Annotated in this window: 50 protein-coding genes and 1 pseudogene; 20 read left to right on the plus strand and 31 right to left on the minus strand. The window is 37.0% G+C overall.

Annotated features, from left to right (window positions below; all coding sequences use genetic code 11):
• Positions 1-236 precede the first annotated feature (236 nt).
• The 3 genes and pseudogenes from JAZ75_RS25960 to JAZ75_RS07845 all read right to left on the minus strand — a co-directional run bounded on the left by JAZ75_RS25960 (position 237) and on the right by JAZ75_RS07845 (position 2066).
• Positions 237-500 (minus strand): hypothetical protein, encoded by a 264-nt coding sequence (locus tag JAZ75_RS25960; protein ID WP_156169684.1) that lies wholly within the window; start codon positions 498-500, stop codon positions 237-239.
• A gap of 15 nt (positions 501-515) precedes the next feature.
• A pseudogene (locus tag JAZ75_RS25965) lies at positions 516-860 on the minus strand (ORF6N domain-containing protein).
• Positions 861-1034: 174 nt separating this feature from the next.
• Positions 1035-2066, minus strand: a complete 1032-nt coding sequence (locus tag JAZ75_RS07845; RefSeq protein WP_021188410.1) for a YhcG family protein — start codon at positions 2064-2066, stop codon at positions 1035-1037.
• 965 nt (positions 2067-3031) lie between these two features.
• Here JAZ75_RS07845 and JAZ75_RS07850 point away from each other — a divergent pair.
• Entirely contained in the window at positions 3032-3535 is a 504-nt protein-coding gene (locus JAZ75_RS07850) for a hypothetical protein (RefSeq protein ID WP_208701032.1), read from the plus strand.
• A gap of 449 nt (positions 3536-3984) precedes the next feature.
• The gene (locus JAZ75_RS07855; RefSeq protein WP_208701034.1) at positions 3985-4209 is read left to right on the plus strand and encodes a hypothetical protein; all 225 of its coding nucleotides are present in this window, start codon (positions 3985-3987) and stop codon (positions 4207-4209) included.
• Positions 4210-4928: 719 nt separating this feature from the next.
• Here the strand turns inward: JAZ75_RS07855 and JAZ75_RS07860 are convergent.
• The 5 genes from JAZ75_RS07860 to JAZ75_RS07880 form a co-directional block, all read right to left on the minus strand.
• Positions 4929-5609 carry a hypothetical protein gene (locus JAZ75_RS07860; RefSeq protein ID WP_132769745.1) on the minus strand — a complete coding sequence of 227 codons (681 nt, stop codon included), beginning with the start codon at positions 5607-5609 and terminating at the stop codon, positions 4929-4931.
• Between the two features lie 449 nt (positions 5610-6058).
• Complete coding sequence (locus tag JAZ75_RS07865; RefSeq protein ID WP_208701036.1) at positions 6059-6709, minus strand: HIRAN domain-containing protein; 651 nt, start codon at positions 6707-6709, stop codon at positions 6059-6061.
• Between the two features lie 250 nt (positions 6710-6959).
• The gene (locus JAZ75_RS07870; protein ID WP_021188418.1) at positions 6960-7526 is read right to left on the minus strand and encodes a hypothetical protein; all 567 of its coding nucleotides are present in this window, start codon (positions 7524-7526) and stop codon (positions 6960-6962) included.
• A gap of 11 nt (positions 7527-7537) precedes the next feature.
• Positions 7538-7948: a protein-export chaperone SecB gene (locus JAZ75_RS25970; RefSeq protein WP_021188419.1), complete on the minus strand. Its 411-nt coding sequence runs from the start codon at positions 7946-7948 to the stop codon at positions 7538-7540.
• Between the two features lie 891 nt (positions 7949-8839).
• Entirely contained in the window at positions 8840-9430 is a 591-nt protein-coding gene (locus JAZ75_RS07880; protein ID WP_021188420.1) for a helix-turn-helix domain-containing protein, read from the minus strand.
• A gap of 865 nt (positions 9431-10295) precedes the next feature.
• On the opposite strand from JAZ75_RS07880, the gene JAZ75_RS07885 reads away from it, so the two are divergent.
• The 4 genes from JAZ75_RS07885 (at position 10296) to JAZ75_RS07900 (ending at position 17085) form a co-directional block, all read left to right on the plus strand.
• Entirely contained in the window at positions 10296-11012 is a 717-nt protein-coding gene (locus JAZ75_RS07885) for a hypothetical protein (RefSeq protein WP_208701038.1), read from the plus strand.
• 113 nt (positions 11013-11125) lie between these two features.
• On the plus strand, positions 11126-12514 hold the full coding sequence (locus JAZ75_RS07890; RefSeq protein ID WP_197086427.1) for a TlpA family protein disulfide reductase: 1389 nt from the start codon (positions 11126-11128) through the stop codon (positions 12512-12514).
• Positions 12515-12516: 2 nt separating this feature from the next.
• Entirely contained in the window at positions 12517-15735 is a 3219-nt protein-coding gene (locus JAZ75_RS07895) for a SusC/RagA family TonB-linked outer membrane protein (protein ID WP_132769733.1), read from the plus strand.
• Between the two features lie 3 nt (positions 15736-15738).
• Entirely contained in the window at positions 15739-17085 is a 1347-nt protein-coding gene (locus JAZ75_RS07900) for a RagB/SusD family nutrient uptake outer membrane protein (protein WP_132769731.1), read from the plus strand.
• A 111-nt stretch (positions 17086-17196) separates the two neighbouring features.
• Here JAZ75_RS07900 and JAZ75_RS07905 read toward each other — a convergent pair whose 3' ends face one another.
• The 3 genes from JAZ75_RS07905 to JAZ75_RS07915 form a co-directional block, all read right to left on the minus strand.
• Positions 17197-17577: a hypothetical protein gene (locus tag JAZ75_RS07905; RefSeq protein ID WP_021188425.1), complete on the minus strand. Its 381-nt coding sequence runs from the start codon at positions 17575-17577 to the stop codon at positions 17197-17199.
• A gap of 119 nt (positions 17578-17696) precedes the next feature.
• Entirely contained in the window at positions 17697-18305 is a 609-nt protein-coding gene (locus tag JAZ75_RS07910; protein ID WP_021188426.1) for a MauE/DoxX family redox-associated membrane protein, read from the minus strand.
• A gap of 22 nt (positions 18306-18327) precedes the next feature.
• Positions 18328-18546, minus strand: coding sequence for a hypothetical protein (locus JAZ75_RS07915; RefSeq protein WP_208701040.1), 219 nt, complete (start codon positions 18544-18546; stop codon positions 18328-18330).
• Between the two features lie 255 nt (positions 18547-18801).
• On the opposite strand from JAZ75_RS07915, the gene JAZ75_RS07920 reads away from it, so the two are divergent.
• Entirely contained in the window at positions 18802-19077 is a 276-nt protein-coding gene (locus JAZ75_RS07920; protein ID WP_021188428.1) for a hypothetical protein, read from the plus strand.
• Between the two features lie 60 nt (positions 19078-19137).
• On the opposite strand, the gene JAZ75_RS07925 is transcribed toward JAZ75_RS07920, so the two are convergent.
• Positions 19138-20130 (minus strand): AraC family transcriptional regulator, encoded by a 993-nt coding sequence (locus JAZ75_RS07925; RefSeq protein ID WP_031287292.1) that lies wholly within the window; start codon positions 20128-20130, stop codon positions 19138-19140.
• A gap of 448 nt (positions 20131-20578) precedes the next feature.
• Here JAZ75_RS07925 and JAZ75_RS26075 point away from each other — a divergent pair, with 448 nt between their 5' ends.
• From JAZ75_RS26075 to JAZ75_RS07965, 9 genes are all read left to right on the plus strand, one after another.
• A complete protein-coding gene (locus JAZ75_RS26075) occupies positions 20579-20710 on the plus strand; it encodes a hypothetical protein (RefSeq protein ID WP_021188430.1) in 132 nt (43 codons plus the stop codon).
• A gap of 62 nt (positions 20711-20772) precedes the next feature.
• A complete protein-coding gene (locus JAZ75_RS07930; protein ID WP_208701042.1) occupies positions 20773-21729 on the plus strand; it encodes a hypothetical protein in 957 nt (318 codons plus the stop codon).
• A gap of 71 nt (positions 21730-21800) precedes the next feature.
• A complete protein-coding gene (locus JAZ75_RS07935; RefSeq protein WP_208701043.1) occupies positions 21801-22859 on the plus strand; it encodes a hypothetical protein in 1059 nt (352 codons plus the stop codon).
• A gap of 6 nt (positions 22860-22865) precedes the next feature.
• Entirely contained in the window at positions 22866-23621 is a 756-nt protein-coding gene (locus JAZ75_RS07940) for a LytR/AlgR family response regulator transcription factor (protein ID WP_208701046.1), read from the plus strand.
• A 156-nt stretch (positions 23622-23777) separates the two neighbouring features.
• Complete coding sequence (locus tag JAZ75_RS07945; protein ID WP_208701048.1) at positions 23778-24230, plus strand: helix-turn-helix transcriptional regulator; 453 nt, start codon at positions 23778-23780, stop codon at positions 24228-24230.
• Between the two features lie 702 nt (positions 24231-24932).
• On the plus strand, positions 24933-25565 hold the full coding sequence (locus JAZ75_RS07950; RefSeq protein ID WP_208701050.1) for a hypothetical protein: 633 nt from the start codon (positions 24933-24935) through the stop codon (positions 25563-25565).
• A 6-nt stretch (positions 25566-25571) separates the two neighbouring features.
• Positions 25572-26042, plus strand: coding sequence for a DUF5675 family protein (locus JAZ75_RS07955; protein ID WP_208701052.1), 471 nt, complete (start codon positions 25572-25574; stop codon positions 26040-26042).
• Positions 26043-26168: 126 nt separating this feature from the next.
• A complete protein-coding gene (locus tag JAZ75_RS07960) occupies positions 26169-26468 on the plus strand; it encodes a hypothetical protein (protein ID WP_208701054.1) in 300 nt (99 codons plus the stop codon).
• Complete coding sequence (locus tag JAZ75_RS07965; RefSeq protein WP_208701056.1) at positions 26455-26619, plus strand: hypothetical protein; 165 nt, start codon at positions 26455-26457, stop codon at positions 26617-26619. Before JAZ75_RS07960 ends, JAZ75_RS07965 begins: the two co-directional genes overlap by 14 nt.
• Positions 26620-27036: 417 nt before the next feature.
• Here the strand turns inward: JAZ75_RS07965 and JAZ75_RS07970 are convergent, their stop codons facing one another.
• From JAZ75_RS07970 to JAZ75_RS07990, 5 genes are all read right to left on the minus strand, one after another.
• A complete protein-coding gene (locus JAZ75_RS07970) occupies positions 27037-28539 on the minus strand; it encodes an alpha-L-fucosidase (RefSeq protein ID WP_232789381.1) in 1503 nt (500 codons plus the stop codon).
• Between the two features lie 67 nt (positions 28540-28606).
• On the minus strand, positions 28607-30601 hold the full coding sequence (locus JAZ75_RS07975; RefSeq protein WP_208701059.1) for a RagB/SusD family nutrient uptake outer membrane protein: 1995 nt from the start codon (positions 30599-30601) through the stop codon (positions 28607-28609).
• A gap of 11 nt (positions 30602-30612) precedes the next feature.
• Positions 30613-34035 (minus strand): TonB-dependent receptor, encoded by a 3423-nt coding sequence (locus JAZ75_RS07980; RefSeq protein WP_208701060.1) that lies wholly within the window; start codon positions 34033-34035, stop codon positions 30613-30615.
• Between the two features lie 251 nt (positions 34036-34286).
• Positions 34287-35426 (minus strand): FecR family protein, encoded by a 1140-nt coding sequence (locus JAZ75_RS07985; RefSeq protein WP_208701062.1) that lies wholly within the window; start codon positions 35424-35426, stop codon positions 34287-34289.
• Positions 35427-35493: 67 nt separating this feature from the next.
• On the minus strand, positions 35494-36072 hold the full coding sequence (locus JAZ75_RS07990; protein WP_208701064.1) for an RNA polymerase sigma-70 factor: 579 nt from the start codon (positions 36070-36072) through the stop codon (positions 35494-35496).
• A 480-nt stretch (positions 36073-36552) separates the two neighbouring features.
• Here JAZ75_RS07990 and JAZ75_RS25975 point away from each other — a divergent pair, with 480 nt between their 5' ends.
• Positions 36553-36921 carry a hypothetical protein gene (locus JAZ75_RS25975; protein ID WP_232789382.1) on the plus strand — a complete coding sequence of 123 codons (369 nt, stop codon included), beginning with the start codon at positions 36553-36555 and terminating at the stop codon, positions 36919-36921.
• A gap of 266 nt (positions 36922-37187) precedes the next feature.
• Here the strand turns inward: JAZ75_RS25975 and gldM are convergent, their stop codons facing one another.
• Positions 37188-38720, minus strand: coding sequence for a gliding motility protein GldM (gene gldM / locus JAZ75_RS08000; RefSeq protein WP_208701066.1), 1533 nt, complete (start codon positions 38718-38720; stop codon positions 37188-37190).
• A 30-nt stretch (positions 38721-38750) separates the two neighbouring features.
• Positions 38751-39563, minus strand: a complete 813-nt coding sequence (gene gldL / locus JAZ75_RS08005; protein ID WP_183918154.1) for a gliding motility protein GldL — start codon at positions 39561-39563, stop codon at positions 38751-38753.
• Positions 39564-40038: 475 nt separating this feature from the next.
• Here gldL and JAZ75_RS08010 point away from each other — a divergent pair, with 475 nt between their 5' ends.
• A complete protein-coding gene (locus JAZ75_RS08010) occupies positions 40039-41136 on the plus strand; it encodes a PAS domain-containing sensor histidine kinase (protein ID WP_208701068.1) in 1098 nt (365 codons plus the stop codon).
• Between the two features lie 219 nt (positions 41137-41355).
• Here JAZ75_RS08010 and JAZ75_RS08015 read toward each other — a convergent pair whose 3' ends face one another.
• The 7 genes from JAZ75_RS08015 to JAZ75_RS08045 form a co-directional block, all read right to left on the minus strand.
• Positions 41356-41514, minus strand: coding sequence for a hypothetical protein (locus JAZ75_RS08015; protein WP_208701070.1), 159 nt, complete (start codon positions 41512-41514; stop codon positions 41356-41358).
• Positions 41515-41540: 26 nt separating this feature from the next.
• A complete protein-coding gene (locus JAZ75_RS08020) occupies positions 41541-42305 on the minus strand; it encodes a hypothetical protein (protein ID WP_208701072.1) in 765 nt (254 codons plus the stop codon).
• A gap of 53 nt (positions 42306-42358) precedes the next feature.
• A complete protein-coding gene (locus tag JAZ75_RS08025; protein WP_208701074.1) occupies positions 42359-42940 on the minus strand; it encodes a FimB/Mfa2 family fimbrial subunit in 582 nt (193 codons plus the stop codon).
• Between the two features lie 697 nt (positions 42941-43637).
• Positions 43638-44813, minus strand: a complete 1176-nt coding sequence (locus tag JAZ75_RS08030) for a hypothetical protein (protein WP_208701076.1) — start codon at positions 44811-44813, stop codon at positions 43638-43640.
• 89 nt (positions 44814-44902) lie between these two features.
• Complete coding sequence (locus tag JAZ75_RS08035) at positions 44903-45343, minus strand: hypothetical protein (RefSeq protein ID WP_208701078.1); 441 nt, start codon at positions 45341-45343, stop codon at positions 44903-44905.
• A gap of 49 nt (positions 45344-45392) precedes the next feature.
• A complete protein-coding gene (locus JAZ75_RS08040) occupies positions 45393-45776 on the minus strand; it encodes a response regulator (RefSeq protein WP_208701080.1) in 384 nt (127 codons plus the stop codon).
• Between the two features lie 72 nt (positions 45777-45848).
• Entirely contained in the window at positions 45849-46022 is a 174-nt protein-coding gene (locus JAZ75_RS08045) for a hypothetical protein (RefSeq protein ID WP_208701082.1), read from the minus strand.
• 327 nt (positions 46023-46349) lie between these two features.
• Here JAZ75_RS08045 and JAZ75_RS08050 point away from each other — a divergent pair, with 327 nt between their 5' ends.
• Complete coding sequence (locus JAZ75_RS08050) at positions 46350-47588, plus strand: phage integrase SAM-like domain-containing protein (protein ID WP_208701084.1); 1239 nt, start codon at positions 46350-46352, stop codon at positions 47586-47588.
• A gap of 337 nt (positions 47589-47925) precedes the next feature.
• Positions 47926-48174 carry a hypothetical protein gene (locus JAZ75_RS08055; protein ID WP_208701086.1) on the plus strand — a complete coding sequence of 83 codons (249 nt, stop codon included), beginning with the start codon at positions 47926-47928 and terminating at the stop codon, positions 48172-48174.
• Positions 48175-48527: 353 nt separating this feature from the next.
• Here JAZ75_RS08055 and JAZ75_RS08060 read toward each other — a convergent pair whose 3' ends face one another.
• The 5 genes from JAZ75_RS08060 to JAZ75_RS08080 all read right to left on the minus strand — a co-directional run bounded on the left by JAZ75_RS08060 (position 48528) and on the right by JAZ75_RS08080 (position 57533).
• Positions 48528-49760 (minus strand): hypothetical protein, encoded by a 1233-nt coding sequence (locus tag JAZ75_RS08060; protein ID WP_208701088.1) that lies wholly within the window; start codon positions 49758-49760, stop codon positions 48528-48530.
• 11 nt (positions 49761-49771) lie between these two features.
• Positions 49772-51013, minus strand: a complete 1242-nt coding sequence (locus JAZ75_RS08065; protein WP_208701090.1) for a DUF4998 domain-containing protein — start codon at positions 51011-51013, stop codon at positions 49772-49774.
• A 33-nt stretch (positions 51014-51046) separates the two neighbouring features.
• Positions 51047-52243, minus strand: coding sequence for a DUF5000 domain-containing lipoprotein (locus tag JAZ75_RS08070; protein ID WP_208701092.1), 1197 nt, complete (start codon positions 52241-52243; stop codon positions 51047-51049).
• A gap of 39 nt (positions 52244-52282) precedes the next feature.
• The gene (locus JAZ75_RS08075; RefSeq protein ID WP_183917769.1) at positions 52283-54211 is read right to left on the minus strand and encodes a RagB/SusD family nutrient uptake outer membrane protein; all 1929 of its coding nucleotides are present in this window, start codon (positions 54209-54211) and stop codon (positions 52283-52285) included.
• Between the two features lie 118 nt (positions 54212-54329).
• Complete coding sequence (locus JAZ75_RS08080; protein ID WP_208701093.1) at positions 54330-57533, minus strand: SusC/RagA family TonB-linked outer membrane protein; 3204 nt, start codon at positions 57531-57533, stop codon at positions 54330-54332.
• Positions 57534-57671 lie beyond the last annotated feature (138 nt).

Consider the following 57671-nt stretch of genomic DNA (forward strand, 5'->3'; position numbering starts at 1 on the left):
CTGTTCCAGCGCTTTGTCCTTCATGGACTCAAAATCAAAATCGTTTTCCTTAATACTCATAATTACTATGTCAAAAATAATACTTCTGTTTATTATCCTTGACACAGTTTATTTTACAGTCTCGTTTCGTATCGTTTTGATCCCGTTAAAAGTACGGTCTTTGCAGGTTACAAAGTGAAATATTATCCATTTGAGGATGCTATGGATATCAATTATCTTTCTGTAGGGATTCGTTATCACCTGTAATACTGCTTTTTATCACCAATATTAAATCCTATCTTTTTTCTTTCTTTTGGGATGGGTTCCTCGATTTCCTTCGGAGAGTGCTTCGCAGGTTTATCTTGGAGACGATCAATGTATTCAAATACTAGGTCAATATTTTTATCTTGACCTTCCTGTTTTTTAGAAATCTTTTCAACCGTTTGTTTTATTTCAGCGATTTCGAGGCGTAGATCAGTGTTATCGATTAATAACTGACGCATACGCGTAAATACACGCATTATCTGTATGTTTATTTAGATAGCGATGTCGCTTTTTAATACGGAAGATAGCATTGCGACTCCCTGTTCTGTGAACATCATTGGCAAATATCGACTACCACCTCTATTATCTGCTTTTGAGGTCACAATTTGTGACCTCAAAAGTTCAAATTCATTTTCTAATAACTCAAACATAAATTCCTAAGGGAATCAATTTCACAATAAATTTCAAACAATTAAAATTAAATCATCAGGGAAACGGGTTATATTTCTTCGTACTGCTTGCTTTAAGACTTTAGTTTCAATTCCATATAATTCTGCGAGATCACTATCCAGCATTACTTTATGCCCTCGGAATACATAAATTTTATTCAGGACCACCTCTTCGGGTAGAATTTATAGCGTTTCTTGTTCACCCTTATTTTTTTGTTTCCGCCCCATCACCAGGTTTCGGTGATAAGTCAATAACTGGACCCGTCCACTATCTCCGTAAAATTGTCATGAGTGCAATCTATGATAACGATAAAGATAAATCAAAGCATGATAACTATTTGTTTAATCGACGGTATTTAAATCCTCGCCTAGCTGGTTTTCTAATTGTTCGACAGTTGGTAACTTGCTTTGAAAATCTTTTGGTAATGCTTGTGTTAGTATGTATTCACTGATCCCAATAGGCTTGTTAATATCTCTGAGGGCATATTCTGCTTCAACTTTATCTTTATCCTTACATAATATGAGGCCTATAGAAGGATTGTCGGACGAATGTTTTAGTTGACTATCTATAGCTGATAAATAAAAATTTAGTTTTCCAGCATATTCCGGTTTAAACTTTCCAGATTTCAGTTCAATAACTATAAATGACCGCAGTTGTAAGTGATAAAAAAGAAGATCGATATAATATTCATTGTCACTTACTATTATTTGATATTGACGACCTACAAATGAAAATCCTTTTCCAAGTTCAATTAAAAACTGAGTTATGTGTTCTATCATTGCAGCTTCTACTTCTCTTTCTAGAGCGTGCTGTTCTAGTCCAAGGAAATCAAAGTTGTATGGATTTTTTAATGTTTCTATTGCTAACCCGGATTGATGTTGTGGTAATATACGTTCAAAGTTAGTGATAGATTTACCTTTTGTTTCGAAGTAGTTATTTTTAATAGCTAATTCAAGATTGTCCCTTGTCCAGCCATTTTCGACTATTGCTCTGCAATAAAATATAGCTGTTTCAATATTTTTTATTTTGGTTATAATAAGTCGATTATGTCCCCATGGTATTTGTGCCACAGGGTGTGGCACAAAGTCATACTGTTGATTATAGAATAAGTACCATTGACGTATAGCATAAAGATTTCGTCTGGAAAAACCATTAATATTTGGGAAATTCAGTTTTAAATCAATAGACAATTGTTCTAAAATTGCATCACCCCAATTTGATTCAACTTGTTTTCTTATAATGTCAGATGCTAGGTCCCAATAAAGTTCGATTAATTGAGAATTGGCGCTAATAGCGACTTTAAGTTGAGTTGTTTTTATTTTTAACTTAATTTCTTCCAGCCATTTTTTATAAGAATTCGTATTGATGTCCATTCTATACTATTTATGATTTGAAATTTATGATATAATTGGTTCACAATACCTAATATAGTGAAAAAAGTAATGATATCCCTAATCACTCACTCTCATTTCCTTCGGCTGGTTTCGGTAATAAGCCAATTACTGGACGATCACCATCTTCGTAAAATTGTACGGAGGTCAATCCATGATTCCGATAAAAAATAAATTCTATACATTAATGAACTATTCGAAATTTATATGGAACTAGGCCGAGTGCAAAAGTAAGATTCTGAAATTTTGAGCTGTCCTCATTTAACCAAATCATTTAAATAATAAAGGACTTCAAAAATATCGAAGTCCTTTCTGTTATTATTATAGGTAGATGAATAATCAAGTGAATAGTAACTAAGATTTACATTTATTCAATCTTACTTAGTAGCTGATAAATCTGTGGAAATAGATTTTTTATTTAAAAGCCTTATCCTGAAAAAAAGGGATAACTTGACTGTTAAATCTCCAAATTTGAAGCGCTACACAATCTTGTACTAAGATACTAAAAAGATTTAGTTTTCAAAGGAAGGGCTTTTTATGATAGACCTTATTGCTCATTCTCATTTCCGTCACTTGGTTTCGGTAATAGGCCAATAATTTGACACTCTCCATCTTAATAGTATTGTCCTTTGGACAATCAATGATGTCTGTTGCCAACAATACTAAAACATCATGAGTTATTCGAATAGTTGGTTTAAGACTAAAAGCTACAGTTCAACTTTAGTATAAAGGTATATTGTTCGGCTCGATGCTGTGCTGTCGTTATTGAAGCGAATTGATTTTTATTGGAAATGAGTTGAATGCGCACTATTTATTATTTAATATAATAAACATACATTCTATCAAGAATTATCTTATCAGAAAAGAATAGGTTGTATAGATAGTTAATTGTATAAATTAATTAATTTCTACAATTAACTGATAAAATATAGAGATCAGCGTTAGCTTTGCATGCTAATAACAATGAAAAATATACAGCAGGCTCTAATAAAATCGAACTTTTAGAAAAACTCTCGACAAAAACCAATAGTATTGATATTATTAATTCACTTGCTCAGGAAAACATTATAACTTTGGGAGAGAAAGAAATTTTTATAAATTTATCTAATGAAATTTCTTATTCAAAAAATCCAGATGAGGTAGTGAAAAGATACAGTGAAATTTTAAAACAAAATGGAATATATAACAAATTTGAAGGTGTAATTCTTGCAATGGCTTATACAGCAAAAGAATATCCACAAATTATTTCTTTGCAACAAAAGGATCAATATATTAAGCTCCATTCAAGTAATAAACAAGCAAGATTTTTAACATCTTGCGCAGGGGCATCAGTTGGTTTAGCTTTAGCATTTGTTGGCTTAGCCGCAAGTGGAGCAAGCGTGATTGGAGCAGGGATTGGAGCAGCGGGTTTTATATATGCAAGTGCTCAATGGGGAGCTTCTTGTCGATAATTTTATAAGATATGTTTAAAATAAGTAAAAAAATAATCTTCATCGCTTTCGTTATCTGCCTATTTTGCATCGGACTAGGCATAAATGATATTATTGAAGATTACAGAAAAAATCACAATTTTTTGGTTAAAGACTTATTTATTTTTATTCCCTATATAATATCGGGGGGAATTTTCTTTTATATTTTATACATAAAAAAAGAAAAAGATACTAAGTCTCATTCTAACTAAACATTACAACAACAGTTAATCAACCATCATGATTAACTGTTGTTTTCAGGGGTTTATCCCATTCCGATACTTCTTTTTAATTGCTAAATCTCCTGATCCCAAAGATAAGTCATATTTGTTTTTGATAGGTTGATGAGAGAACGTTAAAATTGTTTTTTTATTCAATTTTTAACTAAGTTTGAACAAGAAATTGAAAAAAAATTAGGGAGGAACAATATTATGGGCACTCACGAATATTTATTAGATAAGGCGGAAAAACAAGGCATTGAAAAAGGAATTGCTAAGGGACGTTTAGAAGAGCGCGCTAAGCTTAAGGTAGAAAAACAGAAAGCTGAGCATGAAAAAGTGATTTCCGTTGCATTAGAATTTAAAAAAATGGGTCTACCTATAGCTGATATTGCTAAAGGTACTGGACTTTCTATTGAAGAAGTCGAGAAATTATAAAATTATTATATATTATACAGATAGCCGATTGACCTTTCGGCTTTTTTTATTATAGCTTAATCTGCTTTACTTTCATCGGTACCATTTCAACCCTTATCCTTCACTTTCATTTCCCTCAGCTGGTTTCGGTAATAAGCCAATAACTGGACGCTCACCATCTCCGTAGAATTGTCCATAAGACAATCCATGATGCCTATTGAAAGTAAATCAACTTATCGTGAATTATTCGAAATTTATATGGTTCTAGACCGCGTGCAAAAGTAAGATTGTGAAATTTGAGTTGTCGTTATTTAAGTAAACCTGTTTTGAGAAAAAAGGACTTCAAAAATTTCGAAGTCCCTTCCCTAATTATTATTGGTAGATAAATCTTTATCGATAGATTTTTTATTCGAAAGGTGCTTTCTGACAAAAACACAGCTTAATGCTATTTTATATACAGATCTAACGTAAACCGTTATACGAATATAAACTAAATATACTAAAAAGTTTTAGTTTTCAAAGGAATGGATTTTTATGATAGACCTTCTTCCGCACTTTCATTTCCTTCGGTTGGTTTCGGTGAAAGGCTAATAACTGGACGATCACCATCTCCCTAGAATTGTCGTTTCGGCAATCCATGATTCCGATAAAAACAAATTCTACAAATCATGAACTATTCGAAGGTTGGCTTGGGTTCGATATTGTTCTAAAGAATTTCTTTTTGAATTAAAAATTTTATTTTAAATATTGTGTATTTGATTTGTCTTATTATTGATATTGTCAATTGCTGTAAAAAATGGTACTAATTCAGGATCTATCCATTTGATTAAATGATAAAGAATTTGTTTGATATCTGTAGCCTCTGTACAGTCAATATGTTGTCCATTGAAACATATTGGCTCACAATGATTGACTCTATTTCTAAAATCTTTGATTTTTTCTAATTTGGCATGTATACTAGCGCGGTTTTCATTCGTAGGTTTATGAGGGAAAATTTGTATTGGTTTTCCGTTCAACAAGGAATAATGATGTGGTAGAAATAGTGCTATCCAAAAACCAAATGTTTGGTCTGCTAATAGCTTACCATTAGTAATGGTTGTATTTCTTCGGTTGAACTTACGTTCGGATTTTATAATGCATTCTTTTAGATAATAACGTGATTGTCCAAGAGAGGGATTGCTCATGAATCCATTTTTTTGATTAATAATCCAATCTGGATCAATGAAATGTGCCGCTAGTATGTTACTTAAGGAATTACGAAGGATTACTTCAAATTGGGTCAGTAATGGATGAAATGCTTGTGCCAATCTAATATTTGCATTATACAGTCTTTTTGCTTTTTCTTTATGATTATGGGTGGCATACAAATACCTATTGTACCTTGATCGGGAAAGATATTTATGTCTAAGATTTATTTTCATTTTGGTAATTGGTTTAAAAATTACTATATTTGCACTGTAAGACTTGGTCAAGCCTCTTTCATTTCTGAAATGTAACCAAGTATAAGATATAAAGGGATTCTGTAAGGATCCCTTTTTTTATTGTCTTATTAATTCAGTTATCAATGCCCGCCATTATTTCTTATCTCCATCTGCTGGTTTCGGTAACAAGCCAATAATTGGACGCTCGACATTTTTTATGTTATGAGGTTATTAGGTTAGCGAGTTAAAACTTAAAGTTCACAGATAATATATGATGTGGATATAAAACAGACCTTACACGTTATTAATTATTGGAAGAGCTAGTTGGGATGTATCCTATGGGCTATTTCTTCCTGTATGGAATATGAGTGTAGTTTGTCTTTTTATTTAATTTTTAATTCCATCAATGCCGATGGAATTAAAAAATTATTGGAAGTCGTGTGGTTATGCTAATTAGTTACTTTAACGAATATTTTTCTGATTACGCCATTTTGCTCAATAGCCTTTACACTCAATAATAAATTTGGAGCTTCTTGAAATACTCGACAATGTATTCTTTTTATATATCCAAGCTTGGTACCGTTGAATGTTACAATTACAGCTTCTTTATCATGCTCATTATCTTTATCCAACGCATATTGGAGTAAGTCTCCGTTCTTTACAAAGTTTCGAGGAATCTGAGCATAAGAAAGTCCTGAAATATCGGTTAAAAAATGAAGATCTGTTGTATTATGGTATTCTGCAAGAAATTCAAAGTTGTCAGTTGCCGTTAAGCCCTGAGTTTTGCCAAGTAAATAAAATTTGTCATCTGCCTTATCAGCAGGAACTTCCCAAAAGTCTAAAAAATTTTGAACATCAGGACGATCCGTTTTTATTAATCTATGGGAGAAAATAGAAAGTACATTGACGTCATATACCTTGTCTAAGTCTTGAAACTCGAAATAGGGTATAAATCCTTCTGTCTTTCTTAATGTTTTGGCTTCAGGTAAATATTGAAATGTAACATTATTATCGTTGTCTTTTTCCAAAAGACCAACAATATGCCTACGGGATCCCGACCCCTTACGCCATGCAAGATAAATTTTTGAAAACTCACTCATTGATAATAGATATAATGTTTTTGTATCGCAAAGTTAGCAATTTTAATAACAGCCGATTACTGGACGCTCGCCATCACAGTAGAATTGTCGATAAGACAATCCATGATGTATATTGCAATAAATTGTTGACTCTGCTATCAATGTTCGTTTTTATACGAAACTACTTGTTCATCATCAAACATAATTTTTAAGGCCATTATTATTTAACGCTTTCAATCCTGTTCTTTAAATATAATTCTTCTTTCATTTCTTACGCTACATCGACATCCGTGGAATCGTGCACCAATTGGAAACTGCTGAAAAGTACTCCTTCTAAATCAAAAATACATATCTGGACAACTAGATTTAGATTTAATTTGACGTGTGTAAGCTTTTGATCGAACTTTAGCACTTTTGTTTGATCAGGATCTTCAATAAAATATTTAAATGCATCTGTACTATCTATCCTACTTGATGCAAATGAAAAATTACCAGATTTACGTAGGAAATCTATTACATGACCTACAGTTGTATCCTCGGTAACGTAGCCATTATTTTTAAGCTCGTTAAATAAATCACTAAAACCATCTCGATGTTTAACATTACCAACTAAATCCAAACAATTATCATCGTTAATTAAACATTCTGCTTTGCAAATGATGTAATCAGATTTTAATCTATTTGTTCCCCAATAATGTGCAGCCTTTATTGATTCTTCCCAAAAGTAATATCCAGGAGATAGCCATGCGTCATCACGATCGCATATATAAGGACCATGAGCTAACACTTCATCATTATTGCCTCTGAAAGTTAATGTGTGGAAAATATCCTTTACCATTACCTAAATTTCTAATCTATCTCGTTAGTATGTTGCTTTAAAGGCTCATTTAAATCTGACAAATTCAAAGTTGGAAGAATTATGGGACGGATATTTGATTGCACAGTAATTGTACTTACATAAGCCCTTAAGTATGGAAAAAGAATTGCTATACTATTTGTGTAGAAATAATCTGGGACTTCCGCTAGGCTTGAAACATTAGTAAACTCGAAAATACTTTCGCAATCAACTGAAACAAAAGCTTCAGTAATACCTTCACTTTTTGCGATTATTGCAAACCTTAATTCAAAAATAGATCTTGATTTTATAAAAGTGCCTGATACAGCAAAAGAAACATCGATTTCACCTTCTTTATAAAAAGAAAAATCTAATAATGTTTTAGTGAACTTGTAGTTCGAAATTTTGAAAGATGCTGATTGCATTGGATTGAATTAAATAAAAAAGGTTCGAATATGAATTCGAACCTAAGTTATTGTTAATCTTGAAGCTTTCAAAATTATTTTTTTCATTTGTGAAAGTTATACTGCATCTTTTACTTGATAAGAACTCAGTAACTTTGAGCCCTCCTTTATCTAAATAGTTGCCGGAAGACCAAATTTCCATCACTTCCTCTCTACTTTTAGTAGCGAGAAAATTTTTTAGACTATCTAACATCTCTTTCATAATATTATTATTTCTTCAATTTTCATACCAATACTACATGTAAAGTGTTCCTCAGAAATTTCAAGGATTGGACTCTAATACAGTATTTCAAATGTGTACTATTGGCGGTACTTGAACGTTTTATTTGTACGTATAGAACAAACATAATCACGAAAAGTTTAATTTCCAAATTGATGGTGTTACTGATGGTACAGTTTGTAGTAGAAATGTTGTTGTAGGTGGTGTTGTAGATTATAGGCTTAAAATTCATAGGATTAAAGCTCTATGTGAAACGAATAACATCATATTAATGGCACGGTTCATTTATAGAATAATTCTCGCTTAGGTGAAGAAAAAGCTCAAAATAACTGCATATTTTTTTTTATTTCTTTTTTTAAAATATATAATATTGTTACACTTAGACAATTAAATTGCTCTTATCTGATATTAGATATTGCAGTTTATCAAATAAAGGAACGAACTCTTTGAAATGAACCGGATCGAGTTCCTTTAGACTTTCTGCAAATTTTCGCTTTTTCCCTTTGAAAAGATATATTGTTCTGGACGCTCACCATTTCCGTAGAATTCATAAGACAATCCATGATGCTTATTGAAAGTAAATCAACTCATCATGAACTATTCGAAGAGTTGATGAGATCAAACTTCAGTTGTTAGGCTCTACTATATAAAAATATTGTTCTTTTTGACTTTGAACTATCGTTATTGATGCGTAAGACCGGTTCTTTCTTTAGTTCATTTCCAATATATTTTTTCAATAAGTTATACAGGCGTCCAGATTTAAGAGTAAGACCGTAGTCTTTGCTAAAGTCAAGTGTCATTTCTGCAATAGACCTTGCTGTCGTGAAATAATCTGTTCTTAAAATTATGTATTTAATCATTTCTCGTTCCCATTTAATACCTGAACCGACTGGTTTTGAGCATCCTGTTGATTTAAAATAGATTGGAAGATTAACTACATTAAGTGTTTTAAAGTTTTCTATTACCAATAAAGCTTTTGTGCTAAGTATTAAATTGGTTTCAAAATCGAAAAAGTCTTTAAGTTTAATAAAAAGTGGTTCACAAATTTTGTTTACAGTTTCAACTGATATGGGGATACTTTTGCTGTGATAACTAGATATTGCACTTTTACCTACTTTTGATAAAACAGCTAATCCAATTAGGGTTAAACCTGATTCTTTCAGTATTGTATCCATTCTTTCAGAAATTTTTTCAGCAAGTGTATAATTAATTACTTTTCCCATTTTGATATTTCTGTGAATATTTTATTTAAATACTTTTGTTTATTTGATTACAGTTTGTATATTTGTATTACAGTCAGTTAACTGATTGTAGTCTCGGAATCGAAACGGCAAATTTCAAAAGACACGAGATGTAGGGTTTGCGAACCCCCATTCTTTTTGTATTTTAGCAAAAATGAAGGGGCAAGCTCCCCTATTCGAAACTGTGTCTTGGGTTCTTTGCCGTACCCGGTTCTAGGTGGAGAATAGCGGGGCTTGCCTTTTTATATAAAGCTTCCCCTTTTCTTCCGCACGAGACTTATTTTCATTAACCAATGTTTTATTAACCAAATAATGATGAAAAATAGAAAGTCCAGAAATCCAATATTACGTCTGCCGATCCAGGATCGGGCAGGGCATAGCGCTATCAATGCGTTGATAAAAAACAAGCTCCGACAACCGGAATAGCTTGTCATCCATTAAAACCAAAAGGGCGTATCTACCTGTGATGGGCAATGAAAAATGGCGATAATAATACAGAGCCATTTTAACTGTCCGATCCCTTGTTGGTTTTACCGATTCATAGCTTCACAATCAGCGCAAAAGCAATAGGATTTCGATTCCTTAAATTTTCACACATTAAAAGTAACGAATATTTTATTGCTAAACAACGATTAAGCTTTTATTTGTATAGATTTTCTGTATAATATGAATCGGTTTTTATTCGAATTATATAAAATGCAATCACGAAGAATAATTTTAATACGTACTGAAGACATATTATTGCATTTATTCCATCTTATTTTTTAACTGTTAAGCTATTAATAGCAGGTTGCTGGATTTCTAGAGTCCAGCCCACTAAACTAAGCTTAACGTAATACTTAATCGAATGCTAAAAAATAGCAAAAGGGAAAGCTATGCGCTGTCCCCAGAGGAAGAAATGTTTTCGTACCAGTCTAAAAAACGTGTTCCAATCCTCAAAAAACCTGTTATGATAAGCCTTTTACCGGAAGGAGCTTTTAAAAAGCGAGTAGTGGTGTCGACAAAAGAGCCACTCCGCAACCGACTTAAAGATAGAACTGACGAGCGCCCGAATGATCGCTACTATTCGTATGTGATTGCTTCTAAAAAGGAGCACGACTCTTACAGCGCGGTGGTGCGTGATGAACGTAAGGATGTGCTCCGGATATCACTGGTGAATATGGCTATTTATGAATGCTATTTGTTTGCACTGGGATTGCCGTTGAGTTTTCCTACGGAACAGATCATCGTGCACGGTGAAGATAAATCCAAATTGGTACGGCGAAGAACCAATAACTATCGCCAGGTGTCTGCCAATAATGATTTTTACGATTATGAGCTCACCGTACCTGCAGATACGGAAAGAGAGCAGTATGGTCAACGGATATTGAACGATCTGAACGATTACTTTCAACTGGAAGTACATGTCGAGAATCTTTCGGTCGTGAAAGACAGTCGGTCATTTATGACAGATAAAGGTGAATCAATCGAGCTGATGTGGCAAGAACAGCCAACTATGATCATGAAAACGAAAATAGGAGGTAAAGTAGGGAAGACCTATCCAATGTTAGCGGAGAACAATTAAATAATCAAGTTTCAGTGTTTATCAATTCCCTTTCTACCGAGGGCTAAGAAAAGACTTTAGAATCAAGTCTCCCTCGGTATGAAATGGAGTATGGGCACATTATGTCTAAAAATATGATCAAAATACATATAAAATATATAAGCAAGCTTTGGAGCTATCTCCAAAAGCTGATGCGATCTAAGGGAGAAGGGTTCTTGTTGGTGGGTAAATTTTTTGTGGCTGTTTTGTTGGTGATGGGGTCGGTAAAAGTGGGTAGAGGGCAGGAGATTAAAGCTTTAAAGAGCGGTGAATCTATTCCAGATTTCGTTTGGGAAATGCCCATGGAATTAGAATATTTCAATGGAAAAAAGGAAAAGGTTCACCTCTCGGACTATAAAGGCAAAGTGATAGTGTTTGATTTCTGGTCGACTGGATGCAAAAGTTGCATTGAAGGAATTCCAAAATTGGAATTGATCCAGGAGCGGTTCAAGAACAATCTGGTAGTCATTATGGTCAATAGTAAACGAAATAGAGATACAGCAGAACGTATCGCAAAGCGATTTCAAAAGTATAAGAAGGATTTTAATTATACGCCTTCATTAGCTACGATAACTGATGATACTGTTTTTACAAGCTTGTTTAAGCATAATGTATTGCCGACCGTAGCTGTTATAAATTCTAAAGGTGAATTTGTGGCGACCACAGGTGCAAACAATTTAACAGATCGTAATATTGAGAGTTGGATACAAGGTGCCAACGGAAATATAAAGAATACAGGTTATTATATCAATGTTGGAGATGAAGGAAGAGGAGGAGGAGGTCCATTATTTGATACGATAAATACTTATCAATATTCTGTTTTTGCTAAACAGAGAGATCATTTTTTAGATAGTTATCCAAACTTTATTTATAGAAATGGAACTACTTACCTGAGGATAGGTAATCAGACGTTAAGTTTTCTGCTCAACTATGCGTTTCCATTTGAGATGCAGGGGTACGATGCTCAAAGTGCTTTTTACGAAGCGGGATTGGGAATTGAATTTAAGCTGGATTTGATAAACAATAATAAGGATGAGAGTAGGTATTGGTACGAGTTTTTCTCTAGAGATTCGGTTTCAAAGATGGCTTTCCGAAAATTATACACAAAGGATTTTACGCAGTATTTTAAGATTGCTGTTGAGAGAAGAAAGGATACTGTTGAATTCTACACGGTGAGCTTTAAACCCGAATTCGATAAAATTAAAACCAAAAGTAACATCATGATATCCAAAGCAAGTTCTGTGAATAATGAATCTTATTCTCAAAATATACCCATATACAATATCATATCAGGACTATCTTATGCTTTTGAAGTTCCTATTGTCATCGATAGGTCCGAAATGACACGGGTCGACATGACAATTCCGGCTGGATTTGTATTTCGTAGTGAAAAGGAAAAATTAGATTTTTTCAAAGAAAGGGGTATTATTCTCACTAAGGTCAGAGCGTATAAGGAATATCCTTACATCTATTTGTTCAAATAGTTATGAAAGTATTGTTTTTCACACTGCTTTTTAGTGTAGGCTTCTATCTGGGCCAGGCTCAGGTGGAAAAGAATATAGTTGTGCGTGGCGTAATACAGGATGCGGTCACAAAAGTGTCGATTCCGGATATAACCATTCGTTCTAAATTACGGAAATCGGTTGGTAAAACGGATCAGAATGGGAGATTCACACTTACGGGTTTAGTTAATAATGACTCTCTATTGATATCTGGTATTGGTTATTCGAGTATGACAGTTTCAGTCCAATACTTTGAGGGTAATACTGTATTGAATATGATACAATCTGAAAATTATCTAGATATGGTCGATGTTAATACGGGCTACCAAACATTGAAAGCGAATGAAGTAACTGGTGCTATTGATGTGGTTTCACAAGAAATGTTGAATCAACAGACCGGAACAAATATTATGGGAAGACTGAATAATATGGTGCCAGCCATTCGATTTGATAATCAACCTATACAAAATCCTGTTTTGCAAAAATTAAATGTATCCATTAGGGGATTAAGTACCATTAATGGTCAACTGGATCCTTTGATTGTTTTGGATGGTTTTATTTATGAGGGAAATATTTCAAATATTGATCCAAATGCTATTGAATCGGTATCGATATTGAAAGATGCAGCAGCTGCGGCTATATGGGGGGCGAGAGCTGGTAATGGAGTGATTGTATTGACTACTAAAAAAGGAAGTCTTCAAGACCATCAACGTGCTAGAATTTCTTTTAATAGTACTTTTTTGTTTAAGCAAAAACCTGATCTGACACAGATTTATAAACTGTCAAACAAAGACTTTATTGATATTGAAAAGATGTTGTATGATAAGGGATATTATAATGTCTATCTGAACAGTATTGGTTATGTAGCCATGACTCCAGTTATTGATATCCTAGATAAGCGTAAAAAAGCTTTAATCACATCTCTTGATTCGAGTAACCTCACGAATAAGCTTTTACAACAAAATGGACTTAAGAATTATGCGGACGCTTTTTACGAAAATCCTTTTGCCCAACAATACAGTATGAATATTTCGGGAGGAGGACAAAAGCATGCCTATGGATTTGCGACTGGATATACCACAGATCAATCGCACTTGGATGAGCGCAACAGGAAATTGAACTTAATGTTTTCAAATAGCTTTAAGCCAGCGGATAAGTTGCAGATTGATTTTGGGGTAAATTATACCAGTACAAATAACAAAAATGGTAAGCCTGATTATACATCTTTGACATATGCAGGTAAAACTGTTCCTTATCTTCAATTTTTGGATGAAGTGGGAGCGGAACTTCCATTTGAGAAGAATTATAGAAAATTATATCTCGATCAAAAATATAATACGGGCTATTTAGATTGGTCTTACTATCCATTATCGGAATATAAGTATAGCAACACTGTTTCAAAGTTGACTGAGCTGTTTGCTACTTTTGGACTTGCTTACCAATTGAAGCCATTTTTGAAACTAAGTTTATCTGGTCAATATCAAATTCAGTCTGTGAGACAGGAGGTACTTAGTACCCTAAATAGTTATGAAGCAAGATCTATAATCAATAAATATACGCAAATCGATGCTAATGGTAGGGTGACTAATCCAGTTCCTCAGTCTGGAATATTGAAAAATTCACAAAATGATGGTCAATCTTATACTGTTCGTGGACAAGCAAATCTCGATAAACGTTTTGGTTTGCATCATCTGGTCGGGATTGCGGGAGTTGAAATAAGAGAAAATATGGTAAAAGGTAATTCTTTTACAGCTTATGGATATAATGAAATTCCGTTGGCTTATGCAGCCATAGATTATGTAACGCTTTTCAGAACAAGTCCTGATGATCTGAATCAGAGTATTGTAGGAGTTCCCGATTTTTCTAAAACCATTAATCGTTATGTTTCTACATTTGTGAATTTGTCAAATATTTGGAAAGATAAATATGCGCTTTCAGCCTCTTTCAGGCAAGATGGAGCGAATATCTTTGGAACAACAACAAATGACAAATGGTCTCCTTTATGGTCCATTGGCACATTTTGGGATTTAGGTAAGGAAAAATTCTTAAATAGTAAATGGATAGATCAATTAAAACTAAGAGCGACATATGGGTATAGTGGCAATGTCGATGTTTCAAAGACACCAGAACCTGTTGCCAATATATTAACGGATTCTTTCACTAAATTTAAAGTTTTGAATATTTCGAAACTCAACGATCCATCGCTACGATGGGAGAAGGTGGGTACATTTAACGTTGGTTTGGATTACAATCTCTTCAAAGGACGTATCATGGGTTCGATAGACTATTACCTTAAAAAAGGTAAAGATCTATATGGTTCTATGGAATATGACTATACTGCATGGGGTGTAAATAGTTCTATTATCAAGAACGTCGGAGCGATGGAGGGACGAGGGGTGGACTTTAGTATCAGTTCAAAAAACACGCTCGCAGTTGTAAAATGGGATACGCGATTGAATCTTAGTACAAATTCAAATAAGACTACTGCATATTATCAGCCTCAAAATCAGAGTGGTGCTGGCTATGTAGGAAATGGAAATAAAATAACGCCCTTAGTTGGAAAACCGCTTAATGCCGTTGCTGCATATCGATGGGCGGGATTGAATGAGCAAGGTTTGGCACAGGGATATATAAATGGAGAAAAAAGTACTGATTATTCTAAGATAAGGGCTGCCTCTATTGAAGAATCAACAAGTGATGGAAGCATTAATTTTTATGGGTCTGCAAAACCACAGTTTTTTGGCAACTTGATTAATAACTTCTCCTGGAGAGCGTTTTCTTTTGGATTTAATATGAGTTTCAAAGGCGACTATTATTTCTTAAAACCTGCTACATCCTATTTTACCTTGTTTCAAAGTGGAAATGCATATCCTGATTTTGAAAGTAGATGGCAAAAAGAAGGGGATGAAAGTAATACGAATACACCAAAAATGCATTATCCATTAGTGTCCTCGGGAGATTCATTTTATACGCAATCTGAAATTCATGTATTGAAGGGTGATCATGTCCGGCTGGAGTATATTAATATCTCTTGGCAAAGACCTTTAAGCTTAAAAGGAACCAGTTCAAGTATTAAATTTTACGGAAATCTGTCTAACCTCGGAATTTTGTGGAGAAGTAACAAGCAAAAGATTGACCCGGAGTTTGCCTATCGTTTGACCCCTCCTAAAGTGTTTTCTTTGGGAGTACAATTAAATTATTAAAATATGAAAAAGGTTGTTTTAATGCTATTATTATGCCAATTTATATTGCAATCCTGCAATAAGTATTTAGATGTACAGTCAAATAATAGATTGGTGGTGCCAAATAGTTTGGAAGATTTACAAGGACTGTTGGATTATTCCAAGAATATGAATTTAAATTATTGTGGCAGTGGTGAAAGTTCATCTGATAATGCGTTTATCCCGATTGAAAATTTAAAAACGCTACCCACAGAACAAAAAGAGCAGTATCTATGGCAGGAGTCAAAATATGGTTTCCCGAATGATTGGTCAACGATGTACACTGCTGTTTATAATGCCAATTTGGTTTTAGAAAAGTTAGATAAAATTCAGCGAATTAAAGAGAATGCAATAAACTGGGATAGGGTAAAAGGTTCGGCTTTATTATTCCGATCTGCGGCTTATCTTAGTTTATTGTGGAATTACTCAAAAAGTTTTGATGCGCAAACAGCAAAGTCGGATCTCGGAATTGTATTGCGCGAATCCTCCGATTTTAATGTTAAATCTACCCGTTCGTCAGTTGACCAATGCTATGCACGTATTCTCACTGACTTAAAGTCTGCAGTAGATTTACTTCCATCCGAAGCAAGTCACATGATGCGTCCAAGTAAAGTAGCAGCTTATGGTTTACTTGCACGAACTTATCTCTCCATGAGGGAATATAAGGAGGCTTTAGTCTATGCCAATGCTTATTTGGAAAGTAAGAATGAATTAATGGATTATAACGACGCGACTTTAGTAAAACCTTCAGCTAATTATCCTTTCACCATATTCAATAAGGAGACGACCTTTTATATGCAACTCGGATCATCAACGTTAACAGCTGCTTATTCAAGTGTGGATACGCTTTTGTATCGTACATACGATGTTAACGATTTAAGGAAAGTTGTATTTTTTAAAATGACGAATTCGATCATAAATTTTAAAGGGCAATATACGGGTTCTAATAATTTGTTTGGCGGTATCGCGACTGATGAAATGTATTTGGTCAGGGCTGAGTGTTTGGCTAGAGAAGGGAAGATAGCTGAAGCGTTAGCGGACATTAATTTACTTTTGAGCAAACGTTATAAATCAACTAGTTTTATGCCCCTTTCTGAAACTAATATCTCGAATTTACTGGATTTAATTTTGCTCGAAAGGAGAAAGGAACTATTATTTAGAGGGTTGAGATGGATGGATATTAAAAGACTCAACCTAGAGGGAAGAATGATCAGTTTGATCAGAGAAGGTGCGGATGGTAAGGTGGAACTAAAACCAAATGATAATCGTTTCGCTATACCTTTGCCAGAGGATATTATTCGGTTGGCTGGTGTTGAGCAAAACCCAAGATAAGAAGTAATAATAGACGGCTCAATTTGACGAGCCGTCTATCGTTTATCAATTTGTAATCTACCATTTTACTGTGGCAATTAATTATTGATAAACAGGGGAGACCTTTATTCCCTATAATGTTCTATTAATAGGATTAAATTGCGTAGCATTTGAACTAGGCTCTTCACTTGGAATGAAACCGCTTCCAACTTTATTAGCTTTAATTTGAACTTTCATAGCATCTAAAGTATTGCCATTTAAGTCTGAGGCATCTACTTCTAGCGAACAAGCTGCTTCTTGTGTGTTATTACAATTCTCTCCATTTGGAGTTGTGGTCCAAAGAGATTCATCTTCCACTTCTGATGCAATCGTAGGATCTCCATGAAAGTATAAAGTGGGACTAAATAGTTTTCCTGTATTTACACCGCTTACTTTAAAAGCAGAAAATGTTGTTATCGTTGCGACAGCTACCATAGCCAGCGCATATTTTTTGAATATGTTTTTTAAGTTCATGGGTCAGGTTTTTATTTCACGTGGTGGAAAAAAAACACGGTAAAAAAAAGTTATGTTAAAAATTGTAATTCATAATTGTTGCCTCTGTCGGTATATGATTTTGGCGGTTTTAATTGGTGTCAAAATACTTTAAATTGATACACCTGACTACTGGGGAAGGTGTTCATTTTCTGGGCCATCACAAATGCATTTGTTTTCACCCCGAATGGTCTGCTCTGTACTGTGCCGATTGAGATTAGGACTAGATACATGAAAAACAACCGCACGCTTTTGCTGTATCCCTCGCTATCACCTGGGGATAATAAAGCAGGACGAAGTATTAACAACCCGAATATAGATATGCTCAATAAGACAATGTTTACAACCAGATGCCACTCCCAGGACATTTCATTAAAGATGGACGAACAGGTACATGGACGCTTTTCATAAACTCCAGCTACGCCCAGACCGATAAAGATGGTAAAAGCCGATAGAAGTAAAATAGAACCCCAATAACCTAACCGCTGCATTTTGTTACTTCGAAAAGCCAGCAAGATACCGGTGAGTATTTCTAGCAGTGGTACCAGCCAAAATATAATGCCTATCGACCAGTCAGGCAATGGTTGCTGCTGCAAGGAAATCCTAAAGTTCTGCCAGCTCCATGCTTTCTCCAAACCAACAAACAACCAAAAGATGATCAAGAAAATACTGATGCTCTTACCGATGATATTTTTTACCTTGTTGTTCATGTTTCCTTATTTTTATTTTCGCTTAACAGCTTCCTTGTTTGTGATTTGGTACGGTGCTATTTTCTATATAATACCACTGTGGTGTTTTCAGTAAATCCACAACTGCTTCACGCATATCGTGAGCTTGATTTTTTAATACCTCTTGTGAGAAACGATTGATACTAACGGTTGAAATAACCAAATATATCAGTCCAATGGCTACAATTATGTATGGGTTATATCGTTTGATTAGAATTTTCATGACCACTTTGTTTTTGTTTACATCTTTACTCAAAGGTAGAGCGTATCTCAAAATTCTATTTCGGCGATTGACGTATTCTGATTTCGGAATTTTTCTTGTAAAGGTTAAGGGGTTAGAAGATTATTTGGTTAGAAATGACCGTCACTTGTTTACTTGTCACTTCGTTACTGATAAGTTGTTAGAAGGTTAGTTCATAGTAGTTAGATTGTTAGTATTGAGTAGTTAGACAGGGTTGGACTTTCCGTAGTAAAATATTTGGGAGATGGCGATCAGGTGATCCAATTTTCAGATCAGGACCTTGTCGATCCAAAGGGTAATCTATACAAAAGCTATAACGCTGGTCCACTAAATGAACCGACAGGAACGTTGCATATTGCGCATGCTGTTAAGGATATCAATTATGGTTTCATAGTTATATTTGATGAGATAAAAGAAAAAGTACCCGATATCAGCTTATTAAGTTTAAGGCTGATCGGCAGAGGTGCCAGCGGAATACCCTTTAACTTTAAAGGTGTAACTGTGAAGTGGTAGCTCAATTTTAAAAGCTGCAAAAGAGCCAATTATTGATCGTAATTGGCTCTTTTGCTTACTTTATTTTTTTTCTGTCAATATTTGTTGCTGATAAGCGCTCGGTCGTATGCCCACCCTCTTGAAGAAAAAATCGGAAAAACTGCTTACCTCGCTATAGCCACAATAAGTGGCTGTTTCACCTACAGTGTACAGGGCTAACTTTTCTTTCGCTTTGATAATAATAAGCTCGTGCAGGTACTGTTGCAGAGTCTGTTTGAAATACTCTTTGTGTACAGCAATTAGCCGTTTGTGTCCGATACTGAATTTTTCAGATAATCCACTTAGTGATAGATTGCTAAATTCTTGACTAACGAGGTCTTGTATAGCGCCTCGTACACGTTTAGCAAGATCTTCATTTGGATCAAGCCATTCATAACTTGTAAATTGTTTGAACTTAGCAATGTCAAATAGGATATAGAGCATTTTGATTATCTCGGCTTCATGACCGGAATGGTAATGAAAAAAAATCTCTTCTAATCGCTGGATCTGATAACTCGTTTTTTCTTTGATAGGCCAGATCGGGGTCTGGAATAATTTCTTTTTATCCCGTAATCGTGCGGTTCTAAATTCATAGAGAAAGCTATGTGAGGGAAAGATGTTAGCTCGAATAAAACCTACATCAATTAATAAACCATAGACAAGATAATGACCGTACTGAAGGTGGACGGAAAATTTTCCTTTTGGTACATAGGCGTACGTGCCATGTCCACCTGGTAGCTGAATATGATCTTCGCTTTTGTTGTTTTTGATAATAATTTGACTTGGGGATTTGAAAGCATAAAGCAGATGAAAATCTGATTTTTCTGTTTTAAGTGGCAAGATACAGTCTGCTTCAGCATATGCTTCAATACGGTATAAGAGTACTGAATGATAGTCCAAATAGGTCTCCATAAGCTGTATGTTTTCGGCTTCGTGCCTAACTGTAGTAGCATCGGGATGCTGTGGCAGAAAGTTGTGCATTGGTCCACTGAATTGTGCAACTTGGGGTATTGGAAAGTGATAGGTTTTGATCATTGATTAGGTGGTTAGATAGCTAGAAGGTTAGTTGGTTACTTCATTGTAATTAGATTATAGTAATTAGATAAGCGTGTCATGGTTTTTACTGCGTTACTTGTTACTATGTTACTGATTACTGGGTTAACTGGCTAGACTATTACGGGTTAGACTTATATGTTACTTATTCTCTCGATATTAAAAGAAAAATTAGTCTATAATAATAATTACCTGTTTAATTGATAAAAATATTTCTGAATAGGTGTTTTTATAAGGTGAATGTAGGGGTTTTAAGAGGTTAAATATTTTATGGCTTTTAAAAGCGTGTAAATAGAGCTGTTATGTGTATTGGGAAATTATTTTCATCAAGTTGGATAGTAGTGCGATTTTAGGGTAAATGTAAGGGCCCTAAATGAACGGTTATCGGCGCCAGATAACTGATGGTATTACTATTTATAAATGAAAAATCATGAAAAGAGACGAATCACTTATTATGGAAATTAAGAAATTGCCTCAAGAAGTAGGTCAGCCTTTTGCGGAGATTAAACGCTATTTGGCCTTCCTGGGCGACGAAAAGAAAAGCGATATTATTTGGCTGTAAAGTTTATTTGGCTGTCTATTATTTATAGACAGCCTATTTATCAAACCTTCAATACTTTGTTTATGAACCTAATCACGCATTCGTGCAGAGACAGTACTGCTTTTAAATTCCGTGAGATTGCACATTATACAACCAATATATATGGGGTGTTCCCAGAACTGACGACTGCACAGTGTTATGAAATGATGCAAACGCAGCAGTCGTTGCAGCGTCTCGTTTTGACCAAAAAATACCGTGAAGATCTGAACAGACAATTACACGTTATTATTTCACAGCTCGATGTAACGCAACAGGGCTGTATCTGGTTTTCTTTTCATATGGGACCTTACCATTTATTGCCTCATCTATTGATCCGGTTAAATGTGAAGCTCTATGTCTTGGTGAGCCAACAGGTATATGACGACTATAGCCAAGAACTTAGTTTAACGCAGTATAGTGAAAACATCCGTTTAATTAATGTGCAAGATAAGGCTGCCATCTGGCATATTAACTATGCTCTGAAATCGGGGCTGCAACTACTCGTATATTTAGATGGAAATATGGGCGTTGGACAACAGTTGAAACATAGCATACAGTTTCCGTTGGGAGATCGATGGTGGTCATTAAGTTCTGTACTGGCAACACTGGCTCAATATCATCAAATACCGGTCGTACCTATTTGGCTACTCGTTAAACCGGATGAAGGCATACAGCTTAAACTTGGCAAAATGCAGATCATTACTGATGCAACAGTATTTTTACAGGACCTCTTTCTGCAATTTTACCATGATCTGCTGTGTTATCCAGCGCAGTGGAAAGGCTGGTTATTTGTGCATCATGATATCCGATCTACCCCCATAAAGTTGGAAAATACAAATACACCACATAGTTACCCCGAATTTATTCCTTATCCGATTTCAGATCAATATTTTTTATTGGAACGGGCGACAGGACTTTTTTATCCTGTGGATGCTTTGCTTTACCAGCATATTATGAGGAAAATGAAAACCGAATTAAATCTGAATTTTGAATTGTTTTAAAAAACAAGTATATTAATGATTTGTCAAGTTAATTTCTTGCGATCCTGTAAACCTAAATCTTACTTTTTGATATGCACGAAAAACGAATTGTTTATCGCTTACCTGGGTACGGTATATTTTTCTTATTAATAGGCTACAGCTTTTTATTCTATCAGGTAAATCATGCTAGTTTTGTTGATCTACCCTTTGTGCAGTTTATCTTTATTGCTTTGGCTTACAGCGGTGTTTTTCTAGCTGTTAGACATTTTATGGTTGATAAGTCGGGATATTTTCGGCGAGGTTTGAAGATACTATTTTATATATTCTGCTTATACATGCTGTATTTCCTGCTGGTGGTCACTATACTGTTTTTACTTCCCAGACAGTGGACAAGTTCTATTTATAAACCTCATCTCCCTATTTCTCTATTGCAGGTGGGACTGGGGCTGGCTGTATTCTTTTTTAAATATAGCTTATATGCTTGTCTGCTCGTGTTGTTCGAGTCGCGGATAAGTGCTCTGGTATGGATGGGAAAACGGTTGCTACTTGTCAAAAAGTTACAGATCCGCAATAACATGTTCCGTCACGATGCGTCGCAAGGGAAGGTTCGAGCTCTTGTACGTGAGGAGGTGGCACACCTGTTACGCAACTTACTGCAACAGTTATATGCTTGGAAAGTTGTTTCTCAAACTGAAAAGCAACATGTTGATCGGTTGCTTCATTATGTGTTAGATGGCTTGTCGGATGAAAAACTGCAGTTTGTTACTTTGGATCAAGAGATGGAAGCGGTCGAACGGCTTAATCAGATCTACCACGATAAGCAGGTAGATCTGCTGTATCCCGACCGTTTGGGAGGCCACCTGGTACCACGTTTTATGCTTGTATCGCTCTTGCAAAACAGCCAGAAACATGGGGTGCATGATAGTTCCGCGCTCTTAGAGATACAGCTGAGCAGGTACATGATGCATATAAAGGTATATAATAAGATCGCTCATGATAAAAACTGGCAGATCGGAACGGATGGAACAGGTATGGACCGATGGCGTGATATTGTAAGGTATTATTATGCCGATGCGGCGGAGGTTCTCACTGAGATGCAGGATGAGCATTATTTACTGACGATTACGATTGACTACAAAAAACAAATTTGATAAATTATGCTGAAGAAAATTAGAGTTGGAATAATCGATGATGACCAGCACGCTATTGATTTTTTAAGTGCCTATGTCGCAAAGACCGATGGACTGGTAAAAGTTTTTGAAACAGTTGATCCACAAAAGGGATTGACAAAGGTGAGGACAGGTACCATCGATTTATTGATAGTGGACATGGTGATGGCTAATCTTTCAGGTATAGAATTGATTGCTCAGATCAAAGAACTGCAACGGCCAAGCCGAAAGTCTAGACTGGGGATGCAGGTCATCATCTGTTCCGGTACGGATAAATATGCCGCTGCAAGCTATCATTATGATGTGACCGATTACCTGCCAAAACCGCTGGAATATTTACGTTTTGTAGAAGCTGTCGACAAAGTAAAACAGTATTGGAATGAGAGGCACCCGATACTTATACCCAATGAACAGATTTTTCTGGTCAAAGTGGGAAATATGTATCATCATAAGCTGGTACGGATACCTGAAATTATTTTTTTGGAGGCCGATGGTATGGAATGTATTCTGTGGTTTGGAGATGCCATCAAGATTGTTGTCGGAAAACCAATGTCTTATGTATTAGAGCGGTTACCCCGTGAACGCTTTATTCAATGCCACCGTTCATTTGTGGTTAACACGGATTATATCGTTGATATTTTCAACAAGGAAATTAAGATGCGATATCTGGCAAATGAGGTGTCGGTCGGTGACCGAAATATTTATAAAGAATTTAGGTTATGGGAAGTGTCTAATAAACTGTGATGCAGTATTTTTAATTCTTCATCAGATGTTCAGGATGATATAATCATGAAGAAGCAGTCTGAGTAAATTAATACTAAATATTAATTTTCAAGTTTTCACTGTGCTCCCATCAGGAAGTACGCTAACCGTTTATGGTCTTGTTTATGCCCAGTAGCTATGTCAAAAATCAAGCTTATCGAACAGATGCAACAGACTTTAACCCAATTGATGCAATATGAGGTGCAGCCCCTGCTGTCCGATATTCCGTACGAATATTTACTGAAGGAGACCATCGCGCGTTTTCCTGCTGACCCGACCTCCCCTCAGGTTCTGTCGAACATATATGAATTTGTATGTCTTGCTTCTCCTCATCTTAAGGAGCAACAGGTACAACAAGAAAACATACCGCCGTATGTCGATATTGAATGGATCTGTTCGGTACTTGATATTAGTAGATCTACTTTTTACGAATCTGTCAACCGCATATTACTTTTTCCAGTCGTGAAAGTCGGAAGGCGGCCTTATTTTTTAAAATCGGAGGTCGCAGCTCTATTTGAAAGAACCAAAGGGATGGGGCCTCATATTTTGGGGAAATTAGCAAGTAAAGCACGAAAAAATTTAATCGATTGACTATTCCCAATTCTTTCTTGAATCACTCTTTTGCTTCGGCTATCCACAAATTGTGATTAAACAAGCACTAATTGTGAATGAGGGATTACTTATCCACAATTAGTAAACAGTTGTTGAAAAATAGGGAACACTTATTATAAAATAGCACTCACTAATTCTAAAACTTCGATCTAAGTTTCAGCAAAGTTATCCCCTGATTGTGAATAAGGAGATACTTATTGTAGAAAGATGCTCACTAGTTAACCATATTGTCTTGCTCATTCTTAAAAAGTGAACCTTCATCGCTAAACTGTATTCGAGTTTTTAAAATTATCATTTCTTCTTATTAAACGTTAAGTGCTGTCTTGTCGATTGGTAGCCGATCTTTCTAAAGAAGTGCGCCCTTCTTATAAAAGAGCATTTGCTTTTTATAAATTTTCTGATGATTGTTCTCAAGTACGGAATGCTAAAAGTTAAATAGTATCCCACTTTGATGTGCTACATCAAATATATGTCTTGATTATTGTTTGGAATCAACTTTTGTCACAAAGCTTTTGAATTTGTTTGTCCGGAAGTCCGCTCGGTCGTCCGTTAATGTCCGTTAGTGTCCGGAAGTTCCATTTCTTGCAGGTACCACGGCTATGTTTGCTTCATGATGTTCGTCCGGAAGTGCATCTGAAACTAATTTTTTAACGGAGCTAAAGCTCAATAATACCTAGTGATATGAGAAAGAAAAAAGTAATCCTGGACTATTCAGGAATCAGCGATCATGAATTCAATACCATGATCGGAAAGGTGCTGGACTGTTTGGATGGGCACACGCTTTTGACCGATTTGCCCATTCCATTAGCTGATCTGAAAACACAGGCTGATGATTTTAAACTGAAATGGCAGAAAGCGAGCCGCGGTGGAAGTCTTTTGGAAATTGAAGAGAAGAATGAGAGCAAGAAGGCGTTGGTCCAAAGTTTACGGAGTATTGCTTTTTATGTCAATACCGTTGCCGATGGCTCCCGCTCCATCTTATTGAGCTCGGGATTGATTTTGGAACTTGACCCTAGAAATGTAGAGGTTCCTGCTGTGGTTAAAGAGGTGGCATTGCTTGATGGAAAACAGCGTGATCAGTTGCAGGTCAGATTTAAGCCTCTTAAAGAGGCGATCCTGTATGAGTACCAGGTATCAAATGAACTGGATCAGTTTGAACAACCGATATGGGGAGAGACTTTTCAGGCCAGTTCCAGTTATGGGAATGTTTTTTCGCCTACCAAACCCGGTTATGTTTACTATCTAAGGGTGCGTGCACGTAACAGAAGGGGGATCGGTGATTGGTGTGATGTGGTCAGTTTAACAGCTCGCTAAAACGGTATGGGAAATGTGCTGGTGAAGCGAATCAGACAGGGGAAGCAAAGTACCCTGTCTCATCTCTATATCGATGGAGAATTTGTGTGCTATGTATTGGAAGATGCCATTCGCGATGTGAAAATCAAAGGTGAAACGGCAATTCCATCCGGCAAGTACTCGATGATCTTAAATACCTATGGCGCCATGAATGCGCGGTATAAACGCCGGTTTCCAGATTTTCATCAGGGTATGATCGAGATTAAAGAGATTTCCAATTATAGTTATGTCTACATTCATATCGGAAATAATATTGGTGATACTTCTGGCTGTATTCTGGTTGGTAATAGCTGGGAATTGGTCGAAGGGGATTATGAGTTGCGGAAATCGAGAAAAGCATATGTCTCTTTATATAAAAGGCTGATCGGCAAAATGGCAGATGAAGTGGTGTGTTTTGAAGTTAGTAACCAAATGCTAGATAGTGACGGAGTAATCTAGTAACATAGTGATGATGTTAGAGAGTGAGAAGGTTAGTAAGTGAGAAAGGTTTAACTAACTAACTAACTAACTAACTAACTAACATCTAGCTTTTTAACCTTTTAACCCTCTAACCTTAAAAAAACAATGAAAAAAATCATAAAAAAAATAAACGGTGCTATACAGATCATCTTGCTGGCGCCTGTGAAGTTGCCGGGTAAAGTCTTAAATATCATCAAGTATATCGGACTTGGATTGGGTATTATCGAATCGGTTATCGTAGAAGATAAAGAAGTCGAATCTGCGACTAAAAATAATTCGCAAGGACGTCCTTCAGATGGCTTGTTGGATGGTGTAGAAGATGATTCCGGTACTATAAAACCTTCGGACCGTATCGTAAAATATGACCTGGAAAGTGGAAAGGAGATCAGGGATGAAACTGAATGATATCCGGATCTCGGCACTTGGAGGAACCATTTGCTCTATATGGGCTAGTTTCTCCTTTGGCGATCTTTTACAGACTGTGATCTTGGCGGCTATTGGTACGCTAGTTAGTTTTGTGACGAGTCGCTTATTGGGAAGAAAAAAAAGTAAATAAATATATAAGTGCCTGTGAAAGCAGGTACTTGTTTGTTATATATGATATGCATGGGCTTTCGTTAATCCAACAAAAGACTGAGATTTCGTTACTTATTTCGACTTGTACTAAATTATAATTTTATGATCTGGTCAACGGTAGGAATGAATGATAAATTTTAAATCAGCGATTATTACACAAAGCGGTATTTCCATTTGCTAAAGATATCATTACAATGGGAAAGAAATCCGAATCTCGGAGAAAATCCTAGCTGGTAGAATTGATATATTAGTCATTTAATTACTGTAAACGACAAGGCTGCTTAGATGAAATTTAAGCAGCCTTTTGTGTGTTCAATTAAAACGATGAAGTAAAGTGGCAATTTTATGAAGCCAAGCAGCAAGTGGGTCTAGTTTTCTGCTTGGGTTCTATTCATAATTACTGAATATAATGGTACAGACCGATATTCTGTATCATCGGATTTAATCTGCTTTCAAGTATTTTAAGGCGAACATATTTTCCTTTGATGGTCTTAAATTGTAAAATTCTTCTTGAGCCTATTGTTGTTCCAGATACAATTTTAGTCCAAGAATTATTTTGTAGCACCTCCAGCTCAAATTTTTCTACACGCTGTCCATGTTTTATAAATTCTGAAATATCCAGCAGATTAAATTCTTGCTCTTTTCCCATATCAAAAACAAAGGTTGCAGTATCCTGTCCTTTTGTTGTCCAATATTGATCTGTTTTATCCTTTTTTGTCCGGATTTTCTTATTCTGATTTATTAGTTTCGCAGAAGATGTTTTCAACAAATTATTAGCAAAGATTTGATCTCTTAAATTCTTCCACCCAATAAGTGCCTGTTCATCCTTTTCGTGAATGAGACCATCTTTTGAAGGGGGGATATTCAGTAGTAATACACCATTTTTCCCGACAGAGTTAAAATAGATATCCAAGAGCTTTTCGGGGGTCTTTACTTGATCATTTTGATTTTCATGGAAAAACCATCCCGGTCTTATGGAAACGTCAGTTTCGGCAGGATACCAAACTAATGCTTCTGCTTTTTCGATCTGACTTCTTGATCCTAAATCGCTATTTCTCATGTCACCTTTAGGTTTTATAGTTATGTCCTGCTGCGAATCACCTGCTACGGCATCCTGTCTGAGCGCAGCAGTTGGTACGACAGACCACTCTGTATCTCTTCCATAACCGGTCTCTGTACCGACCCACCTTACATCTGGCCCCATCACGGCGATGACTGCTTCGGGTTGAAGAGCCCTTATCGTCTTATAATATCTTTCAAAATCGTATTCTTGTTTTTTGCCATTTGGACCTTCTCCGTTTGCACCGTCAAACCATACTTCATCGACTTGGCCATATTGTGTCAATAATTCTGTCAGTTGCTTGACAAAAAAATCATTATAAGCTTCTGTTCCGTAAACGGCTTCGTGTTGATCCCAAGGAGATAAGTAGACACCAAATTTTACGCCATGTTTACGGCAGGCATCGGATAATTCTTTCATGACGTCGCCTTGACCATTTAAATAAGGGGAGTGTTTAATGGAATGCTTCGTTGTGGCGGTTGGCCATAAACAGAAGCCATCATGGTGTTTTGCTGTTAAGATCAATAGTTTTATCCCGGCTTTTTTAGCAATTTTTACCCATTGTTCGGCATCTTGTTTTTTAGGGTCAAACAATTTAGGATCTTCTTTGCCATCTCCCCATTCTTTACCGGTAAATGTATTGATCCCATAATGTATAAATCCGGTTACTTCAAGCTCTTGCCATTTAAGTTGACGCTTGGTTGGTCTTACGTGTGCCGCTTTTCTGATGATGTCTTCTTTTGTATCTTCAGGTTTTAATTCCACATAATTCTGCTGTGCAAGTGTTATCGATGCCAGACAAATAAGCCCAAAGAGGGCAGACATCTTGATGTAATTCATTTTTATATTTTTAAAACCCCCCATATTGCATTTTGGCAATACGGGGGGTAAGTTTTAATTACTAGGGTTAGTTATTTGCTCCTTGATTGGCCATTAATGGCCAGCCCGGATTTTGGTATATACTGGACGATTCCGGTGAACCGTCTGGTGAAGTTATGGTAAAGTGGCTCATGGCAATTGGATTTAAATAATGTGCACTGATCCATTTATACCCGTCGAGGACTAAATTAGTTGCCGCTAAGTTGATGCGGTAAGGTCTAAGATAATTGCTTTCAGACTGCAGGGAAACATTAGCTGTTTTTCCTGAAGTATTTGGCTGTATTAACGATGAAACTCCTTTTTCATCTTTATACCATTCTTGCATTGGTCCCCATATTTTCATGCCTTCAACAATATAAGGTTTTGCCGCAAGTTGGTCTAATGCCCGCCAGCGTTTTAGATCTGCAAAGCGCATGCCCTCAGCAACTAATTCCAGGCGTCTTTCTCTCCGGATATTATATAAAACTTTATCCGATAATAATTGTCCTGCAGAATAAGCCCCGAAATCACCTTTTGCTTCCATATTCATATCGGTATTATTGACCGTATTCATATAGTCGGTGTTGACTCCAGCACGTTCCCTGATTTGCGTCCAGTATGCCTGCGCCTTAGCATTGACCGAACCATTTTTAAGGTAACTGGCTTCGATATAATTTAAGTAAGCTTCAACGGCTCTGAATACAATAGAACCGGTGGTGCTTGTTGCACCTTCGGATTGTGCAATCAGGTAATTGAACCCTTTCTTAAGGGCATAACCTGTTACATATCGAGTTTCAGCAATACCCAAAATATCCGGTTTTCCCTCTACGATATCTTGCCCATTGGTATTCTTTCGATCGGTATAGCTTAACTCTCCCGGAGCTTTCATAAAGATCTGTAAACGGTTATCACGGTCAATCTTTACATCGCTGATTAAATTATCGCCTTTATATCCTGAATTTGCGGCATAAATCGGTAATCCATTGGCCATGGTAAAATTTTCAACTAATCCTTTTGCATATCCTGAGTTACCTGCATTTCTGTTCATGTAATGGTTTACAGCATGTGTAACATTCAAAGGTAGGCTATATTGCCTCCAAAGAAGCACTTCACTATAAGCATTTAGGTCAAAATCACCAAACATCTTGAAATAAGGATTATTGGATGAATTAAAGCCATTATCTTTTGTATTGTTAACTAATGCTACTCCATCTGCTACCAACTGCGCAGACTCCATGGCCTGTGTCAGGAAGTAGTCGATTTCCTGATCGATGTTCATGGCGAAATTAGGATTTGATTTTGCTCCTGGCCATCCCGGTCCGCCGGGTACTAAAGCAGTTCCTTTATGGTATTTTAACCAAGTAGCTTCATGCAGTGCCACACGGGATTTTAACAATAGTGCTGCATTTTTGGTGATCCGAGTTTTTCCGGAAGCAGTTGTTGTACTGAGTAAAGTAGCCGCTGAATCCAGATCTGCGATGATAAAACGGGCAACTTCGTTTCGCGGTTTACGAGTAGAAATGACGGTTAATTCCTCCAGATTATCTTTTACGGTATTTTTTAAGATGGGGAAATCTCCCAATGCCTGTACTTTGTTGAAGTATTCATAAGCCCGTAAGAAATAGGCTTCACCGATGTAATGCTCAATATTGAGCTTATTGCCGGTTATGCTGTTACTTTTCCATTTGGGAAGTACCGATTCGAGGAAATAATTGACCTGACGGATATTCGTAAAATCCCAGTCTCCACCTGTAGCGCCTACCCGCCATTCGCCAGGTACCCAACGTGTCGCATAGCCCGAAGTCACTTGATTGTCTGTCCCGTTATCATTAGCAAATGTACCCAATCCCCAACCTCCATGTGTTGGGAAATTGTAACGGGTAATGGTATATGCCGCGAGATCAGCTTCTGTATTTAAGTACTCTGAGGGTGTTACCTCGGACAAAGGTGCTCTATCCAAATATTTATTACAGGATAATAATGTACTAAAGGCAAGTACCGCTGCGCAGAGTTGTTGTATCTTATTTATATAGCTCTTTTTCATTATTCAAATCATTAAAAATTCACACTTAATCCAAAAGAATAGATGGTTGAGAACGGGTATGATTTACCATCGTTCCATCCTCCTAAACCTACCGTCTCCGGGTCAAATACTTTTGCCATTTTTGTAAATGTCAATAGATTCTCTCCGGAAGCATATACACGGATTTTTGACAGTCCGATCTTTGATAATAAAGCAGGGTTGAAGGTATAGCCGAGCTGCGCATTTTTTAACCGTAGATAAGCGGCATTCTGTATATATCGTGTCTGGGTCTGCTGGTTCTTTTGGGTGTTGAAATAAGGTCTTGGTAGGTAGGCATCGGTGTTGATCCCCAGCACATCGTTCTGTACCATCACTGAATTCTCGTCCCTAAAGAAATCCATGTTTTCCTGGAAACCTGCCGATTGCCACATACCGCCATTGGCACCCCAGAAATAAGGTCCGTTGGGCACGTGATCCCGTTTTCCAATTCCCTGAAGAAATACCCTAACGTCAAATCCTTTATAATTGGCCGTAAGATCTAAACTGTATCTAAAGCGGGGTAGGCTATTGCCGATAATGCTCATATCACCTGGATTAGCCAAGGTACTTGCTCCATTATTTACCTGTCCATCTCCATTTTTATCCAAATACATAACATCTCCTGCTTGCCATTTGGTAGCGAAAGATTGTTTGGTATTGGCAATATGTGCATCCATCTGCTCCTGAGTCTGTGCGATACCTAGCGTTGTGTAACCCCAGATCTCTCCGTTCTTTTTACCGTTGTACCATTGGGTAAAATTTCCGGTTGAATTAGGGTATTTGGTGATGGTCTGTTGATCGTCTGATAATACAGCACGTACGCCATAGTTGAAATCTCCGATATCGTCTTTCCATGAAAGTTCAACTTCAAACCCTTTAGAGTACATTTCTGAATTATTGATGCGAGGTACCGCTGTTCCTAAAATCGCAGGTAGATCGGGTGCTGGACCAATCATGTCATAGGTATTTCTTTTATAGAGATCAAATGCGAGTCCTAAGCGATTGTTGAGAGCCGCGACATCCAATCCCAGATTCCAGCTGGAAACACGTTCCCAGGTTAAAGAAGAGGAGATTAAATTTGGAGCACTTGCCGAATTTGGTTTCACACCATTGAGTAACCAGCTACCCTGTCCAGCTGTAACCGGCATGATGGAATAGAAAGGATACCAGTTGTCTGTTCCTTGATTCCCTAGTTCTCCATATGATCCTCTAAGTTTGAATAAGGATATTTCAGATTTTAGAGGCCAGAAGGCTTCGTTGGAGATATTCCAGCCTGCAGAAAATGAAGGGAAGAGATTCCATCTTAGGTCTTTCGGAAATCGGGATGAACCATCATAACGGGCATTTAATTCCAAGAGGTAACGGTCTTTATAGCTATAATTGACCCGGCTAAAAAATCCTGCAATAGCCCAGTGCTGATAACCACCATTGGTTTTCGGATCTAATGTTGCGGTATTTAACGTAGGGATATCGTCTGTGATCAAACCGCTCATATTACCGCTTAGCGTTCTGTACTTATTCAATTCTGAATTGAATCCTGCCAGAACTGTAAACTGGTGGTCTTCGGCAATATTGAAACTATAGTCTGAAAATAAATTGGTACTGAAGTATTCATCTTTTCGAGCAGTTTCCCCGACACTGGTTCCGCCAGCACTGTTGTATCCGACCGGAACAAGGAAAGGTTCTTTGTTTACTGCATAAGCATAAGCTTTTAAGATTTCCCCGTGATCATTCCTATTGGTGATTCTGTAATTGACATTACCGGTGATATTCCAACCTTTGACCGGTTGATATTTTAACTGGATCTGCTGATATAAAAAGTCTTTTTGGTAGTTGGTACGTCCTCCGTCCAGTAATTGATTTATTTCTGAAGGTTCTGAAAAGAATCCATTATCATCGCGTACAGGAACTGTTGGCCAGCGTCGGGCTATATTATGATAATAAAGGTCATTCATATGCGTTGCTTTATCAAAATCTTCTCTTACAAACCGGGTATTTGTTAATAGATCTAGCTTATCGGAAATTTTGATATCTAATTTTGTAGCAAATGAAAAACGTTTGAAATTATCGTTTGCATATTTATTTAAACCATCCTGATCCATATAATTCAGTGAAGAATAATATTTAACACGGTCTGATCCACCGTTCACACTCATGGTATGTTCATGTGAAGTGGAGAAGTTTTTATAAAATTCTTCAAACCAGTTGGTATTGGCGTTCGATCCGGTATAGTACTGCCATTTTCCATCTGCACCCGCTGTGGAGACGGTACTGATTTCTCCATTTTGATAGGCAATGATTTTATCAAGGACAGTTTGTGAAAATTTGGCCGCTTCGCCATCATTCGCTGCGACTTCATTGTAATAATAAGCAAATGTTTTAGAATCCAGCATGGTTGGTAAACCTCGTGGTGCACTTAACCTGATATTGTTGTTGTAATTGACCACCGGTTTTCCGATTTTCCCTGCCTTGGTTGTAATTAAAATAACACCGAAAGGAGCTCTAGAGCCATATATAGCGGCTGAAGCGGCATCTTTTAAAACGGATATATTTTCGATATCCTGCGGATTTAGCGCATTCATATCGCCCTCCATTCCATCGATCAATACCAATACAGATGAAGAGGAACCAACACCAATTGTACCTGCTCCGCGTATATTGACACTCATGGTTTGGTTAAGTTCGCCACCTAGACCAGCAGTTTGCAGATTTAGTCCCGGTACCATGCCTTGCAGGGCCTGTCCCAAATTTTGAACGGGTCTGGATTCGAGTTGTTTGGCACTTACTGTTGATACAGCACCTGTCAAATTGATTTTTTTCTGTGTGCCATAGCCGACAACAACGACTTCATCCATGGCGGAAGAGTTTTCTTCCATTATGAAATTCATCTGAGAACCCGCGGGCTTTTCTGAAGTCCTATAACCTACATAGCTAAAAACTAGTATTGATGTAGCGTCTTTAACAGGTAATTTAAATGTGCCATTTTCACTGGTTATAGTAGCATTGCTTGATCCTTTTTCTTTGACAGTCACGCCAGCTAAAGGTTTGTTATCTGCATCTGTGATACGGCCTGAAGCAATGGTTTGCTGTTGAATAGAGACAGATGGCGTTGTCTTTGTATTTTCCTTCTTTGGCGTGATCAAGATTGTTTTTCCATTCAATTCGTAATCAAACGGTTGGTCAGTGAATAATAAAGACATTGCCTGTTGCAAGGGAAGTTTATGTAGATCTACCGTTACCAGTTTAGCGCTGCTTATTAATTCGGTATTGTATACCAAATGATATCCAGTTTGTTTACGTATACTGGATAAGACCTCTTTTAAGCGTGCATTTTTTACCTTTAAACTAATCTCTTGCGACATGACGTTCGCGGAGACTTGTAGACCGGCAATAATTAGAAAAGTTGTTATTTTCATTTTTAAGAAAAAACCATTACATAACATTGAGGAAGTTTGCTTCAAAAAAATGAAAAGCATTTCCCTACAATGCATCATAATATTCATACATTTGTTCATAAGGTTAGTGATTAATAGTATTTTAAGTTTAGTTCATTACCCTTTTTATAGGGTCCAGCTGCATGGCCGTGCGGCTGGATTTCTTTTTTAGGCTTGTCTGTTTAGTTGTTTTTTATCATAGGCGATTTTTGTCATTAGATTTTAACTGGTTCTTATTTTTCTGCAGCGAGCATCTGCTGTTGAAATTGAAATTTAACAGGTCCGGTCTTTTCTAGCATGGTTAACACATCAGAAAGTCTTACATGCTTTGATATCTGAAGGGTGTATCGTGTATTTGGCAAAGAATTGTAGTCAACGTGCACATCATACCATCTCGCTATGACGCGAAGGATAGTTGATAACCTTTCATCATCAAACTGAAAATAACCATTTTTCCAAGCCATCACCGATTCAATATCTGCTTCACTTTGTGTAGAGGTTCCTGAGGTATTATGCGTACTTAAACTAAAATTTGGTCTCATCAAAATAGGCTGTTCTCGGTCTTTATTCAAGGTGCTTATTGCTACTTGACCTTCCAGTAGTGTTGTTTGCGAATAAGCATCATCCTGATAGGAGTTGACGTTAAAATGTGTTCCTAATACGCGAATTTCCTGTATTGCATTCTGAACAATAAATGGAACTTTTTTCTTTGCGACTTCAAAATATGCTTCCCCTTTAAGGAGAACTTTTCGTTGTTTTTTAAAGTTTAGATTATAGGATAGGGAAGATTCTGAATTCAACCATACATGCGTACCATCAGGTAGTACTACCTCATATTGTCCTCCTCTAGGTGTTTCAATCGTGTTGTTACCCATTAAATTTGTGGTATGATCATCTCGCAGCACATACAAGAGTTGACCATCTTTGTTTTTTTGAATAGTCAAGCCCTTCTCTTCTAAGACAGTACGCGTATTGGGGTCACTATCATCCAATGTTATTATTGTCCCATTTGCTAATTTTAATAAGGCTTTATTTTTTCCTGGCAATACATTTTCAGCATTATTCGCGATTTGCTGGTGCGTTGTTGTATTCCATCTTTGATAATAATACGTGATACCCGACAGTGTGATCAATACAGCTGCTGCTATGGACGCCCAGTGCCTCCAGTTGTAAACCTTTACTTGATGAGTTCCTATACGACTTTCTATCTTTGATAAGATTTCAAGCCTACGGTCCTCAGTAAAAAAAGAATCATCCAAATGTTCATTATGGCGATATGTCGCATGAAATTTGGATAATAGTTCCTCTTCTTCGATGGATGTTTCGCCATTGAGGTATTTATCTAATAATGTTAGAAATTCTTGTTTTCTCAAAATTTAAGGTTATTTATATATAAGAGTAAATAATGGATGGCTATCCCTAGTCAATTATTTATTTTTTTTATCGATTGATTAAAAAAAGTATAAATAGCTCTATACTGAGTGTTTTTCCCAATTGACTACGCAAGTAAACTAATGCATTTGCAATGTGGTATTCGACAGTTTTAGTGCTTATAGCCAATTTTTCTGCAATTTCTTTATGAGTGAGATGCTCCAAGCGACTCAATTTAAATACTTCTTGGCAACGTGAGGGTAGCTCTTCTATGATCTGGTCTATTTGCTGTTGCAATTCTTTATATTCCATAAGTTGCTCATTGGAATTATCTTCCAACGTATCAATAAAATCTAAAATATCATCATTAATAACCTGTTTTCTTAGCTGGCGAAGTACTTCATATTTAACAGCTGCATAGAGGTATGATTTTAAAGATAGTTTTATGAAAAGTTTTGAACGGATTTCCCAAAGATTAACAAAGACCTCTTGTATTACATCATTGGTTTTGTCATAATCTTGGAGTATACGAAAGCTAGACTGGTATAAATATATCCAATACTTATTATAAATTTCAGTAAGTGCCGAATGTTCGCTCTCCCTTAACTGAGCTAATAGCTCGGCATCCCCATTTGGAGTATTTTTCATAAATTTGGTAGACTAATGGCACAAGATATATAATTAACCTGCTAAAAACAAATTATGTCATACATAATTTGTTTTTAATTCGTAATAGATATCTGTTTGATATATAGCTTTTTATGGAGAGTAGGCTTTTAAGCGAGATTATAAGATAAGAAGACAGAAAGTTAAATTTGTATATTAGATAGGTTAATTGTAACGAAGTGCTTGTACAATAATTAAGGATGACTTGGTTAGGAGGGCGAGACTATCATTAGAAGGTTAGATATTGTTAAAAAGTTTTGAAGGTAGTAGGTTAGACTATTATTACTGCGTTACGTGAAACTGTTTTAAAAGTTAGGTAGTTAATCTTTAATAATTATCTTAAAGCTAAGTATAAACTTTTTACCATCTCATTCGGATCTTTCTATTGTTTTAAGGGACGTGGCGGATCCTTGAACTGTGTCATGGATCAGTCGGTTGTACTTACTTAAACACTTTAGCATCATGGATAAATTGCCGTATTTTTTGGATAAGAGGATATTTGGCCTTATCTTTGAAATAGGAGAGATAGGTAAATTAACAGAGGAGGATCTCATGTCATACGAAGCAAGTTTGAAACATAAGCGTGATGCTGAGAGTGTATATAATTCAGCGTTGAAGGCAGGTCGAATATCTGGTCATGCTCAAGGAGTGATTGAAGGAAAGATCGAAGGAAAGATTGAAGGAAAGATTGAAGGAAAGATTGAAGGAAAGATTGAAGGTGAGCGAAAAAAAGCTATTGAGACGGCCATTAATTTGAAAAAAATGGACATTTCGATTGAAAAAATTTCTAAAGCCACGGGGCTTTCTATAGAAGAAGTTGAACAGCTTTAGTTGTCTTCATATTTTATAAAATGAGCTTGCTAAAGCTTTGTTATAAATATATTCTAATGACGAATAAAAAGTAAATTCGTAAAAATCAATATTAATTAAACTTTTAATAAAATAGAAAAGGCTGCAACTGTAAAAAGTTACAGCCTTTTTTTGAAATAGTTCGGTTTCGGATAATATCATTTGATACTATCAAGCGGTAAAAGATTATCATAAAAAAGCCTTCCCCGATCGAGGAGAAGGCCATGTGTATATAGGTATTAGTTTCTTTAGTTCGCAGTTAATGCTACAGCATTTAACTGTCTTGATGTTCCGTCTGGTCCTACTGCCACAATGTTATCAAAGATAACCCTTGTGCCCGGTGTAATACCGTTTAAAGCAGAGGCCATGCTTGAACTCAATTGATTTCCAGAAGTCGATAATACAATTGCATCGGCACGTGGTTTGGCAATGATCATCGTAAATTTGGTCACCTTGAAATTTGCGTCAAAGTCAAAGTTGTCCAGTTTCGCAAAGATCGCATTCTGTGCTTTAAGAGCTACGGTCGCCATACTGCCACCTGTTTTTCCTGCAAATTTTGCAATTGGATCGGGGATACGTTTAACACGGAATTCCGTGGTACTCAAGGTCTGCATTTTACCTGGTGCTACTTCAGCACTAATAGAAATGCGTGCAGTACCTGGTGAGGAAACACGGGCATTGTACTTCCCGCCTGATCCTGAAAGGCTACCGCCTGTCATGTTTACTTTTACCTTATCTGTTGGTGTTCCTGCAGCAGAAACGGATAATGGGTTATCAACACCGATGTACAATACATTCATCTTGTCCGGTGATACCACTGCCGAAGGGCGTGCCACCTGATAGGTCTGTGTCGCTGTACGGTATTCTTTCATCGAACCATCCGTTTGTTTCACCTGCACAACTCCGGTCCAAGAGAAGATACCTTCCTTGCTTGTCGATACATTATACACTCCTTTTCCATCAACAATCTGTAATGGCGAACCATTGACACTGATGGCAGGTTGCGATTTAGAATCTGAAGCGGTTAAAAATACTTCTGCTTTATAGGGTTGTCCCTGTACCAAATAGGAGGTTGGAGCAACAGCTACAGCCGCAAATTTATCCAGATTAACTACCGCCTGATCCATTTTGCCTAGGATCAATTTTACCATATCCGATTCTGCATTTTGAGCATCGGTCTGGATTTTGGTCAAAATAGTCATCGCGGCTGTTAGTGGTGTACCACTTCCGAAATTGATTTCTTCCCAGCTTTTCTTGCCGTTGACAGATTTTTCAGGATCCTTTGCTTCCAATGAAAAGGAAACACTTTTTTGTTCTTCAGGCGTCAATAAAGCTAAGAGCTTTGCTCTTGTTTCATTGATCTTATCCTTTAAGATGGTTCCTTTTTTCTCATTGATCATCATGTTAACAGAGATGTCTTCGTTTTCTCTTTTAACCAGATCTCCTTTTTCAGGATCAATACCGCCACCTTGCTTGGTAAAATCTTCTTTTAGTGAGCTGATATAGGTATTCAGTTCTCCGATGATCGCCTGTGCTTTTTTAGCTTTATCATAGATCGGTTTTGCACGAGCAGGCTCTTCCTTTAGTTTGGTGCTTTCAAATGCCGAGAATAATTGCTGTACGGCAGTATTGACATTTGAGCGAGATGATTCAAGGCTATTGTTGATGTTTTTAAATGCATCCAAGATCGTATCGGGCACATTCAATGCAAGTAATGCAAGCAGTACCAGATAAAGAATGCTGATCATTCTCTGTCTTGGTGTCTCTCTTCCTAATGCCATTTTTATTGATTTAGATTATACATGGATGAATTAAACACGAGGTTGGTTCATGGCACTTAACATATTGCCATAGATCGCATTTAAAGCGTTTAGGTTTTTTGCCAGCTTACCAACTTCTTCTTTGAATGCCTTAGAATCATCCAATGACTCATTGAAGTTTTGCATCGTATAACTTAAATTTTCATAAAATTGGTTCATCGATTTTAAGTGCGTCGCAGAATCCTGTAGCTCACGCTCGTACATTCCATTCAATTGTTGCAGGTTTGTTGTCAGCTTGCTCACCTGCTCGTGGTAACTGGCAGTATCTGCGGATGAATTGGACATCTGAACCAAGTTAGCAGAAGCCTGCTCAAAAGCAACACTCATGCTGTCAAATTTGGATGTTGCCAATTTCAGCTTTTGTGTGAAATCTTCTGTTGCCAAAGAAACATCTGAGATTTTATTGATCGCCGACATTTTTTCGCTGAAATCACGTAATCCTCTTCCTAAATTACCGATACTTGTCTCGTCAATATTAGCATCTGCAAACATTTTATCCAAGGCTACCGTGGCAGAAGGTCCCGCAGGTGTGTTTACGACAGTTGCACTTCTTGTAGGTAGTTCACCGGTATAGTTTTCATCCAATTCTGGATATACGCGTGTCCAATCTGGTTCCGGTGCAGGAGGATTGAGACCCATTAGAAAAAATAAGAATGCTTCAACTCCCAATCCGATACCGATCATGTAATTGGCATAAGAGCCACCAATGTGTAGAATCTTGAACAGTACCCCGATAATGACAATACTTGCTCCCCAAGAAATGGCGACATTTAACCATTTCGAATTGTCTTTTTTCTTACTCATAGTTTTTTGATATTAATATTGTATTTTAAATTGATTTCGATTTTAATTGTTGATTTCTAGTAAGTAAAACGTATTATTCACTTTTTTTAATATAAAATGATATAACGAAAGAAATTGTTTACGTGATGTTCAAATTTACTGTCATTTGCATTATAAAATAGCATAATACCATATGCGATCGCAATATTATGAAAATATATATACAAAAATCAAACCTTTGTTGCAAAAATCAAACCATATATAGTCTTTAAGTAAAAATTAAGTAGAAAGCTTGAAGATTTTTATTGTTTTAATCTTACCTTTATATAAGTTTGTCTAGTCGTTCTATATTCGGTGAAGGCCAAAAGTCTTTCTTGATAATGCGTCTTTTTAAAATAATTTAAATTGAACAATTGCGCTGAATTTTACTTTTGCCATAGACGTTCCTTTTAGTAGTACTTACATACAGTTTTTTATAAATTTATCATATCCATCCATGATCGCTCTTGATCGCTTTATTTTGTCGGTGCTTCACCATTCGCCATTAGCTACTGCTATTTATAATAACGGTGATCTGAATATCGTTTACGCTAATCAGGCAATGCTGGATATTTGGTGTGCAGATGAGTCCATTATCGGAAAAACTTTATGTGCCTGTTTCCCTAATTTCGTGGATGAAGGTTTTTCTGCTATACTTAAAAATGTCTGGAAGACCGGGATTACTTATAATGCCACCGAAGTTGCCGCAAATATTGTGGTAGGAGACAGAAAGATCAAACGGTATTTTGATTTCGAGTATAAAGCGATACTTGATGAAAAGGGACAGACGTACGCGATACTGCACACGGCAAGTGATGTTACTGAAAGAAAATTGACCAATAATCGAATGGAAAGACAGCGTGAAGAGCTTTCTTTAAGTTATAAATTGGACCGTTTGGCCAGTACCCTCTCACATGATCTTAAGAATCCACTCTCTGTTCTCAAGATGGGAAATGATTTTCTGATTAAAAATGAGTATGTTCCGGTTGAGATCACCAAGCGATGGTATAAAAATTTTTCTGAATCCATTCAGAATATTGAATCCATTATCAACCAGACTTTACAGCTTAGTAAAGTACGTGGATCAAAAAATATGACAGATTGCGTTGAGATTGATAAAAAGATCGGAGAATGGATTAATGAGGTGAAACTGAATTTTCCAGAACAACAGATCGAATTTCAGCTGGGACTTCTTTATCCATTAAATGCAGACAGTGGTGCGGTATATCAGATTTTTGTTAATCTGATTGGTAATGCTGTAAAATTTGCCAATAGTAAGGAGGCATATTTGTATATTGATAGTGAAGAGACAGATCAAGGTATTGTCTATATTTTTGAGGATAATGGAATTGGTATTCCTGAAGATGAATTAGGCAAAATATTTCTGATGGAGGTTCGTGGTAGTAACTCGTCACATATAACAGGTACGGGAATTGGACTATCATTGGTAAAAGATTTAATGGAATTTATGGGGGGCACCGTAAACCTGTCAAGTGCTATAGGAAAAGGAACGGTTGTCCGATTGTTCTTTCCGCAAAGTGTTGAGGATTGTTAGGAAAGGGTTAGTAGGTGAGAGGGTTAGAAAGTGAGAGGGTTAGAAAGTGAGAGGTTAGCAGGTGGTAAATAATCTACAAAAGGTAGTTAAATATCTTCTTTTGAAAAGTTGCTAAAAGTGACGAATAAAAAAAGCGCTTTCCCAGAGGAAAGCGCTTTATAATGGAATAAACCATTTTGACCAAAGATCAGGAATTTTTTACTTATGATAACTGATCAATTACCAAGTAATGGTACGGTTGTCATCATCACCATTATCCCAAGATTGCTCTACGGTACTCTCAGCTTGATTAGATCCAGCAGCGATACCTTGCTCCAATTCAATGGTAGTAAATTCTACCTTTGGAGTTATATATGTTTTTTTTAATTCGTTGTTCATCTTATTGTATTTTATTATTCTTCAAATTAATTAGCACAAGAACCTTTTTTCAAACCAGCTCCAAGTGCTTTCATACCAGTTGCATTTTCTATTCTCTGTGTTATTTTTACAGAATTTGAAGAAGCTCCACCTTGCCAGTTAATTTTATTGAATGGGGTGCCATCAAGCATTTTCATTGGTAATAATGCTCCATCTGCAGATTTCCTACCGAATACGCTTACATTTCCTTTTTGATCAATTTGCACTTGAATTAATGGATTTGTTCTATTTGTATAATCACCAGCCATTCCATTTGCCCACACCTGCGGTATACCTCCAGCGCCATGACGTGTTCCATCTGTAAATCCAATTGTTTGAGCAGTGCCCTTACCTTCTCCAAAAATCTCAAATTGAAGCTCTTGAGCTGATATTTTATCCCCATTCACACTCATGTTAAATGAATTATCTAAAGAGTAGATGTCAAATACAAAACCATAATCAGCACCTGGAGCAACAATCTCTTTAGAAATGATCGATCCGTTTGCCGCCTCAAAAGGTCCGACTTGGAACACATCGTTAACGATGAAATTATTGACAACAGCACCATCACCTGGCGCACCATATCTAACGAACGACCAGTCCATTCCAGTCGCAACAACTTGGTTTGTACAAACTTTATATTCTAAATTCAAGTTATAACGTTGTCCTGGTACAATTTTCAAGTTTGGTAAAGAGAAATTAGTTTGTGCAACTCCTCCAATTTCTAAGGTTGCAAAAGTGATCGTACCATTTGTTGCTCCCGAATGGATCAATAATGTTGGTGTACTTGTCGCTGAAAGAGCGCCAGGAGTGAAACCAGGGAATACTACCCTTTGAAATACATCAAGTCTGCACTGATGTTATTTAAAGAAGCTGTAGATAACTGGTTTTTACCAGTTACAGCGGTTACAGAAGTTTCATTCGTAGAGTAAGCGATGAATGTATAAATACCTGCATTCAAAGCAATCTCTGTATGAGTATCTTCAGCGCTATATGTTTTCTCTGATGCCAATGCACCATTTTTGTCATATACCAATACCGCATATTTTATACCATTTGCTAATGGAAACACATCTGTGACTGCTGCTGCACGTGTACTACTCGCACGTAGACCACTAGTTTGGCTTGTTGGGTCATTTGCTGTTAAGGTTGCTGTTAAAGAAGTTCCTTTAGAGAAAGGTACAGAAGAAACCTGTACATCTTGTTGATGAGATGCGCCTCCTCCTTTTGTTTTTATACCATTACTTGATGCTGGAACAGTAACACCTAGAAGGTTTACTTTTACGAAAGTTTCACCAGCTGCAACACTGTCTTTACTATCTTTACATGAGTAAGAAGCGAAGCATAAGAGAGCAACAATCGCTAAAAGGGCTTTAGCCCTAGATCTTTGATAAAAATTCAAAATCATAATTAACTATTATTTTATTAAAAAAATTCAACATAAAAAGTTCCTACACTGCTCTTAATGAACGTGTTTTTTTAACTATAGCCTTAACTCATTAACAAGATCGAGATGACAAATTCCTGTCCAAAAACAGATATTTTGTATTTACTCATACGTTTATAGAAGCTTAGGGAAAAGTAATCCCTTATTCTTGTGCTCCTATATCATGAACTCTAAAAGAGCTGATGATTAAAAGTCTGCAAATGTAATTAAAAAGAATTAAGTAGTACATAAAGCGTAAATAAATTTTTGCTATATAAGTAATGTTCCTATCATATTATCTTGTTTATAATATGATTTCAATAAAAAACAACTGATAGTTGAGCGTATTATGAGTCAATTTACCTTGAAGAATAAATAATATTAAAAATGAAATTTATCGAGGTTTATGCGTTATAAATCAGCGTAATTTCTTTTTAGTACCTCAATCTTTAGATATTAAAAGTTTAGATTTAAATATTTCTTTGGAAGCTTTAATTAGATATTTTACTAAGGAATTTACACGCTGTATCGATTTGTGATTTTTGTAGCGGATCAGCTACAGGAAAAGATCCAAGTACTTATAGAAGGGAAGACGGTGAGAGGGTTCTTTGTAGTATTTAGAGAATAGTATTTAATAATTTGGCAAGGTTACTGCTTACTTATTATTGTGCAAATGGTTTCAGTCGTTCCTGCTAACGGGCCAGTAGGAAACGGGTTTAGTTTTGTCACGATACTCCAATCTACCTGCTTCTATCAGTTTTTGGAGCTGGAATTCAAGGGTACGTACTTTGATATTCGATATTGTTAAATAAAAAGACAATGGTTGACCAGGATTATTCGCGATAAGGTCATACAATTTATCTATTGCTTCCATTTCTGCCTTTTCTTTATCGTTTTTTAATCTGGTGTTCTTATAATTAGTAAACTTAACTACTCGTGACCGATCTTCAGGTTTAATATAACGAACGACTTCGTTTATTGCCTCATGTTTTTTAGAGGTTTTGGTATAGATGAATTTTTCTTTTTTTGAGATCTCTCCGTCTGTTTTAATCGTATTTATTTTGATCCTGGTCAAATCTTTTCCCACGAATTTATTCATCAAGTTATTGATATGTAAGGGAGGTTTAAATTGCTGATAGTTATTCTCAATTTCCTTTGTAATCTCTACGGCAGTACGGTCTGTGAGAAAAAAATCTGTATAGTTGATCATATAGTCAAGGATACTGTAGAGCTGTCCTTTTTGTTCTTTAGATATGTTTTTTTTACGGATAAACTTCTGGACAGGTAAGTCTACTGGAATTATTTCGTGATCAGGTAGTGAATTGACCTTCTCTTTACTATTTATTCCATGATCAATAATTTCAAATCTCAATATGAGCTTCTTCTTTTTCTTGCCATATAGATAATCAAAAAGAATAGGTGTTTCTATTCCAACGGCAATAGCTAAAGCATATACTTCATAGGCCAGAAGATGGTCATAATTTTTATTAAATATTTCGCTTAATGGTGATTCTTCTATATGTGTTGATGCCGTAATATTTATATTGGTCTTCAAAAATAAATCAGATAGCTTTTTAATTTCATATTCCGGATATTTCAATCGGATAATAGGCATATCTTTAAAATAATGTTGACATATGAGCGCTAGATCTAATCCGAGTGTATGTATTATCGTGAAAAAGGCTTTTCCGGTTAATTGTATGTTTTCATTTTTAAGAATAATATCAACCTCCTGCATCTTCCGCTTGATGATGGATGGATCATAAAATAGCGCATTTAAAAGCTTATTTATAAAGGTATAGAAATTGGCTACATTGGGTAATTTTTCTTGATCTTTTTCCATTTGAATCTTCATAATTACATCTTTGGTGTTTTAAAATTTGCATTAAATGTTGAATTGAATGGGGACTTGCTTAGTGTTGTGTCAGTTTTATTCAAAAAAAATCACAGCGAAGTAACCGAAATAATTAAAGGTTTTTTTGACCCTGTATTATCAACGAAACCTATTTTAAACATTCCACCCATTTTGGATATCGTCTTGTTTGAGTAAACCTTTTGATCTCTTGCTGATGAACATTGTCGAGCAATAATCATTGTGCATGAATTATTTGGTATTTCTGTAATGGCTATACGGCTAAATTCCTGATCGTCACTGCTTCTCACTTCCATTTGATATGGGCCTATAGCGGTTATTTCTAATGGGGTATAGTTTTGCAGTTGTACATCAGTATTTTGCTCCTTCTTTTCAAATAGAATAGCTATGGATAAAAAAGGATTGAGATTGATTTTTATCGTTGCAGAGACAGATTGGGCCATAGCTTCTTGCATACCTAAAATAACCAGGGAGAAGTATATCCCTAAATGTCGCAGTAAGGTTTTATTCATTATTTAATCAGATTAGAAAATTATCTCTGTAGAGGTTTTCTACCATTAGCTAACTGTTTGCAGTTAAGAAGCGCTGTATTTGCTGTAACGTGATATTAATATTGGACTTATTGAATATCATTTTTACTCCGCTTTTATGGAATACCTCTATTTCGGACTCCTTAATTGAGCTCGTGTAACCAAATACCTTAATAGAAGGAAATTTTTCTCTAATTCTGTTAGCCGTTTCTATTCCGTTCATTAGTGGCATATGTAGATCAATAAGACATGCTTGAGGTAATTCAGTACCAGACTCCAATTGTTCAACCAGCTCTTTACCATCACTGCAGACAAAGAGCAGATGAAATATCTTATTATGATCAATTATGTTTCTTATTAAAGCACGTTGTAAAATACTATCATCTGCAAATGCAATCTTAATTTTTATAGTCATAACTGTTATTAAAAATTATAATCAGTATCCGAGAAATATATCAGTGAACGTCAGTGATTTACTGTACTAGGTTTAGCTGTCGTAATTGTTTTCTATTTTATTCGCGGTTAACGGACTCTTTATTTCAAGTTTATCCTCGTAGGATAATTTTTCTGGATAAAAACCAAAGCAACTTTCCATTTCTATTAATATCCACCCTATTTTTGGAGCTTCATATCGTTTTTTTTGTAATCTTTTCTCGTTCATCGTTGGTACGCATTAGTTTATTAACAAAATCTAAAATGGAGCAAATTATTAGTCCAATTCAGACTGCTTTTTATTTACAATTATCTGGTTTACAGATAAAATATTTTTTCAACATATTTTGGAGTGATGTAGGAGAGGAAGTTTAATTTCTGAAATTTGATTATTTTGTGTAGCTGATATAAATATCCATTACCTAAGAAAATAATAGATACTATATTGTTTTCTTAGGAAAAAGTTATTACATTTGAGTAGGGTGAATGTAGTCTGAATTGGACTTCTGAGAATATGGTATTATCTTTATTCACAGATAAATAACGAGACAGTTCAATGATTAATTTTGATTTTACCCTGCAGACTCCCAGCCCAACAGCCACTATTTTTATTCGAATTTTTGATGAGTTTCAGAAAGAACATCTAATGAAGACTCCACTAAAAATATGTCCGTCCATGTGGGACCGAGAGAAGCAAAGACCTACAAATATCTATTTAAAGAAATTTAAAAAATTGAATAATAAGCTGGACAATCTGAAAATTGCGATAGCTGAATATTTAAAAACTATTAAAAACTTTTTACAGCTTTCGTCATATAAGTTGCAGCAGCTTATAAAGAAATATAGTTCCAGCTCAAAAATTGGTTATCCGAAAGATAGTTTGCTGGAGCATATAGAAATCTATATCAATAGCCGATTACATTTAATTTCGGCCTCTACATCAAAACGTTATATGGTTTTTCTTCATTTACTTGAACGTTTTGAAGGTAATCGAAAGAGACATCTTCTGCTGTCAGAGGTTAATGCTAATTTTGTTAAAGAGTTTCTTGAATTTGGCGAATTTGAAGCCTATAATAGAAGTACCATTCACCGCACCATTTATTTTGTTAGGACGATCCTTAATTTTCTGGAAAAGAGAGGTGTTCGTACATATGTTTATGAACTGGAACTTCCTCGGGAAAAGAAAACAAACTTATTTGTCACGCTGAATGAGGATGAATTAATCAGGATCAAAGACACTGAGGTGCCAGACGATCTGAAGGCCGCAAAAGATTGGCTTATTATCAGTTGTTATACCGGCCAGCGTGTTTCTGATTTTATGAATTTCAATATGGAAAATATGGAAATTATACATGGAAAACCTTGTATGTCATTTGTGCAACAAAAAACGCAAAAAGATATCCTCTTGCCTTTACACCCTGTTGCATTGACAATCTTGTCTCAAAATGCTAATATTTTTCCAGAAAAACTCTCAGCCCATAAATACAACTGTCAGATCAAAGAGGTGGTTAAGTTGGTGGGGATAAGCAACCTTGTTAAGGTCCGGAAAAGATTGGGATTTAGATCTGTTGAAATGCTCGTGCAAAAATGGGAGGCTATTGCCAGCCATATCGGACGTAGAAGCTTCGCTTCAAATTTTTACGGTAAGATTCCGACATCTTTATTAATGGAAGCAACCGGACATACCACTGAACAGATGTTTCATCGCTATATTTCTACAATTGACACCGAAAGAACCCGGTCTTTAGGGCAATATTTTGAGAAATCATATAAAGAGAAATTTTTAGTAGCATAAGTGTTTAGGTTAGAAAGTTAGTTATTTAGTTAGTTATTTAGTTAGTTAGTTAGTTAGTTAGTTAGTTAGTTAGAGTTCATAATGTTTAGGTTAGAAAGCTAGAAGGTGAATTCGTTAGACTTTGTGTTACTCCGTTGCTGATCACTTGTTACTTAATAATGTTTAGATAAGGTTAGAGGTGACTCCTGTTACTTCTTTTGTTACATTGATATTTTTATTTTTTTTAGGCGAAATAGATGCTTTTTTGTGTTAAAACAGATGTTTTTTCTGATTTTTAAGTGTTTTTTCCCCGTTTTTAACAAAATGCTTAAAATTATTTTTTGTACATTAGTATAATATGGAATTAGCAAATATTACAAAAGAGAGACTTGTAGAAGCTCAAAAAAATGGATATACTGCAATTATTACGAAGTACAATTCAAATCCTTTAGATCCGATCTGGATCTTTGAAAAAGTAAAAAAAGATCAGTTTTTTCAATTTTCAGAAAACCTTCAGGATACCTATCAGTTATGCTACCAGATTTCGGAAGTAATTGATACAGTAGAGGAATACCCTTTTATCGGAAAGGTTACTTTGCCAGATTAGGATAGAGAAGCAAAAAACGAAAAATATACTTATTTAATAAAAAAGCCGAATAGGAAAAATCCTGTCGGCTTTTTTTAATTTCGATATTTGATTTTTAAAACATTTTGGATCTTGCTTATGAATTTAGGTATATCCGCCACACTACAATGTAAATAGTGTATAGAATCAGAAGCAAGGAGCTTTTCTGGATATTGTAAATTTAAACAGACTCCCGAACAGGAACGGGAGCAGTATTTTAGAGAAAAAACTTAAAGATTTAGGACTTGTATTATAATTTAAAGCCTCAATCCGCAGACTGAGGCTTTAAGATCTTAAACTTGATTTTATTGTTGATTTAACTCATTAAGCATTAATCATGGTGTATAACTTCCGCTATGGCTCGTCATCCCATCTTTACGCATCGCTTCAATAAGCAGACAGTTGTAAACGTAATCCCAACTTGAACTGATTTCTGAATTTTGATTCAGACCATATGGCCACCAATGCTGGCTATCGCCACTTATCACCGCATTTTGATCTGAATTGATCAATTTTAACATGTTGTTTCCATTAGCAAATTGGTATTTTCCAGCACTTATTGCTTGCTGTGACCACCAGCTTGTTGTGCCTGTTCCAAATGTATGGTTCATTTCATGTAGCATCGTTCGGATATTTTGGTAAGAAGTATTTGTTCCAAATCTCATCCATCCTTCATTATTCGCATCAGCGGTAGCAACCCCGGGAACATAATTGAGGTATACATGCTTAGTCGCTGATGTATATTGATTCGCATACCAAACAGCACTGTCAATCGCTACTTGCAGGCGTGAGTATGCTGCAAGCTCTTCCGCTGTAGGGCTACTTGCTTTGTTGAATGTATACGTGACGTTACCTTTCTTAATTGTTCGAAAGGCAATATTGGTTCCGTAGCTCACCCCGGTTTCATTGATAGCATATGCGCGAAGATGATAGTTGGTCTGTGGAGTTAAATTTGCTAATCCGATTCGAAATTTGCCAATACCGTTTGCTCCGTGTGCCGATTTGTTTTGCGTGATCGTCGGATTTTCTTCTGTGCCCCAACAAACACCACGCTCCGTGACCGCTCCTCCGCCACTGCTCAAAATTTCTACGTCGTAATACGCTTGCGATGACCCGATAATAAACATCGGTGTCTGGGCGAAATTGACAGATTGTATATCTGCTGTTTTTAAAATAATCTGATCTCCGTACGCAACACCACCTTTGTTTTTGGCATATGGTCTGATGTAGTAGGTTGTAGATTGTACGAGGGAATTGAGCTGAACACTAAATTCTCCTGATCCTTTACTTACCGTAGCTTCGTGCGGATTGTTTTCAATCGTAGGGTTGGGACTTGTGTTCCAGCAAACGCCTCGATTGGTAACTAGTGCTCCGCCTTTACTGGTTACCATTCCCTTAAGCATTGCTCCGGAGGTAGTGATATTGGAAAAGGTTAATTTTCCCAAGCCTGGAAGAGCAATTCCTTCCGGATTTTCGATTTGCTTTACAGGTAAGAGATCAGATGTTGATTTGGCGCATGCTTGCACGGTTAAACCGAGCATCAGCAGATAGAAATATCTTTTTTTCATATTTTCTTTTTTTATGGTAAAACATCAAAAGTCATATTGCCAGTTATCTTGATGTATGATCCATCACTCGCTGTTCCAGGCATGTTGCCCAACAGTCCGATGGTGACGGCACTTGCTTCGGATAAATTAAATTCCAATACAGCATCGGTTCCTGAAATAACCTTATAAGCTAAACTTGCAGCAGCTAAATTAGCCTGGTCAGGTAATTGGGTTCCCTTAGCAGCAACTAAATGGACGGTTCCGGCAGCTCCTTTGTCCAGTTTAGTAATGGTAAACCGATATTTTCCAGGTTGAAGGTTGGTCGTTTGATACATTTTTCCATTGACAATCGGAGCTAGGTTTGGCGATGGTGTAGCCCATTGCCACCATCCCGCTTCCAGCGATAAACAAGCTTGGTTGGAGCGGATCTCTATTCCGCCATAGAAGTTATTGTCGGTATGTTTAAAGTTTTTTGCGGCATCATTCAATTGCCAATCTGCTGGAGTACCCCATCTGCTGCCCGCCATGGCAGCAGTTTGAAAAGGGAAATTCATATTTTTTAGATAAATTTCTTTGGGCAATATCTGTGTGACATAGTTGGTGTAAAATGTATCAACACTTAAGGTGTCGGGGATAAACAGGGTACGATACCGGTACGGTTTTCCAGGAAGGTAGTTTTTTAATATACTTTCACCGATATGGATAGAATCACGCTGTATGACCAGCTTTCCTGCAGTATTGGTGTACTCGACTTCTGTAAATGTTGCTCCGCTGGTCAGATCAATGCCACCCCAAGCAATGGTGGTGTTCTGATCGCCGGCAAAATATCCGGTCGTGTAGTAAGGACGGTTGAGTAAACCTGATCCATACCGTTCACCATAGGAAATACCGGTTTTAAAAACGCTGAGTGATTTGTTTCCCTGTCCATCAAAAGTGATAAATTCAAAATTATGTACCCCTTCTCTGATGGGTAAAGATAATTTTAAAGTATCTACTCCCGATGTTCTATTGATCGTAAGCTCGGTAGAATCTTGTCGATTGTCCCAATAGACTTTCAATCGTTCGATTTTTGGATCAGCCATAAATAGACCGGTGATATATACCCTTTCTTTTCCAGAATAAACTTGTATTGAATCTATTTTTCCAGTATAGCTTATTTCTCCGTCCTTTATATATTTTTTATAATCATCACTTTTTGAGCAGCTGAAAAGATGAAGTAGCGCGACGCCAAGCAACATGCTCTTACCTATTATTTTAATGAGTTGTGTTTTCATAATTTTTGTCTTAAAAATAAATGGTGGTCCCCGTTAGCGAGGGTCTCCATATACCTGAACTTCTGCGATTGCCATAAATGAAGAACCTTGCCAGTTTTTTGAAGTTTTTATGCGAAGATAGCGCACCTTTGGAGCACTGACATCAAAATCGAAACTAAGTCCCGAATTGGCGAGCTGGTAATCTTCATCGGTCTGCTGACCCATCGGTAATCCTGAAGGCTTTTTGCTTTCAAAGTTTCCGAGCAGTTTCCAATTATTCCAACTGCCATCTGAAGGAGGATTGTCTGAACCCCAGATTTCGAAAGTTTTCACATTTCCACCGTAGTAATACATCCGGCCATTATTGGTGTATTCCGGATAATTCCAGATGACGATCCGACTCATTTTGGCTAAAGTTCCTGTATCAAAAGTGATCCATTGCGGACCATTGATTGTGACATCAGTAAGTGATATATTGGGCCAATTGATGATATCGCCATCCCACATTTTTGATAATCCTGTCGAGGTATACTGTTGTTTAGCATCAGTAGGTAAACTAATGGCATTATAACGGGATTTTGGCAATGCAGTTTCAAATAGGGGTGTAATGGTGGTCACCATGGTATCCGTAAAATTCATGTACTTATCGCGTATGGTGATCGCAAATTGTTTCGGATTAGGGGCAAATCCGCGAATGGTTCTATTGATCTGTTTTGTCGATGTATAAATATTGTCTACAGATGGAACCCACTCTCCTAAGGAATCCACCATGACCATAATGGTCAGATTTTTTTCCTTTTCATTTTCTGCAGTTATCCGTATTCCGCCGAAGGCTCCAATTGCTTCTAAACTTCTAAAAGTATCCCAGATCGGATTTTCCAATGGAGTGACCGGGACGGTTACCGGTGTTGAACTAATTTCGCTTCGGTTTACGGTAGAGAGCTTAATATCATGCGGTTTCATATCCGCGAATCCTTCTACAAGCAACGAGTTGTTGTAATAGGATGATTTTACCTCCATTTCTTGTCCAGATGCCAACGTGTAGGTCGCGCGTACATAAAGCAGATCCTGATCTTTGGAAAGTGTGTAATGGATACGGGCTGCTCCCGGTAAATTTTCGACCTGGACATTGCTTACCGGTTGTGGAGCAGCAGCATTAGTTACCTGAGCTGTCTTAAACTCCTCTTTACAACTACTCAATGCTGCTGTCAGCAGGAGTAATGTGAAAATATACAGTTTTGTTTGATTCATGTTCATAATTATCTTGTATCAGCTGTAATGAAATAAGGGCTACCAACCCAAATTTTGCATCAGTGAAGGGTTTACGGTTAATTCTCCTTGTGCGATCGGCCAAAAGTAATCACGTGGGGCGACGAATGTTTGTGCATATAGCGTGCGTAAGCGGTAGTAATCACTGGTCACCTCTTGGTTAACACTCCATCCCGTGATATTTTGGTTGAAATAATTTACCGCCAATTTCCAACGGCGGAGATCCCAATAGCGCTTTCCTTCAAATACCAGTTCGATCATGCGTTCACGCTGAATGATTTCGCGTAGACCATCTTTCGTATTTGGTTTGCTGGGATTGGTTGAAAATGAACTCCAGGATTCGACGATACCGGCCAATCCCGCACGTTCACGGATGCGGTCCAAATAGGTGTAAACTTCTGTAGATGGTCCATTGGCTTCATTTAAGGCCTCGGCATACATCAGGTAGATATCACTCAAACGGATCGTTGGCCAAGGGTATGATTTGTAACTCACGCCACTGCTGGCAAAAGCTTGTTCCCAGTTGACCAGTTTTTTTAAGAAATACCCTGTTTCATTGATCCATCCGTGATTATTTGCCCCTGCAGGTTGATTGAGTTTTGCCTGTACATAATAAGTATCTTCATCGGATAAGCTCTTGGTGTCAAATTTAAACCAGATACCGCCATCAAAACCTAATGATGCATAAAATCGCGATTCACGGTCATAATTTAGCCGAGCTGTCGTATAGCCTTCTTTAATATGAAAGCGTTCTTCATTCTTAGCTGTTCTTAACGTAAATCGATTGGTAAAGTCCAAGGTTTTATCTTCATTGATGGGTACGCCATTTTTGGTGTAAAACATTTCCGCAATTTTGATCGGTGCGCTTAAATGCTGTCTTGCAGTACCTACTACAGCATCAATGGTGAGTAATGGCATGGCATCACGCTGGATATTCCAAGCTTGATAATTAGGATTTGCCCAGATGTGCTCGGAAGACCAGCGCTCATTGAAACCTAAGTTTATACCCAGTACTTGTGCAGTTTCATCACTCATCTTAAACTGTCCATATTCCGTTTTCCGAAAGGGGAAAAATGTGATACCGGCTGATTCTGCTGCTGTAATTGCGGCTTTGGCCGCTTCGGCGGCACGCGCCCATTTAGAAGCATCATATACGGGATTAAAAAGAGGTTCCCCATCCTTGTTACGGACTGTCTGAAAGTCTGAATTACCATTGAATAATGGACTGGCAGCGGTCAACAAAACCTCTGCTTTTACCGCTTGAATAATGGGCTTGGTGACGCGGCCTAATTCAGAAGCCTGATCCGGAATGATCAAGGGAACAGCACTGTTTGACGCCGAGTCTAATAATGATACGATGTAGTTCACGACTTCGTCGACAGGTCGTTGTGTTACCCGTACTTCTTGCTGGTTTGCATCCAAAGGAATATTGGTACGTGCCAAGGGTATTGGGCCATATTGGCGCATCAAGATATAGTGGTAGTAGGCTTTTAAAAACATGACTTCTCCAATCCATCTCGAACGATCTTCACTGGATAAATCGGGTACTTTCGATGTGTTAGAAACATTTTCTAAAAAGATATTGCAATCACGGATAGCGGTCCACATGCCGCTGCGCCAGGTATCCACTAAGGGAGCATTCACATTTTGCCCTCCACGTGCAATCCGCCAATTATTGGCTGGATAGATCTCGCGCTGCGCTACAGGAATCCATACTTCATCGCCTGCTAAAAAACCTGTATTGCTCTGCGCATCGGCATTGTTGGGTAGCCATGCATAGCAGGTAAATAAGAATTTTTCAGCTTCGTTGCGCAATGAAAACGCATTGTCTATAGTCGCGACATTGTCGGGAACGACATCAATATAATCTGCACATGCGGAAAAACCGATGGTACTAACAGATAGATATATGAGGTAGCGTTTTATCTTTTTTATCTTTAAATTTTTCATTTGGATAATTTTTTATAAATAATCATGTGTTGCTTGTCTGCAATCGAAATGATTGCGCAGGGTTCAATTGATGGGATCCCGTACTGCAGTTCATGAGCGTTTTATCATTTTGTAATGTTTAAAAACCAAGCTGTAAGCCAATGTTATAGGTTGCTTGAATTGGATAACCGATACCTCGTCCACCCATTTCTACGTCCCACATTTTAAAGGAACTGATCGCGAATAGATTCATTCCATTGGCATAAATCCGCAGATTTTTTGCTTTTAGTCTATTCATTAAACTTTCTTTGAACGTGTAGCCGATTTCAACAGTTTTTAATCTTAAGAATGATCCATTACGCATCCACCATGTGGATCTTTGGTTGTTGTTGGCAACAATATTTTCACTTAATCTTGGCCAGAAAGCATATAGATCTCGGTTTTCTTCACTCCAGTAGCTATCAGCGATCACGCTTAGAAGTCCATTTTGAGAACCTCCGTTGAGGTAGAAGGGAGAGATGTTTTCAGGATTGATAAAGAATGAAGATCTTGCTGAACCTTGAAAATAGAAACTGAAATCTAGACCTTTACCGCCCACTGTACCTCCAAACCCATAAATCAGTTCGGGTGTGGTTGGGTAGCCAATGGCTACACGATCTAAATCGGTAATTTGGCCATCGCCATTGATATCTCTGTATTTGATATCACCCCCTAAATAATCAATACCAGGTTTGCCAAATTGAACGGGAGAATTTAATACTTCCTGATCGTCTACAAAGAGTCTTTCAGCTATATATCCGAATTCTTGTGAGGCGGAGGTTCCGACAGTATAGCGTCCAGGCTCTTGATAAGCCGGTTCATCAACGATCAAGCGTTTACTCACGGCATAGGTTAATGTGCTTCTTCCCTGAAGATACCAACCGTTCATCAAGTTTTTATTATAGCTCAATGTCAGATCCATACCTTTGCTTTCTGCTTTATTGGTATTTGCCACAATAGGGGCTCTCAGACCCATTGTACTGGGGATATAAGACCGATTTGTGAGTATATTGCTGCGGATTTGTTTATAAATGTCAATATTTAATTCAACAGCATTAAATAGACTCAGATCCATACCGAAGTTGGTCTGACGAGATCGCTCCCAGGTGATGGCTTCATTGGCATATCGGTTGATCGCAATAGTAGGTCTCTTATAGCCCCCCAGTTCTCCGAAAGAAATTTCACCGGCATTCATGTTAACTTCTGAAAGATAGAAGAAACGGTCCTGTGCTCTACCGATCTGATCATTTCCGGAATATCCATGCGTAGCACGTAGTTTGAATTTATTGACCACGTCACGTAGTGGTTCAAAGAACGATTCGTTTGAGATATTATAAGATAGACCGAAGGAAGGGAAGAACCCCATGCGTCTTGCTTTTGCAAATCGCTCGGATCCATTATAACCGAAATTAAATTCGGCAATATAACGATCATCAAAATTGTAGGTAAATCTACCCGAAAGACCGATATTACGGGCTGGTAAAGACAATTGTAAAGATCCGGCATTGCCACTTAATGAATTTTGAAGCAATCCAATTAGGGTGGCTCCGACATTATGTTTGCCAAATCCGCGGTTGTAATTGGCAATAGCATGCGCATAAAACATTGAATTGACCTCTTTGTCAGACTCCGAATAATCGAGATATTCTGTTCCAACAGGGCCTATTGAACCTTGAGATCCGTCGTTCATGACACGCAGTGTCAGATCGCCATCAGCATTTGATGATGCGGAGTAATAAAATGGATTGTACCTTCTGCTCACTTCAAAATAAGCATAGCGTTTTAAGTAGGTCATCGCAGTTAAGTTCAGACCTGGTACGATAGCACTTAAGTCTTGACGTAATTCAATCTGTGGCATAATGGTCGAGGTGTTGAATTCCTGATAGCCACGTACCATTTCTGCATAAGGATTCACAAACAGACCTCCGTTTCGATTTAGTGCATTGCCAAATAGCGGATGGTTCATGTAAGGCATATACGAAGACGGATATAGCGCCGGAAACATCACGGGGTTTGACCATATTGCGCGTCTAAAGGTGACGGCACCACCATTGATACGGTTGTTATTCTCGTCCAAACCACCTATAGGGCCGTTATAATCATCAAATTGGGCGTAAACCCGTACAATCCCTGTAGTACTCGGAGTAAAGTTGATATCGACATTGGAGCGTACCGAATAATTTTTCAATTTAATGTTGTTATTGAAATTGTTGATGCCATCAACCTTCAGAATTCCGTTGTCGATATTGTACGTTCCTGCTAAGTAGTACCTTGCTTTGGCACCTCCTCCTGAAATATTTAAATTGTTTCGCTGATTGAGGGTATAATCTTTGATCAGCTGATCAATCCAATTATTATTAGGATAAAATAGCGGGTTATCTCCAGCGCGGGTATGATCGATTTTACTTTGCCAATAGGGCAATCCCTGGCCGCTCGAAGCATCTGCAGGTCTTGTCAGATAAGCTTCATTGGCCATTTCCATATACCGAATGTTATCGGCAAACTGAAAATTTCTGGTATTGGTGGAAATGTTGTTTTCTGAACGAAATTCAAATTTTGTTTTTCCTTCGGAGCCTAGTTTTGTGGTGATCAGTACGACACCATTCGCACCGCGTGCGCCATACATCGCGGCGGCATTGGCATCACGTAGGACTGAAAAGCTGGCAATGTCGTCCGGTTGTAAACGTGCCATATCGGTTGGGGATGATTCGACATTATCTATCAAGATCAGCGGATCTTGCTTACCAGTCCCAAATGTACCCAGCCCTCTGATAAAAAAATTGGCGTTATCAGATCCGGGTTCTCCACTGCGCTGAAATGCAATCATACCAGCCACACGTCCTGCTAGCATGGTCGTCAGGTTACTCGTTGGCCCTTTTAATTCTTTTGGATTGATCGTCGTTACTGAACCCACAACGGATGTTCTTTTTTCGCGTTGCCCAAAACCGGTGACAACTACATCTTCTATCACATTCTCATTCATCTGAAGTATGACATCCAGTAAGATGGTATTATTGGATTCAACTTTTTTTTCTGTTAATGCTATTTCTTGACGTGTATAGCCTACACTTGTAAAAACCAAGGTTGCGGTTTTACTGGCACTAATAGCATACATCCCCTGTGCATCTGTCAGTATTTTTGATTCGCTACCTAGAACTCCTACAGTAACCCCTTGTATTGGGGTGCCACTACCCGAGACCTTTCCCGTCACACGGACTTGTTGAGCGGTGGCAACATAGCAGCTTAACGTCATTAGAAATATCCAAATTCCAAGACGCTTTTTAAGCACTTTACCTCTTTTCATTAATAATTAGTTTGGTTATAAATTGGTGAGTATTTTTACTCGATGTACAATTATCGCAACTATCTTTTGATTAAATTGGGGGGGATTTGGTCAAAAATAAGGGGGGAAATCAGCATCATCGGTATGTTTAGATTTTCA

Origin of the sequence: Sphingobacterium sp. UDSM-2020 (assembly GCF_016132525.1) — a bacterium.
Classification (GTDB): Bacteria; Bacteroidota; Bacteroidia; order Sphingobacteriales; family Sphingobacteriaceae; genus Sphingobacterium; species Sphingobacterium anhuiense.

What these genes read in the sequence shown, in the direction of transcription:
- JAZ75_RS07950 (WP_208701050.1), top strand. Translation starts at nt 24,933, where the DNA reads ATGAGAAAGAAAAAAGTAATCCTGGACTATTCAGGAATCAGCGATCAT.
- JAZ75_RS07870 (WP_021188418.1), bottom strand. Translation starts at nt 7,526, where the DNA reads ATGGTAAAGGATATTTTCCACACATTAACTTTCAGAGGCAATAATGAT.
- JAZ75_RS25975 (WP_232789382.1), top strand. Translation starts at nt 36,553, where the DNA reads ATGGATAAATTGCCGTATTTTTTGGATAAGAGGATATTTGGCCTTATC.
- JAZ75_RS07925 (WP_031287292.1), bottom strand. Translation starts at nt 20,130, where the DNA reads ATGATCAAAACCTATCACTTTCCAATACCCCAAGTTGCACAATTCAGT.
- JAZ75_RS07940 (WP_208701046.1), top strand. Translation starts at nt 22,866, where the DNA reads ATGCTGAAGAAAATTAGAGTTGGAATAATCGATGATGACCAGCACGCT.
- JAZ75_RS07930 (WP_208701042.1), top strand. Translation starts at nt 20,773, where the DNA reads ATGAACCTAATCACGCATTCGTGCAGAGACAGTACTGCTTTTAAATTC.
- JAZ75_RS08040 (WP_208701080.1), bottom strand. Translation starts at nt 45,776, where the DNA reads ATGACTATAAAAATTAAGATTGCATTTGCAGATGATAGTATTTTACAA.
- JAZ75_RS07970 (WP_232789381.1), bottom strand. Translation starts at nt 28,539, where the DNA reads ATGAATTACATCAAGATGTCTGCCCTCTTTGGGCTTATTTGTCTGGCA.
- JAZ75_RS08070 (WP_208701092.1), bottom strand. Translation starts at nt 52,243, where the DNA reads ATGAATCAAACAAAACTGTATATTTTCACATTACTCCTGCTGACAGCA.
- JAZ75_RS08030 (WP_208701076.1), bottom strand. Translation starts at nt 44,813, where the DNA reads ATGAAGATTCAAATGGAAAAAGATCAAGAAAAATTACCCAATGTAGCC.
- JAZ75_RS07965 (WP_208701056.1), top strand. Translation starts at nt 26,455, where the DNA reads ATGAAACTGAATGATATCCGGATCTCGGCACTTGGAGGAACCATTTGC.
- JAZ75_RS07895 (WP_132769733.1), top strand. Translation starts at nt 12,517, where the DNA reads ATGAAAGTATTGTTTTTCACACTGCTTTTTAGTGTAGGCTTCTATCTG.
- JAZ75_RS07855 (WP_208701034.1), top strand. Translation starts at nt 3,985, where the DNA reads ATGGGCACTCACGAATATTTATTAGATAAGGCGGAAAAACAAGGCATT.
- JAZ75_RS08035 (WP_208701078.1), bottom strand. Translation starts at nt 45,343, where the DNA reads ATGAATAAAACCTTACTGCGACATTTAGGGATATACTTCTCCCTGGTT.
- JAZ75_RS07975 (WP_208701059.1), bottom strand. Translation starts at nt 30,601, where the DNA reads ATGAAAAAGAGCTATATAAATAAGATACAACAACTCTGCGCAGCGGTA.
- JAZ75_RS08080 (WP_208701093.1), bottom strand. Translation starts at nt 57,533, where the DNA reads ATGAAAAGAGGTAAAGTGCTTAAAAAGCGTCTTGGAATTTGGATATTT.
- JAZ75_RS08025 (WP_208701074.1), bottom strand. Translation starts at nt 42,940, where the DNA reads ATGATTTTGAATTTTTATCAAAGATCTAGGGCTAAAGCCCTTTTAGCG.
- JAZ75_RS07885 (WP_208701038.1), top strand. Translation starts at nt 10,296, where the DNA reads ATGCTAAAAAATAGCAAAAGGGAAAGCTATGCGCTGTCCCCAGAGGAA.
- gldL (WP_183918154.1), bottom strand. Translation starts at nt 39,563, where the DNA reads ATGAGTAAGAAAAAAGACAATTCGAAATGGTTAAATGTCGCCATTTCT.
- JAZ75_RS08050 (WP_208701084.1), top strand. Translation starts at nt 46,350, where the DNA reads ATGATTAATTTTGATTTTACCCTGCAGACTCCCAGCCCAACAGCCACT.
- JAZ75_RS07880 (WP_021188420.1), bottom strand. Translation starts at nt 9,430, where the DNA reads ATGGGAAAAGTAATTAATTATACACTTGCTGAAAAAATTTCTGAAAGA.
- JAZ75_RS08015 (WP_208701070.1), bottom strand. Translation starts at nt 41,514, where the DNA reads ATGAACAACGAATTAAAAAAAACATATATAACTCCAAAGGTAGAATTT.
- JAZ75_RS07990 (WP_208701064.1), bottom strand. Translation starts at nt 36,072, where the DNA reads ATGAAAAATACTCCAAATGGGGATGCCGAGCTATTAGCTCAGTTAAGG.
- gldM (WP_208701066.1), bottom strand. Translation starts at nt 38,720, where the DNA reads ATGGCATTAGGAAGAGAGACACCAAGACAGAGAATGATCAGCATTCTT.
- JAZ75_RS08055 (WP_208701086.1), top strand. Translation starts at nt 47,926, where the DNA reads ATGGAATTAGCAAATATTACAAAAGAGAGACTTGTAGAAGCTCAAAAA.
- JAZ75_RS07915 (WP_208701040.1), bottom strand. Translation starts at nt 18,546, where the DNA reads ATGAAAATTCTAATCAAACGATATAACCCATACATAATTGTAGCCATT.
- JAZ75_RS07980 (WP_208701060.1), bottom strand. Translation starts at nt 34,035, where the DNA reads ATGAAAATAACAACTTTTCTAATTATTGCCGGTCTACAAGTCTCCGCG.
- JAZ75_RS07955 (WP_208701052.1), top strand. Translation starts at nt 25,572, where the DNA reads ATGGGAAATGTGCTGGTGAAGCGAATCAGACAGGGGAAGCAAAGTACC.
- JAZ75_RS07960 (WP_208701054.1), top strand. Translation starts at nt 26,169, where the DNA reads ATGAAAAAAATCATAAAAAAAATAAACGGTGCTATACAGATCATCTTG.
- JAZ75_RS07935 (WP_208701043.1), top strand. Translation starts at nt 21,801, where the DNA reads ATGCACGAAAAACGAATTGTTTATCGCTTACCTGGGTACGGTATATTT.
- JAZ75_RS08045 (WP_208701082.1), bottom strand. Translation starts at nt 46,022, where the DNA reads ATGAACGAGAAAAGATTACAAAAAAAACGATATGAAGCTCCAAAAATA.
- JAZ75_RS25960 (WP_156169684.1), bottom strand. Translation starts at nt 500, where the DNA reads ATGCGTGTATTTACGCGTATGCGTCAGTTATTAATCGATAACACTGAT.
- JAZ75_RS07845 (WP_021188410.1), bottom strand. Translation starts at nt 2,066, where the DNA reads ATGGACATCAATACGAATTCTTATAAAAAATGGCTGGAAGAAATTAAG.
- JAZ75_RS25970 (WP_021188419.1), bottom strand. Translation starts at nt 7,948, where the DNA reads ATGCAATCAGCATCTTTCAAAATTTCGAACTACAAGTTCACTAAAACA.
- JAZ75_RS07905 (WP_021188425.1), bottom strand. Translation starts at nt 17,577, where the DNA reads ATGAACTTAAAAAACATATTCAAAAAATATGCGCTGGCTATGGTAGCT.
- JAZ75_RS26075 (WP_021188430.1), top strand. Translation starts at nt 20,579, where the DNA reads ATGAAAAGAGACGAATCACTTATTATGGAAATTAAGAAATTGCCTCAA.
- JAZ75_RS07945 (WP_208701048.1), top strand. Translation starts at nt 23,778, where the DNA reads ATGTCAAAAATCAAGCTTATCGAACAGATGCAACAGACTTTAACCCAA.
- JAZ75_RS07865 (WP_208701036.1), bottom strand. Translation starts at nt 6,709, where the DNA reads ATGAGTGAGTTTTCAAAAATTTATCTTGCATGGCGTAAGGGGTCGGGA.
- JAZ75_RS08010 (WP_208701068.1), top strand. Translation starts at nt 40,039, where the DNA reads ATGATCGCTCTTGATCGCTTTATTTTGTCGGTGCTTCACCATTCGCCA.
- JAZ75_RS07900 (WP_132769731.1), top strand. Translation starts at nt 15,739, where the DNA reads ATGAAAAAGGTTGTTTTAATGCTATTATTATGCCAATTTATATTGCAA.
- JAZ75_RS07860 (WP_132769745.1), bottom strand. Translation starts at nt 5,609, where the DNA reads ATGAAAATAAATCTTAGACATAAATATCTTTCCCGATCAAGGTACAAT.
- JAZ75_RS08075 (WP_183917769.1), bottom strand. Translation starts at nt 54,211, where the DNA reads ATGAAAAATTTAAAGATAAAAAAGATAAAACGCTACCTCATATATCTA.
- JAZ75_RS07890 (WP_197086427.1), top strand. Translation starts at nt 11,126, where the DNA reads ATGATCAAAATACATATAAAATATATAAGCAAGCTTTGGAGCTATCTC.
- JAZ75_RS08060 (WP_208701088.1), bottom strand. Translation starts at nt 49,760, where the DNA reads ATGAAAAAAAGATATTTCTATCTGCTGATGCTCGGTTTAACCGTGCAA.
- JAZ75_RS07910 (WP_021188426.1), bottom strand. Translation starts at nt 18,305, where the DNA reads ATGAACAACAAGGTAAAAAATATCATCGGTAAGAGCATCAGTATTTTC.
- JAZ75_RS08065 (WP_208701090.1), bottom strand. Translation starts at nt 51,013, where the DNA reads ATGAAAACACAACTCATTAAAATAATAGGTAAGAGCATGTTGCTTGGC.